Here is a 54929-nt window from a genome sequence, read left to right as displayed (position 1 = left end):
AGCATCTAAAAGGGGAAAATCCGCCGCTGCTGGGTGGAAAAATATTAGGGATGATTTTTGATAAGCATTCTACGCGTACGCGTGTATCATTTGAGGCGGGCATGCTGCAGCTTGGCGGGCACGGCATGTTCTTGAGCGGAAAGGAATTACAGATTGGGCGCGGCGAAACGATTGAAGATACAGCAAAAGTGCTTTCACAATATGTAGATGCTATCATGATTCGTACGTTTGAGCATGAGAAGGTTGCAGAGCTTGCAAAGCATGCCTCTATCCCTGTCATAAATGGATTGACCGATGATCATCACCCTTGCCAGGCGCTCGCTGATCTTATGACGGTGTATGAAGAAAAAGGTACGTTTCATGGAGTTAAGCTTGCATACGTAGGCGATGGAAACAATGTTTGTCATTCTTTATTAATCGGAGGCGCTAAAGTCGGCATGCATATCACTGCAGCATGTCCGGCGGGACATCAGCCGGAGGCATATATAATTGAAGCAGCTAAAGAAATTGCCAAAGAAACGGGTGCAGTAATTGAAGTGTATGAAAATCCGCAATTAGCTGTACAAAATGCAGATTTTATCTATACAGATGTTTGGACCAGTATGGGACAGGAAGAAGAAGCGAAAGAAAGACTGCAAAAGTTCCAGCCTTATCAAGTAAATGAAAAGCTCGTGCAATATGCGCAGCAGGATTATAAATTTCTTCATTGTTTGCCTGCCCACCGCGAAGAAGAAGTGACATCCGATATTATAGATGGAAAACATTCTGTCGTATTCGAGCAAGCTGGAAACCGTCTGCACGTCCAAAAAGCGTTATTGGCAAGCTTATTGCGTCCATAAAAGACAATTTTCCAAAAGAAGGATGTCTTCTTTATGAAGAAAAATAAATATAGTGTATTCTCTAACCAAGCTTTATCCTTTATAATAGTATATAAGAAGAAACCCTTTTCACATGTAAAGGATAATAGCGGGAGAGATGCACACGTGAAGAAACAAAAGAAAAAATATGGAGTATTACAGCGTATCCAACGCGTTTTTAAGCTTAATTTTTATAGACTGTTTCGTTCTCCTGGCGGCGCTAAAAAGGTTGCCCTAGGATTTGCTCTCGGCTTTGCCCTTGAAATGCTTGTCCTTTCTACTGCTTCTCTTATTTACTTTTTGTTTTATCCGATCATTCGTTTGTCAGGCGGATCTCTTCCTGCCGCGATTATTGGAAATGTAATTGGAAAACTGACGTTTCTTCCAGTTGTATTGCTTCCCTTCGCACATGCGCTCGGTAAGCTCATTTATCCATTTAAAATTAAAGAAGCGCCTATTAAGGAGCATTCCTTTCTCGAAATTTTTTCTGGGAACTTCATGGAAGTTTTAAAGGATTTGCTGCATAATGGCTTATATACGTTAATCGGCATGACTATCTTTGGTGCATTCCTCGGTTTTGTTTCGTATTTTATCATATATCACTTATATGAAAGAGAGAGACACCGCCGCTTGGAGCGCAGGAAAAGACATACAAAAGTAGCGCTTATGCGAACGTAAAAAAGGAATCCTGCAGAGGATTCCTTTTTTTAATGAAATTATAAAATTTGAGATGTGTCGAGCGCCTCGAAGGTTCAGCTTTTTTTGTATTCGCACTGATCTTGAAATCAATGAATCCGCTTTTGCAAATGCTGCATATGATAAAGTGAAACTTCCATCAGTGGGGAGCTTTCATCCCCCACTGATGGTTAGTTGAACCAATCAGGCTTTTACTGCCCGTTAATGCGTGATAAAGCAAATTTGCAAAAAAGGAGAGATGCAATATGTTCCATTTTTATCCGCGTTTCTACGCTCCAGTTTACTATATGCCGGTACCATATTTCGTTCGTGCTGATTATTTATCGCTTCCCCGTCAAGAAGTGCAGGCAGAAGAGCCGTACTTACTGACTTGGCCGTATTCCAATGTATATTACGGCAATTATTTTGAATCCTAAACTGAGGCCATATATACTTTTGCAACAATAGCTTGCAGCGTTTCCAATGAACTGGATAACTGCTTCAATTCCTCTTCTGATAAGGCGTCTAGGTTTTCCCGCAACTTATCTAAAATAAATTGTTTATACTGCTTAATAAAAACTTCGCCTTCATCTGTCAAAGAGATCAAGATGACACGCCGATCCTTCTTGCTGTAATGCCGTTTAATAAAATCTTCTTCAATGAGTTTATTAAGAAGAGGTGTCATGTTTGGGCGTGAAATGGCTAATCGGCTTCCTATTTCCGATACCGTCAAAGTTCCTGCATCATGAAGCAGAAGCAGTATTTGTGTATGTGACTGCGGTATATTCTTATGAATGACAGCATCACCGGGGAGCATGAATTTACGATAAAAAAGAGGCACTAACGAAAGAAGATGATTTACAATATGTTCCCATTCACGATGGTTCATAATCAAGCCTCCCATTCTAATTCATTGTAGCAAAAATAAATTTGGTCATGAGATATGACAGAGGTTTGTTAAAAAAATGTAATCATTTTTCGAGAAAGAGAAGAGGTACTGCAATATTTGTTACAGTACCTCAATCTTTTTTCGCTTGCATAATATCCAGATTTGGAATAAACGCTTTCATGTGCTTCACAACAGAATCATATCGATTTTGCGCGTTAGGATATTGCTGCTGCGTCACTTGGTCCAAAGGTAATATCATGTAATTTTCGCTGTTTTTTGAATACGTAAAGGTTGGCAAAAAGGAAGGATGGATCAGCGCAATCGTTCCATCATTATTTTTTCTTACAGTAATATTTGCAATCCCGCCAAACCACGTTTCTTCATTTTGCTGTCCGGCAAGAAAATTTCCTAAGGAATAACAAACAAAGGTGGAATTTCCATTTGCTCCTGTCAAAAATGCAGGCGGCTGCAGTACATGAGGATGGTGGCCAAAAATGACAGATACGCCTAAATCGCTTAAAAATTGAGCAAGCTCAGTTTGTTCAGGGTTCGGCATGACTTCATACTCCTTGCCGAAATGCAAATTTACAACAACTGCATCGGATCGTTGCTTTGCTTGTGCAACGTCTTTTTTCAAGACTTCTTTATTTATTATATTAACCAAATATGGCTTGGGCAGTCTAATGCCGTTTGTGCCGTATGTATAAGACAAGAGGGACAGTGTAATGCCGTTTTTCGAAATGGTTCTTATGCGAGTGCGATCTTCTGCAGAATGATAAGCGCCAGTCCGCACTAAACCGAGCTTGTCCCAATACGAAACGGATGCTAGTAAAGGCTGTTCTCCGCGGTCGAGAGCATGATTATTTGCCATATTTACTACGTCAAAACCTGTATCCTTGATAGCATCTGCGATTTCTACAGGACTATTGAAGGATGGATATGTAGATAGTCCGATTGTCGTTCCCCCTATAATGGATTCTTGGTTGACAAATGAAAAGTCGGCTTTTTCAATATACGGTTTGATAATAGAAAACATAGGATGAAAGTCAAAACGCTCTACATCAATACGTGCATCGTTATATACGCGTTCATGAAGCAAAACGTCTCCAACTGCTGCAAGAACAATTTGGGGCGGAGCTTTCGGTTTTGTAGGCGGCTTTCCGGCTTTGGCGGGAGCCGGCGCCTCATTGGAATGAAGACTGCCCATCCAAAATAAGCTTATACAAGACACAAAAATGACAAAGCTTATGAGTACTCGTCTTAACCAATCCATAACAAATTCCTTTCTATACGTAACTACATAATAGCTTTCCCAAAAAAATCCCGCCTGTAACATAGGCGGGATTATTGTTCATAGGATAATACTTTCTGTGCAAATGAATCAGCGATGATTTTGTAACCTTTATCGTTCGGGTGGATTTTATCAAAAAACAAATCTGTCTCCTTGCTCGGAAGGAGTTTTTGTATTGGCAAAACAACTGCTGGTGCATGAGTTTTCGCAGAAGAACGGACAGCCTTGTTCCAGCCCTCTAAGAACATATTGGCATAAGAGGAAACGGAATCGTCTAGTTCCAATGGATTGTATAATTCGGCCAGAACGATAAGCGCCGATGGATTTTGCTTGCGAATGAGGTTTAAAATTTCTTGCAAGTCCTTCTTATATATGTCTTTTTCTCGTTCTAATGCTTGTAGATTTTTTAAAACGCCGTCATTTGGATTTAAACGAAGAAGGTTATTGCCGCCGATGCTGATTGTAATAAGATCTGCTTTTTTCAGCTTTGCTTGTATATCTTCAGTCTGCAGCATGCGCAGCAAGTAATCCGTTGTCAATCCGTTCACTGCAGCATTATCTACAACCACTTTCTTGCCTGTTTGTTTTTCCAATTCAGCTGAGGCCATCTCGGCATAGCCTCCTTGTGAAGAGCCGTAACCTTTTGCGACAGAATCTCCTAAAACAAGGTGATATAATTCCGTGCTTTTTCGCGTCTCGATCCAAAGAGGTGAGGCAACAGCCGCTTGTTTTTTACTCGAAAAAGAAACAAGAGAACTATTTTTGTAGAAAAAGAGAGCACATAAAACAATGGATGTAAGCATAAGGAAGCCCAGCGCTTTTTTCAATGAAACTACCTCTCTTTGTAGCTTTTTATTATAAATGCTTATTGTATCATATTCATTCAAAGATTCAATGGAAATAAAGAAGAGTCATAGCTTCACAGACTATTAACATTTCCTTAACTTTTACTTTGCAGAAAATTTGAAAAAATGCGTAAAATCCAATTGACCGAAATAGACAAAATTCGATAAGATATATACAAGTGAATAAAAAAACCGTTTATAGTGGGGAGAGATCATCTGGCGACGTGCAGAAGCGGTCAAACCTTTGTAGTGGTTCATGCAAGGGTAAACCGGAGAGAAGAAGCATACCATACTCCCTTTTGTTTGCACATAGCACACGGAAATGTCGAAGTTATAATTCATTCATATATAGATGTCAGATAAATAAAAACTATCAAAGATTTCTGTCATTAAAAACAGAAGATATTCTTGTGCTTTTGGAGAGTGCGATTTGTGACATGCCACTGGCAAGGGAGAGCTAACTGTGAAGAAATCTACAAAAGTAACGATGGCAAACGCAGCAGCGTTCTTAAAAAGACGCAAATCTGAGTAACAAGAAAAAGGTGTAGAGTTTATAGCTCTGCATCTTTTTATGATACGATAGCACAAAAGCCTAGGAGGGAAATATGAGAAGGATGATTGCAACGCTTTTGCTTCTTGTTGGCATAGGACTTATCAGTATAAGTGTATGGCAGCTTATAGACACAAAGAAACAGCAAGTGCAGTCTATGGAGCAGGCGACAGACAAACTGCAAAAAGCAAAGGAAGCGCAAGTCTCAAGGCAGGAATTTCATCCTGCCAAAAATGAGACAATCGGGATTTTACGCATTCCGAAAATCGAAGCAGAGCTGCCGATTGTAGAAGGCACAGATTCCGATGATTTGAAAAAAGGCGTAGGACATTATACGAGCACTGCATTTCCGGGAGAGCAAGACCAAATTTTATTATCGGGTCATCGTGATACTGTATTCCGCCGCTTCGGGGAGCTGAAAAAAGGAGATGAATTTATAGTCGAGCTTCCATATGGAACATTTCGTTACAAAATGGATGATGCCCGTATTGTAAAAGCGGACGATACAAGCATTATTGGCTCTACAAAACCAAACGAGGTTCTGAATTTATCGACCTGTTATCCGTTTCAATATGTCGGTTCTGCACCAGATCGATATGTGATATATGCCTATCCAGCAGAAAAGCAGTCTTGAAGGAGAGACTGCTTTTTTCTTACATAGTTCTTCCTTCAAATGTACAAAATGGTAAGTAAAGACAGATTAAATGAGGGACGTGTAATGAAGGAAGAACAAACAATTCCCGCGAGCAGTATGTTTGAAGCGTATCTTGTCATCTTTGCGGTCATCGGCGCACAAACAGGCATTGGTCTTGCGGTATTCGAGCGTTTCGTTTATATGAATGCAAAACAAGATTCGGTCGTTGCGGTGATATTAGCGGGATTATATACTCATATAACGATGTATATTATCATCAAAACATTGCAGCGTTATAAAGATAAAGATTTGTATGATATTCATCGGCTTATATTTGGAAAGTGGATTGGAAGCGTATTAAACTTTATCTGGATAGGTTATTGTTCTTACGCAGTGTTGATGGTCGTGGTCACCTATTTTGAGATTTTAAGTACCTATATGTTTCCTGAAATCCCGAATTGGTTTGTAAGTATGATTTTAATTATTCTCGCCGTTTACGCAATTGTAGGGGGCATTCGGGTAGTGATGGGAGTATGCTTTTTCAGCGTATTCATTTCACTGCTAATTTTCTTTGTTTTATATCAGATCCTGCCGTATTTTAACGTAAGAAATTTTCTTCCTATGTTTGAAACGTCGCCCATTCAATTATTAAAAGCTGTTTATCAAATGGCTCTATCATTGGCAGGATTTGAATTGATTTATTTTTATTATCCATACATTCAAGATAAACAAAGAGTACAGCGGTATGGTCAAATCGGGGTTTTTATTACAAATATCTTTTTTATTTGTCTCATGATTCTTGCAATCGGTTTTTTTGGCGGTCGGGAAATAATCAAATCTGTTTGGCCGACATTACATATGTACAAAGTTGTGAAATATCCTTTTTTGGAGCAGTATCAGGTTATTGTGCTTTGTATATTTTTGGTGATTATTTTGCCGGTTATTGCTCTCTACTTATGGAGTCTCACAAAAGGCGTCAAAAAGCATTTTCCTATTACGCAAAAAAAAGCGTTATATGTGACGTGCGGTGTGCTTTTCGTCGTCTCTCTCTTATTTAAATTCCGAATGCAAGTCGACCAGGCTGGTTTATATTTCAACAAAATCGCCTTTTATGTCATTTTCGTGTATCCGTATATTCTCTTCGTCTTTTCCTTTTTCATAGAGAAAATCAAGAAAAGAAAGAAGGAAAAGCTGACTATGAAGGCATAGCCAGCTTTTCTTTGCCTTGTTTGTAGGAGAGTCCGATACCCGACCTACAAATAATAATCAGGCAGAGGAGATAGAAAAACGAAAAGTCATGATCATACTGTTTTATTCACTAAATCATTGCTTGACGGAATTTCTGCAATCATTTTTACATCGGCATTGGGTATCGGCGTTATGTTTTCTGCCGTACCGGTTTTGATTTATCAGGGAATCATCGCCTTGTTTGCAACACAAATTCAAGCGTTTGTACCCGAAGTGCTGATGGATAAAATCATTCTGGAAATAACAGCTGTCGGCGGTATTATAATTATAGCCATCGGCTTGAATATTTTGCAGGTGATTACGATTCGAGTGGCAAATATGCTGCCGAGCCTATTGTTTACTGTTCTTTTTGTTGTACTTGTACATATATGGAATTTCTAAAGAGTTTATTTTGAAAACCTAAGGAAAAACATTGGATCAAATTCAAAAAGAAATAAAAGCTAAGGAATAATGGAAAAGGCACAGTCTTGAAGACTGTGCCTTTTATTCTGAAAAATTAGAATTATAGGTTGTTGACACAATTCTTCTGTTAATGTTAACCTTTATTATATAAAAGTTAACAAATGAGGTGGAATGCATGAAAATAACTTCCGCACATTCTTCGCTTACGTATACGTATGAAGAATTGTCTCAAAAAAATAAGGAATATGTGTGGCATCCTTTTACACAAATGAAAGATTATCTCGAAGACGACCCGCTCATTATTGAACGCGGAGAAGGAAGAAAGTTATATGATATGCAGGGGAATGCATACTGGGATGGCGTTTCCTCTATTTGGCTGAATGTACATGGTCATCAAGTGAAGGAGCTGGACGATGCGATTCGGGCTCAATTAGAAAAAATTGCACACTCGACACTGCTTGGCATGGCGAATGTACCATCTATTCTGCTGGCTGAAAAAGTGATTGGACTCATGCCAAAAGGGCTCAAAAAAGTATTTTATTCCGATTCAGGAGCAACGGCGGTAGAGATTGCTATTAAAATGGCAATTCAATATTGGCAGCATAAGGGAAAGAAGGAAAAATATAAATTTATTACGATGAAGGAAGCATACCACGGGGATACAATCGGTGCTGTTTCGGTCGGTGCCATTGATTTGTACCATGAAACATTTCGTGCGCTTTTATTTCCTTCTATGAAGCTTCCGTATCCGTATACATATCGTTCCCCGTACAAACAAGAAGAGATTGTTAAAAAGCATCTTGAAGAAATGGAGCAGCTATTACGAGAACAATCGCATGAAATTGCGGCTGTTATTGTAGAGCCGATTGTACAAGGGGCAAGCGGGATTATTGTCATGCCTGAAGGGTATTTAAAAGGATTGCGCGAACTTTGCACGCAATACAACGTACTGCTCATCGCTGACGAAGTAGCAACCGGATTTGGAAGAACGGGGAAGATGTTTGCGTGCGAGCATGAAGGCGTAACACCGGATTTATTGACAGCAGGAAAAGGGCTTACCGGGGGATATTTGCCGGTGGCCGTAACGGTTGCGACAGATGAAATTTATAATGCATTTTTAGGGAATTATGAGGAGCAGAAAACATTTTTCCATGGCCATAGCTATACGGGAAACCCGCTTGGATGCGCGGTTGCTCTTGCAAATCTGGAACTGTTTGAAACAAGCAATCTTGTACAAGAGGTTGCTGATAAGTCGGTGTATATAGCAAACAGATTGCAAGATTTCTATGATTTAAAACATGTAGGCGATATTAGGCAAAAAGGGTTTATGGTCGGCATTGAGCTCGTGAAAGATAGAGAAACAGAAGAACCGTACTCTTGGACGGAGCGCGTGGGGGTACGGACATGCCACCGTGCTCGCGAACTAGGCATGCTTCTTCGTCCTCTGGGCAATGTCATCGTGTTCATGCCTCCGCTAGCGTCCACTTTAGAAGAACTGAATGAAATGCTTGCCATTTTATATGATGCAATAGCGGACATAACGGAGGGAAAAGGATGAAGGGGCTTTTTGTAACGGCGACAGATACAGAGGTGGGAAAAACGGTTGTGGCAGGGGCTTTAGCAGGTGTCCTGCGCAAAAGAGGATATGACGTCGGCGTGTGCAAGCCGATCCAAAGCGGACATCTTTCCTGTGACCCTGCCGGTGATGCGTCCCGTTTACAATATTTGTCCGGAGTAGAAACACATGCCGATCATATTTGCCCGTTTTCTGTCAAGGAGCCGCTCGCCCCTCGCTTGGCCATGAAGCGTGCCGGAAAGCAAGTATTTTTGGCAGATGTCGTGAACAGCTGTAAGAATATACAAGAGTATTTCGAGTATATTATCGTGGAAGGGGCAGGCGGTTTTATTGTTCCATATACCGAGGATGCGCTAGTAGCAGACTTTGCGCAAGCCCTTAATATGCCTCTCCTTATTGTTGCCCGTCCGACACTTGGTACCGTAAATCACACCTTGCTGACAATCGAATGCGCAAAAGCAAGAGGATTGAAGGTTGCCGGCGTAATTCTTTCAGGATATCGGGAGGAAGCGCTGGAGAGGGTGAAAGAAAACCGGGATATGATTGAACAGCTCAGCGGTGTACCTGTTTTAGGAATGATTCCTTGGCTCGGTGAAGAATTTACAAGAGAATACGCACTTGAAGCCGCTGAATATTCTATTAATGTTTCTAAGCTGGAGGAGTGGCTCGCATGAGTTGGCATCAGCATCTGCAGAGCGAATTGGCACTCTTGGAAGAGCGTCAGCAAATACGAACGCTTCATGTAACAGAGAACGGTCCTGATTGCTGGATTATAAAAGATGGAAAACGGCTATTGAATCTAGCTTCCAATAACTATTTAGGACTGGCGGGTGACAAAAGATTAATAGAAGCTGCGATAGAGGCTGCTTCTATGTACGGGGCAGGTGCAACAGCTTCGCGATTGATTGTTGGCAACTATCCTCTGTATGAGGAGGCGGAACACGATATTGCAAACTGGAAGGGAACAGAACGAGCTTTGCTCATTGGCAGCGGCTATACAGCAAATTTGGGAGCGCTGTCTGCCCTTTTAGGAAGAAATGATGTTGTATACAGCGATCGGCTGAACCATGCCAGCATTACGGACGGCATTGTATTAAGCCGTGCTGAGCAAAAGCGTTATAAGCATAACGATTTAGAGCATTTGGAGAAGCTTCTTCAGGAAACGCCCGCAAATAAACGAAAGCTTATTGTAACGGATACTGTGTTCAGCATGGACGGCGATACGGCGTATTTGCAGGAGCTTGTGCATATAAAAGAAAAATACGACGCTTTGCTTATGGTTGACGAGGCGCACGCAAGCGGGGTTTATGGTCAAAACGGCGCAGGTCTTGCTCACGAGCTGGCTGAACGCATTGACCTTCATATGGGCACTTTCAGCAAAGCGCTAGGCTGCAGCGGAGCATATCTGGCAGGAAGCAAGTTGTTAATGGATTATTTGACTAACACAATGCGCAGCTTTATTTTCACAACAGGTATGCCGCCTAGTACGGTCGGTTCTATTAAACGCGCCGTTGAAATTGTCCGCGGTGAATCATCCAGACGCGCTGCGCTTATGCAAAATGGGACATTGCTTCGCGACTTATTAAAGCAAGCAGGATTTGATACTGGGAGCAGCAGCACGCATATCGTTCCAATCGTCATTGGATCAAATGAAGCAGCGATCCGCTTCAGTCAGCAGCTGCAGGAAAAAGGGATTGCGGCTATTGCTGTTCGTCCGCCGACAGTTCCGGAAAACAGTTCGCGCATTCGCTTGACCGTTACAGCCGATCATAGACCTGAAGAAATCCGATGGGCAGTAAAGCTTATAACGGAAACCGGGCAGAAAGAAGGTGTAATTTCATAATGAGACCGACACTTATTATGCTTTCTGGCTGGGGAATGGATGCGCCGGTTTGGGACGAATTGTGTGAGCACCTATCATCTCACCGTATTCGTTTTATAAATTGGCATCATACGCAAAATGCGGAGGACATAGAAAATCGTGTCCGTCACATCATCCGGCAAGAAAAGAAGGTTATTTTGATCGGCTGGTCACTTGGTGCTATTGCTGCATTAGGGGCAGCGGCGCAGGAGCCTGTATACGGTATAGTGCTCATAGGAGGGACGGCAAGGTTTACGCAGGATACGAACTATGCAGGGTGGAAGGCAGCGTTTGTGGAACGATTAAAGCGAAACATACAGACACAGGCTGGCCGTGCCCTTCAAAGATTTGATGAAAGTATGTTTTCAGCTGCTGAACAAATATGGAAGGAGTCATTTCCGGCCGTACGTGCCCAGTTTACAGCATACGATACAGATTCACTTCTTATTGGGCTCGAATACTTGATGCAGCGTGACGTAAGGCCGCTTCTTTCTTCCTTGCATGTTCCTCTTCTTTTGCTGCATGGAGAGAATGATGCAATATGTTCGCTAGAAGCTGCCCGCTATATCGAAGAAAGAACGAAAGCCCATTTGCATATATGGAAGGAAGCCGGACATGCGCCTCACATTACAAGAGCGAAGGAGTGTGCTCGCATGATTCAACAATTTGCAGAAGAGGGGAACGCACATGATCAATAAAGCGCTGCTGCAAAAACGTTTTAATAAAGCAGCTTCAACCTATGACGAATATGCGAATGTGCAAAAGAAAATGGGTGATGTGCTTATTCAAAAGCTGTGTCAAACATACACATCACATGCCCGTCTTTCTATTTTAGAACTTGGCTGCGGTACAGGATATGTCACAGAACAGCTATTAAACTCCTTTCCTTATGCTTCTGTCACAGCGGTTGATTTTGCGCCGCATATGATTGAGCAGGCGAAAAAAAGAAGAGGAGCCGAAAAAGCTGCTTTTATATGCGGAGACATTGAGAAAATTAGTTTTTCGGGGCCGTATGATGTGATTATTTCAAATGCAACATTTCAGTGGCTGAATGATTTGCAAGGAACCGTAGCGCGTTTGTGCGAAGCTTTGCACGATAACGGCGCCTTGATGTTTACGACATTTGGCAATGAAACGTTTCAAGAGCTTCATTTGTCCTTCCAACAGGCAGTAGGAAGTTTGGAAGGGAAAGATGAGCGGGCCGTCGGGCAGTCATTTTTTACGGCGCAACAGTTAAAGGAATTATGCGAACCGCAAGGGCATGTTTCCATGCAGCAAGCGCGCTACATAGAATGGTTTTCAACCGTTCGCGATTTTTTGGATTCTGTTCGCAAAATCGGGGCAGCCAACAGCAATGATGGGATTTCCAGTCAAAGCCCTAGTGTTTTTCGCAACATGATCAGGTTGTACGAAGAGCAGTTTCAACAAAACGGCTGTATACCAGCCACATATCATGCACTATTTTGTTCTATTATGAAACAGGGGGAGAAAAAGGATGGAACACGTACAAATGAAAACGGATTGGAAGCAGCTCGCGCATGAGGTAGTAAACGGTAAGGAAATCACAAAAGAAGAGGCGCTTGCGATTTTACAAGTACCTGATGAAGAAGTTTTGGAAATCATGAATGCGGCCTATATCATTCGTCATCATCACTACGGCAAAAAAGTAAAGCTGAACATGATTATTAACACGAAGTCAGGACTTTGTCCGGAGGATTGCGGGTATTGTTCTCAATCCATCGTTTCTGAAGCGCCGATTGATAAGTATGCATGGCTGACAAAGGAAAAAATCGTAGAGGGCGCACAAGAGGCGATTCGCCGTAAAGCAGGAACGTACTGTATCGTAGCATCCGGCCGCCGCCCGACAGACAGAGAAGTTGAACATGTAATCGGAGCTGTGAAGGAAATTCGCGAAACGACGGATTTGAAGATTTGCTGCTGCTTAGGATTTTTAAATGAAGATCATGCAAACCGCCTGGCAGAAGCCGGAGTGCACCGCTACAACCACAACTTGAATACACATGTCAATAACTACGAAAGCATCTGCTCCACGCATACATACGATGACCGTGTGGATACAGTGGAGAAAGCGAAGGGTGCGGGAATCTCCCCTTGCTCAGGAGCCATTTTCGGCATGGGGGAAAACGAAGAGCAGCGTGTAGATATTGCATTTGAGCTGAAGCGTATAAACGCGGATTCTATTCCGTGCAATTTCCTTGTTGCTGTGAATGGTACGCCTTTAGAAGGAAGAAAAGATCTTACGCCTGTGACTTGTTTAAAAATTTTGGCGATGATGCGCTTTGTAAACCCGTCAAAGGAAATCCGCATTTCCGGAGGACGCGAAATCAATTTACGTTTCTTGCAGCCGCTTGGTCTATTTGCTGCTAACTCTATTTTCGTAGGAGACTATTTAACAACTGCCGGTCAAGAGCCGACAGATGACTGGAATATGATTGCGGACTTAGGATTTGAAATTGAAGAGTGTGCTTTATAATGAGGAGGAGCCGACTTCGGCTCCTTTTTTTCTTTATGTTCAGCTCCGCTGGAAAGGTTCTCTCGTTCTGCACCTCGAAGGCTCCGCTTTTCTTAATGTCTAGCTCCACCGGCTAGCTCCTCCTGTCAGAGAACCTCTACCACATAAGATGAAACTTCATCTGTGGAGGCGTTTTTCCTCCACAGATGTTAGTTGAATCAATCGGGCTCTTAGCGTCCGTTTGTCCACCTTGTCTAAACATCTAAGTTACGGACGCTTAGAGCGGGATAAAGGCAAAAAACGCCTTTAAGGGTGGAGAACCTCTGCCTTCCGGAGCTGAACGAGCCGGCTCCGCTTTTCTGTGTGGATGAATTTCCCAACGGAATTTTGCAAATAGTAAAGGGAGAAGACTAACCGGGAGGGATGAGATGAGATATGTACTGGCAGCTATGACCTTTCTGATTTTATTCAAAGCAATCAGCGTTGATCCAGTAAAAGCGGCTACGGAGCCGGCACAGAAGGAGATGCACATGCGCATTGAGCATCATTTCCGTCAAGAAGCGGAGGAGCTGGGCCTTGAAACGGACGGAAAAAGTTTGAAGGAGGTTCGAAAGGAGATACATGTGTTAGAGGAGCAACAGCGGCGGGAAGCCATTCGACAGGCGGCAGATCATTATGGAATAGAGATAGATGGAAAATCAGTGGATGAAGTGATTGCGGCGGTTCGTACCGCTAAGAAAGAGGAACTGCAGGAAGAAGCTTTGAAAGCGGGCATTTCTGTTGATGGAAAAACGATGCAGGAGATCGCTTCGGAATTAAAAGAAAAGAAAAAATAAAGAGACCTGGGAGCAGGTCTCTTTATAAGTTAGTTTGTTACCGGAATTTGTGTAAGCTGGCGGTTCAAGTTTGCCATTTCAATAGCTGAAACAGCTGCTTCCCAGCCTTTATTGCCTGCTTTCGTACCAGAGCGTTCAATTGCCTGCTCAATTGTTTCAGTCGTTACTACACCAAAAATAACAGGCACTTCCGTTTGCATGGTTACCGCAGCCACTCCTTTTGCGACTTCATTGCATACATAATCGTAATGCGTTGTCGCACCGCGGATGACTGTGCCAAGCGTAATGACAGCATCGTATTTGCCGCTGGCCGCAAGCTTTTTCGCAATCATCGGAATTTCAAAAACTCCAGGCACCCATGCTACATCAATATCTGCCTCCTCTACGCCGTGACGTTTTAAGCCGTCCATGGCGCCGCCTAACAGCTTGCTTGTAATGAATTCATTAAAACGAGATACAACCACCGCAACTTTTAATCCTGTTCCTACTAAGTGTCCTTCAAATAACATGTTCTTCTCTCCCTTATAAATGTAGTAAGTGTCCAAGCTTTTCATATTTTGTTTTTAAGTAAGCCTCATTTTCCTTTTGGGCGGGAAGCTGAAGAGGCACACGCTCTGTTACTTCTAAGTCATAGCCCTTTAAACCGGCAATTTTACGCGGATTGTTTGTAAGCAGCTTAATTTTACGAATGCCTAAATCCTTTAAAATTTGTGCGCCAATGCCGTAATCGCGCAGGTCTGCCGGAAAACCGAGCTTATGATTCGCTTCTACCGTATCATAGCCCTCTTCTTGCAGTTTATAAGCGCGCAGCTTATTCAATAAACCGATGCCGCGACCTTCCTGCCTCATGTAAAGCAAGACTCCGCGACCCTCTTCCTCAATTTGTGCCAGAGCCGCATGCAGCTGCGGTCCGCAGTCGCAGCGGAAGGAATGAAATACATCACCGGTTAAGCATTCGGAGTGAACGCGTACAAGGATTGGTTCATCTGAATGAATGTCTCCTTTTACAAGTGCAATATGCTCTTTATCATCAAGCGAGTTGGAGTATCCGACAGAACGGAAGGTGCCGAATTGCGTTGGTAACGTAATTTCAACCTCACGCTGCACGAACGTTTCATGATGACGGCGATATTCAATCAAGTCTTGAATCGTAATCATTTTTAATTGAAATTGCTCGGCAATCTCACCTAAATCCGGTACGCGAGCCATTGTGCCATCTTCTTTGATAATCTCGCAAATTACTCCTGCCGGCTGAGCACCGCAAAGTACGGCCAAATCAACTGCTGCTTCTGTATGTCCAGCACGGCGCAGCACACCGCCTGGTTTGGCAATGAGGGGGAAGATATGCCCCGGGCGCTTAAAATCTTTAGGCGCTGCCGCAGGATTCAGCATTTCACGAATCGTTGCTGCACGCTCGAATGCACTGATTCCTGTTGTAGTGGATATGTGGTCAATGCTTACGGTAAAAGCTGTTCCGTGGGCATCCGTATTATGAGTTACCATCGGTTCAAGCTCTAATTGCGCTGCCCGCTTTTCTGTGATTGGAACGCACACGAGACCGCGTCCGTGTGTAATCATAAAATTGATTGTTTCCGGTGTAATCGTTTCTGCCAGCGCGATAAAATCTCCTTCGTTTTCACGGTTTTCATCATCGCATACAATAACGGCTTTTCCGTCTTTCAAATCCTTTAACGCTTCTTCAATTGTATGAAACATATTCTTTCCCCCTACATAAATCCGTTCTCTTGCAAAAAGTTTTCCGTAATGGAGCTTTTTGCAGGGCGCTTTATAAACTTCTCGATATATTTCCCAATCATGTCACACTCGATATTGACGAGATCTCCGATTCCTTTTTGTCCTACGACAGAATAATCCATTGTGTGTGGAATTAAGGAGATTGTAACAGATGCATCATCAATGCCGAAAATCGTCAAGCTTGTGCCGTCCACGGTTATAGAACCTTTTAAAATGCAGTAATGCAATAAGTGAGAAGCCAAGGAAATGCGATAATAAACGGCATTTTCCATTCGTTTTTTTTCTATAATCTTCCCTGTTCCGTCTACATGGCCGGAGACAAAATGACCGCCGAATCGTCCCTCTGCGCTCATGGCGCGCTCTAAGTTAACAGATGAGCCCTTTTTGAGAGACTGCAAAGAAGTGGCCTTTACGGTTTCAGGCATAACATCTACTGTGAATGAAGCAGATGTGAATGAAGTTACCGTCAAACATACTCCGTTTACCGCAATGCTGTCGCCTAAGTGAATGTCGCTTAAAATATGCTTAGCAGCGATAGTGATTTCAATTGCCATGGCTGTTTGGTTCATTCGTTCTATGGTTCCGATTTCTTCAATGATTCCTGTGAACATAAGGCACCTCATTTCTTCGGACAGCAACAAGCTTGATGTCGTCTCCGATTTGTTCTAAAGATTGGATTGAAAGCAGGGGAGCATCCTGCAAAGCTGTAAAGCCGTTTCCTCCAAAGAAGGAAGGTGCATGCTGCCCCCCGATTAAGCGGGGGCTCATATACATAATAAGCTGATCCCAGTATCCTTCTTCTAGAAAGCTTGCGTGTATATGCTGTCCGCCTTCTGCAAATAGAGAAAGAATTCCTTTTTCTCCGAGAACGCTGAGCAGTTCTTCTATCGTAATCATGCTTGTACTCATAGGCAGTATCGTTGCATGCGCTTCATAGAGCTGTATTTTTTCTTTTGAAACATGTGACCCTGTCACAATCCATGTAGGAGCAAGACCGTCCTGTAAAATTTGGGATGACAACGGGGTGCGTAAATGTGTATCCAATACAATGCGAATCGGATTTTTGCCGCCATTTGGCAAACGGGTTGTCAAGCTTGGGTCATCGGTAATAACAGTATTAACGCCTACAAGGATTGCATCGTGCTCATGACGATACCGATGAACATCCTCGCGTGCCGGTTTTCCTGTAATCCATTTGCTTTCACCTGTAGCAGTAGCAATCTTCCCGTCCAGGCTGACAGCGGTTTTTAGAGTAACGTACGGTCTTTTTGTTTTCATGTAATGAAAGAAAACTTTGTTTAAGTTTTTTGCCTCTTCTTCTAATACGCCTGTTTCCACTTCAATGCCCGCTTCTTGCAAACGGCGCATACCGCGTCCGGAAACAAGAGGGTTATTATCAAGTGCAGCAATTACGACACGCTTTACCTCTTTTTCAATCAATAATTCGCAGCAAGGCGGCGTTTTTCCGTAGTGGCTGCACGGCTCCAGCGTTACATAGACTGTAGCGCCTTTCGCTTTTTCGCCTGCCATTTGAAGCGCGTGTACTTCCGCATGTCCTTCGCCCGCACGTAAGTGGGCGCCGATACCAGCGATTTCGCCGTTTTTCACGACGACAGCCCCTACCATAGGATTGGGGCTCGTTTGTCCCCTTGTTGCTTCAGCCAGTTGCAAAGCCAGCTTCATGTATTCTTTGTCTGTCATGCTTTCACCTCTCCGTATAAAATCAAAAAGCCCCAAGGAAGATACCTTGGGGCTGAGAGAGACGTGTTTTCAAAATAGGATAAAAGGGTACAATAAAGAAACGGGTATTCCGCTGTTTTTTCGCAGAAAACCAGAAGTGTACGTTTGAAGTACTGCCCAAAAAGGGCATACGTATCCTAGTGTATGAAAACATAATCCTTCTCCCATCCAGACTATACTGTCGGTCCCGGATTTTCACCAGGTCCACCGTTTTACAAATGTAAAAGCGGGTCACGGACTGAGAAGCAAATGCTTCATCACCGCCGGTTGGGACTTTCACCCGACCCCGAAGGATATTGTTTGTCGTTATTATAGCACAAAAAAACGAAAAAGATAAAAAAAATTGCTTAGTAATCCGAAAAACATAGCTGCCTGGCTATTTTCAAATGAAAATAGCTAGGATTTACATTTTTGCTATAATGAGTATATGTGCAGGTTTGGGAAGAGGTGAAGTCATGAAATATATAGTGGTGGGAGCAGCAGGTGTAATAGGCGCTCTATTGCGATATTTTCTCGGTTTAATCAATCGACACATGCTTTTCCGCTTGCGACATGGCTGGCAAATATGGTCGGCAGTTTCTTTCTTGCATTTCTTGGCTTTTATATAGGCAGAATAAGAAAAGGTCCTGCTTAAGCAGGACCTTTTCTTATTCTGCATCTGTACCTTCTGGCTTAGGAGCGCGAACGACAGATTGAAGCTTTCCTTTGTGCGCGCCATCGCAAAATGGCATATTCTCGGATAAGCCGCAGCGGCAAAGAGAAAACGCTGGCTTTGCCGGAAATGGCTTGCCTTCGCCGTCCAGTAGTTCCACGTCCCCTGTCACGCGGAATGAGCCATTGTCATTTACTTTAATTTGCACCTTTGTCATAACTAACCCCTCCAAAGTTATGTAATCACTTTCCATCATATAATTATGGTGAAGAGTTTGCAATCCTATACATGTTTAGAATCTGTGCTTCTTATGTAAAAATAATAGTGATATAATACGAATACAAAACTGTATAAGGTGATAAGACCATGAATGAAAAAATGAACACCCTCAAAACAATTGCACAGGAACGAACTTGGGTTTCCTTCTTAAACAATAATCATCCCTATAGCTTGCTGCATTGGTCCATTGCCGGCGTGCAGAAAGATCAAAAAGATGTATGGCTGCTGCAGGATGAAGTAACATTTGAAACGAAAGAGTTCGCCAATATCGACCAAGCCGTTGCCTGGATTGATGACAACATGCAGGATGTAACTGACGTATTGGCGTAAAAGGACCGCTTCGGCGGTCTTTTTTATTTATCTGCAATTTTTCCCGTTGTATCATAAATAACAAGTTGTCCTTCTTTATACGCCTGTTCTATGGAAATAGACAGACTTTGTATAAAATGGAAATAGAAGCACAATATACAAGTAATATAACGAAAAGAAGGTGAGAACGGATGAAAATGTTCCTTGTCGCTTTTGTTATCATTTGCGGACTTACGGGCTGTGTACAAGACGGAGCAAAAAAAATCCCTCTGCCGGAAATAAAAACGCACAATATACACGAAACAGCCAGTATCGAGAAAGTAGCTGTTTCCGTTCGGAAAATAGGAACACCCTCCAGTTATGAAATTTGGAAAGCAAAGGAAGGCTACATGTTTCTTATCTTTCAAGTTTCCATTGCAAACCATCTTAATACAAGTCTTCTTGTGATGCCAAGGCATTTTAACCTTGTCAGCTCAACAGGCAAAATTTATGGAGTATTTCAAACAACAGAATACAGCGGTCTGCTGCATAAAACAAAAATAAGGGCAAGGGGAACTGCGGAAGGAATACTGCTGTTTGAAGTGCCTCGAAGCGAAACGTATAAAGAGCTTATATTTGCCCCTATAAAAAATGAACCGCTTATTATCTCGTTAAAGTGAAATACGCAAGAACCTGTTAGTGTAAAACATATGTATGCAGAAATTCATCAATAACTTGTTCGTAAGCGTCCTTGTTTTCTGCATAAGAAAGGGCGTGTAAGCCTTTTTCTGCAATAAACAGCTGCTTCGGTCCGCGTTTTTGCTCATATAATTCCTCTGTCATTTTCGCCAAAATGTAATCATCATCCTTGCTATGGATGAATAGAATAGGTTTTTTAATATTTTGCACACAATGAATGGGTGAAACATCGTGCACTGCATAGCCGTCCCGAATCTTTAAAAATGCGTTGGCCAATGGCAAAAGGGGCCATTTCGGCAATTTGAATTCCACTTTTAAACGGTATGCGAGCTGCTCATAAAAATCGGAAAACGGGCAGTCCGCAATATAAAAATCAGCACCGTCTTCCAGATGTCCCGCATATTGCAGCAGCGTTGCAGAACCCATAGATTCTCCGTGAATGCCCAGCGTAATATCGGTTCCGAAACGTTCCTTCACCCAATCTACGACCACTTTCAAATCGTGTTTTTCATAATAGCCGTAGCTGGTCGTGCGTCCTCCTGTTTGACCGTGCCGGCGATGGTCATAAATAATGACGTTGAAGCCGCGTTTGAAAAATAAATTGCTGTATTTAATAGAATTCAGCTTATTGACGGTAACGCCATGACAAAAAATCATGAAGCGATTTGATTTTTGAGAAGGAATATAGTAAGCGTGAATGTTATATCCAAACTTAGAAGGAATCCATATATCTTCTTTTTCCAGCGATTCAAACTCTTGTAAATCAAAATATTTGCTTGCTTCGCGTTCCAATATTTCCTCATCGGTTCGTTTTTTTATGTACATAATTCTATTAGTGAAAAAATAGCCGATTCCAAATATGACAGCGGCTAAAGCGACTAAAGCTCCTAAAGCAGTCCCAAAAACCCTCATGCCTAATCCCTCCTGATCCACCTCATGATATAATTATCTTACCATTATAGTTTACCATTTCGTCTTGACTGACGCCTGCATTTCGATTACGGTGAAATTGTAATCTATTACCATGCAAAGAGGTGGAGCTGTGGCAACTATTCGCGATGTTGCAAAATTAGCAGGTGTTTCTGTCGCAACTGTGTCCCGTGTTTTAAATAAGAAAGGGTATGTTCATGAAGATACAGTAAAACAGGTTGAGCAAGCGATTGAACAGCTTAAATACAAGCCGAACGCTGTAGCAAAAGCGCTTTTTAAGAAGTCCTCTACAATGATAGCCGTGTTGCTCTCGGGATTCGAGCGTGCATCCTTTTCTTCCATCCTCACTTCTATTGAAAATTCAGCGTATGAAGCAGGATACCAAGTCATTATAGGCGACGTGCAAAATCGAAAATCGTATATGGATGTATTGCTGCAAAACAACATCGCAGGTATCCTAATGTCGCAGGAAGTACATGAGCAAGTAAAAGATCAGGTCTTTTCTATACCGATTGTTGTATTGGACGGTCAAGACCATGACAGGCTTGTTAATTACGAAGGGTCAAGGCTTGCCATTGCTCATTTGCTTGAGGAAGGCTGCTGCTTTCCTGCATTTATAAAGGGGGGTGACAGTGCTTTTATGAATGAGAGGTATGAGGCATTTTTGGACGTTGCAGAGGAGAATGGAGTTCCTTATCGTGTGATTGAAAGTCGGTTATCGGTTGCTGACGGAGAACGAGCCGCTTTGGAGTTGCTGCAAAAGGCACCCTACATAGACGGTATTTGTGCCTGCAGTGATGAAGTGGCGATAGGCGTTTTACGGGCAGCACACCAGCTTCGGATTCAAGTACCGGAACAATTAAAGGTCATCGGCTTTGGCGCGATCCCTGAAGGAGAATACGTATACCCGTCATTGACGACAATTTCCAAGCCGCAAACAGGAGAACGGGAAATCAAAGAGCTCATTCAAAAGATGCAGGGCAAGCCGGTATTGCCTATTACGCATCAGCCTGCAGTTGAAATTGTAGAACGGGAGTCCACTAAGATTAAAACCCAAGCATTCCTAATAAACTCTATATATCCTAAATGAATTTTCGACAAAATCCATGTCGAACTTATAAATTGTATTTATATAGAAGAGCCTGCTGAATGTAAGCAGGCTTTTTACTCTATGTCTTTAATGCCCATACCAACAATTTCAACTACCGCGATTTCACTTGAACGAATGAGACGATGACCAAATCGATTGAACTTGTATTCAGAAATGCGGAAATGCAGTTCACTGAGCGTCTCTTCCCAGTCTGAGTGAGGAAATGTATCGTATGTTTCTATTTCTTTTCCGTTTTTTAATGTAAGCAGAAGCTGATATATGTATTTGAATTCCATGCAATCTGTCATATGTATCTCCTCCGCCGTATGTATACATATATTGTAACGAAAGACATGAAGAATTTCTAAGCATTCTTTAGCTTGTTAAACAGAATTTTCGGTGAGACAGGCAAATCGCGTTATTTTTTGCTTATGATACAAATAGGGGGTGAAAGGATGAAGGTAGGAGAAGTGATTGATCGGTTAAATAAAAAAGAATCTCTTGTTGTTATAGCGAAGCAAATTGGCATTACGCCCTATACGTTATCTAAAAAACTCAGGCTTCTCGGTTATGAATATGATAGAGAGAAAAAGAAAAGAGTTTTTGTCGGAGAAGGGGAGGAGCTGCGCGAATGGGAGATTTTAGATATTTCCCCTAATCATCTTTTAAAAGAAACCCCGAATTATCAAGAGTTGATTTATGAAGAGCTTCAAAAAATCAGGCTCTTATTAGATAGAGAACGAGAGAAAATTCTCCCTGCGCATACGGGGAGAAGGCTGAGAAGGACATTTTCTATATGCGAGAATGTCTTAAAACAGTTAGACGAAACGGCAAAGAAAACCGGCTGGCAAAAATCTCGAATTATGGAAACTGCGCTAAAGGAATGGTTAGAAAAGTTTTCATAAATGCGGAGTTGGAAAAGAACCAAGACATGCGCCTTGGCTCTTCTTATTAATTCAATTTTTTAATGCGGTCTTCAACTTTAGCTGAAACTGGCTCTTTAGAAGCTTTTATATAGTTAACTAATGCATCTAAATCCACTGGACCAGGTGTAATGTCTTTTCCATTTTTAAACGGTGTAAAGCCGTCGCCGCCAGCTGCGATAAATGCGTTCGCTACGACTGTGTAAGTTTTGTCATCAGCAATTGCTTCGCCGTTTGCAAGCTTCATCTCAACAATACGGGAACCAACAGGCTTGCTTGCATCCCAAGTATATGTGATACCGGAAATTTGAAGCATGCGAGTTTTATCCGCTTGCCATTGAAAGTTTAATAAATCGCGGATATCTTTACCTGTTAAGGTTACCTTTTTTAGTTCGTTGCCGAATGGCTGGATGTTGTACAGCTCGCCCCAAGTAATATCGCCTGCATCAAGATCGTTACGGATTCCGCTTGGATTCATGAAAGCAATTTGGCCGTCCATTGCTTTACGCTGTGCGTCGGCGATTAAATTGCCAAGAGTGGATTCACCTGCAGCAGATTGCGTACGATCTAATTATTTGGAAATTAATAAATATTTACACAGTATTTTCCTTTTGTTTACATATTTATAAATAAAGGTATGTCTTCTATTTAGACATGGTGCATAGGCAGAAAAGCATGACATTATGTCTTGTCTTTTTTATAATGGAGGAACAAAGGAGTGTGTGAAATGGCAAAGAAAAAGAAACAAACAAAGCAGCCGTCGGCTCATCAAATAGAGAAAGAAACAGTCAGCTTGGGCGAGCATCTGGACAGCGCTTTGCTTCAGCAGCTGAAGCAAAAACAAAAAAGGCTGACGGAAGAAGCGGAACAAAAAAGACAGGAGGAAACGGAACGTAAAAAGCGGGAACAGCGCGAGCGCGAAAAAAACAAATCATTTGAAGAGCTGTTTAATGAAAGTAGTCTTTCATGGAAAGAATTTAAATGAAATTCATGAGAGGTAAAAGTAGCTGAAAATGAGGAAGGTTGAAGTCGTGCCGTATGACAACCATTGGCGCAAAAAGTTTCAAGAGGAAGCGAAGCAATTAAAAGAAACGAAGCCGAAGTCTGTCACGCCTTCCCGCATCGAAGAAAACAGCGATATCTTTGACTTTGAACTGTCAGCGGAGGATGTGGCACAAATCGATGCTTTAAATGAGGAGCGTCGTGTCGGTCCAGATCCTGACAATTTCGATTTTTAAGGTGAAAGGAAAGCCAAGGTATGAGTACTTTGGTTTTTTCTTATTCTAATGAATGAGGTGACGATTATGTATGATATTCAATCTGCAACAACGTTAAGCAATGGAGTAAAAATGCCGTGGCTTGGTCTTGGTGTATATAAAGCACAGGAGGGAGAGGAGGTAAAGCGAGCGGTTCGGACTGCCTTAGAGGTCGGCTACCGCGCCATTGATACAGCTGCCATTTATGAAAATGAAAGCGGTGTAGGGGAAGCGATTCAAGAATCCGGTGTAGCGCGAGAGCATATATTCCTGACAACGAAAGTATGGAATGATGACCAAGGCTATGAGTCCACGCTTCAAGCATTTGAGGAGAGCCTGCACAAGCTCCGGACAGATTATATTGATTTATACTTGATTCATTGGCCTGTACGCGGCAAATATACAGACACATACCGTGCATTAGAAAAGCTGTATAAAGACGGCCGCGTTCGTGCAATCGGCGTATCTAACTTCCATATCCATCACTTAGAAGAGCTGTTAAAGGGGTGTCAAATTCAGCCGATGGTAAATCAAGTAGAACTTCATCCAATGCTGTCACAGCTTGAGCTTCGGGAGTTTTGCCGCCAGCGTAACATTCAGATGGAAGCATGGAGTCCGCTTATGAAGGGCGGAGACATTTTCCAGCACTCCGTTATTCAAGAGTTAGCACAGAAGTACGGCAAAACGCCAGCGCAAGTCATTTTACGCTGGGATATTCAAAGTGGCATCGTTACTATTCCAAAATCAGTGACGCCATCGCGCATTCAAGAAAACAGCGATATTTTTGATTTTACGATCTCCCATGAAGATATGAAGAAAATTGACGCTATAAACAAGAATGAGCGCGTAGGAACGAATCCTGACAAGTACGATACTATGTAAAGAAGCTGCCTGTGGAAGGCAGCTTCTTTACATAGTAGGAAAGTATAAAATTCCGGGAGCATGTCTAGCTTCGCCTAAACGAGCCGGCTCCGCTTTTCTTATTAACGGTGAGCTGTATATACATCTTGTTTTGTGATGGCTTGAATACGATGATATTCTTCATCTGTAAGTAGTGTTCCTGTTTGTATGTTTTGCGTGAGCTGTTCAACAGAACTTGCTCCGGGAATCACGGAAGCGACGACTGGATGGTGCAGGCTGTATTGGAGAGCGGTTTCCCCAAGAGGCCGGTTGACAGCTTCTTTTACCGCCCGGATTATATCGGACAGCTCTTCGTGGTTATAGGATAAATATCCTTTTTCTTTCGTTTTTGCGAGCTTTCCTGTATGGTTGTCTGTAAGCAAGCCTTTAGCAAGCGGTCCCCGCGCTATTACGCTGATGCGCTGTTCTTCAAGAAAAGGAAACAGTTCTTCAGGCCGACGATTCAGTATGCTGTACTCCATCAGCACGCTCACGATATGAGAACGTGCTGCATATGCCCGAATGACATTCGGGCGAATAGAGGAAATGCCATAATGTCGGATAAGTCCTTCTTGCTTCAGTTCATCAAACGCTTCTATAGTCTCGTCTATATTGTCTTCAATCGTCCCGCCGTGAAGCTGATACAGGTCAATATAGTCTGTGCGGAGGCGGCGCAAACTTTCTTTTACTTCTTCTTTTATGTACGCTTTCGATGGATCCCAGCTCCAGCCATTTTTTTCTTCAGTCCAGCGATTGCCCACTTTTGTCGCAAGAATCACGTTCTCGCGCTTATCTTTCAATGCTTTTCCTACAAACTCTTCATTTAAGCCGTAATCATACAAATCTGCCGTATCAAAAAAATTAATGCCTTGATCCAACGCAGCATGAAGAATGCGAATCGCTTCTGCTTCATTTGTGCCAAGAGACATACAGCCAAATCCGATTTCGCTTACGAATAAATCAGAAGCACCTAATTGACGCTTTTTCATGTGTATCCCTCCTTGCTTCCATTGTACGAAAGGGAAGGAGGTTATACAAATCATTCCGCTTGCATGGCCTGAATCCATTCCGCGACAGTTGTATAGCTTTGGCTATATTTTTTTAGCATATGACGTATTTCCAAAGCCCTGCCCGCAAGCATGATGCGATTTGAAGAAATGTACATCTTCATTTCAATTTCCTCCCTCTCATGTTGTGGTAGAATGTATGAGAGCGTATAAGGAAATAGAACAAGGGAGATGAAAGCTTGTGAATAAGTTTGAAGAAAGAACGATAGGCACAACCCCGATCTTTTCAGGTAAAGTAATTAAGGTGCAAGTAGACGAGGTAGCGCTGCCGAACGGTGCGACAAGCAAACGCGAGCTCGTGAAGCATCCGGGGGCAGTAGCTGTTATAGCGGTAACAAATGAAGGGAAAATTGTACTTGTGGAGCAGTATCGAAAGGCGATGGAGAAGACGCTTGTAGAGATTCCGGCAGGCAAGCTAGAGCCGGGTGAGGCCCCTGAAATGACAGCTGTTCGCGAATTAGAAGAGGAAACAGGATACATATGCGACGAAATAAAACTGATTGCTTCTTTTTATACATCTCCGGGATTTGCTGATGAAATTGTATACTTATATGAAGCAACGGGATTGAAGAAAAAAGAGGATAAAGCAGCACTTGATGAGGATGAGTTTGTGGAGCTGATGGAGATTACTCTCGAAGAAGCGCTTCAGCTTATAGAAGAACAGCGCATTCACGATGCAAAAACAATTATGGCTGTGCAATATTTACAGCTGAAAAAATAGACATCCGTTTAGGATGTCTATTTTTTCGTTCTCGCATATACGCATGTATGGCGCACTTCATCGCTGCCGGTAGCAAGACGATCGTTATGCAGAGTGCCTTCCAATATAAAGCCCACATGTTCAGCAAGCCTTTTGGCAGCTTCGTTAGAACTGTCGCAACGAACTTCTAAACGCTTGGCGCCAAGTTTTTCAAACGTGAACTTTATCAAACCTTCTAATGCCTCAGTCATGTAGCCTTGATTTCGATGTGTACTTGAAATCCAGAAGCTTAACGTGAAACTTGGAATGTGCCAGTTTGCAGGGTGCAGTGTAAGCATGCCCAAAAACGAACTGTCTGATTTTTTGTAAAGATGGAAGCGCAGCTCGTCACGCAGCAAAAATTTTGCATGCGATTCACGAACATCAGCCTCTGCATCTTCTTCTGTGAGGATGTTTTGCCCGTAAGAAAGCCAAGGCTGCAAATCTGTTAGAGAAATTTGGAGAGCTTCGAACAGTTCTGTTCCGTCTCCAGGAAACGGCTTTCGAACTTGCAGACGCTCAGTTTGAAACATTGTAGGAAAATCGAGTAAAAGCTGATTCACACGTATCCCTCCTATTCTATCTTTAGTGTATCAAACAAAAAATAATAAATTCAATGATTATCTTACTCATATTTTAAAGCTTGTCTCATACACTCTACTAAGAGGGAAACGGGGGGGGAAATGGTGCGAAAATCTTGGCAAGATCGAGCTGCCTGCCATATACAAGAGAACTCATCGCTTTATTTGTTTGTGTCTGTTTTATTATTAATGGGAGTCATATTCGGAGCGGTACTTGTCAACAGCCTGCAGGCAAGTCAAAAGCAGGATTTATATTTTTATTTAAGTCGTTTCTTCGGACAAGTCTCACAAGGGAAATTTGCGAGTTCGGGAGAAATGTTTCAGGAAAGCTATTTCTCTCATTTAAAATATATCGGGCTTATTTGGCTGCTGGGGATTTCAGTTATTGGCTTGCCTATTATTTTTATTCTGCTGTTTTTAAAAGGAGTAGTTGTCGGATTTACGGTTGGTTTTTTGGTAAATCAGCTGGGCTGGAACGGTTTTTTGTTATCGTTTGCGGCGGTGCTTCCGCAAAATTTAATTATCATTCCGGTCTTTTTGGTAATGACAATGGCAGCTGCCAGCTTCTCTCTTCGAATGATCCGTCATCAATTTGTAAGGCGTATGCATGAACCGCTCCTGCCGTTGTTTGTACGGTACACATGTTTTTTTCTTGTAATCGGCCTCGCGCTGGCGCTTGCTTCGGGTATAGAGTCATATATTTCTCCGGCGCTCATGAAAAGTATCGTGGAGGCTATTAATAAAAAATAATTATTAAATAGTAATAAAGATTAAGAGACTTTCATTATTTTCTTTTGACACTCCCTCTTCTTTTGATATAATGGTGTAAGAGTGGCGAGGGAGGGAAAAGTACCGAATGGAAGAAAGAATTGAACGAATCAAGAAGCAATTACATGCAGCAAGCTATAAATTGACACCACAGCGGGAAGCTACCGTACGTGTGCTTCTGGAAAATGAAGAAGACCATTTAAGCGCGGAAGATGTTTACCTCCTTGTAAAAGAAAAGTCGCCCGAGATCGGACTTGCAACCGTTTATCGTACTTTAGAATTGTTAACGGAGTTAAAAATAGTCGATAAAATCAATTTCGGTGACGGTGTTTCACGCTACGACCTGCGCCAAGAAGGAGCGTCACGCTTCCATCATCATCTTATTTGTACAGAATGCGGCGCTGTTGAAGAAATTCAAGAAGACTTGCTCGGTGAAGTTGAACGGAAAGTAGAGCGGAATTGGAATTTTAAAGTAAAAGATCATCGTTTGACATTTTATGGAATTTGCCATTTGTGTCAAGAAAAACCGACAGAACGATAACCTTTTCCCGGTGAGGAAAAGGTTTTTTGTTTCTCATGTATAAACCTCCGTAAGCTTGGCATATGTTGTAATAATACTGCATATGGAGGAAAATAAATGCGTAAGGCAATGAAAGTTATGTTCGATGTCGCAAAAGTATTTTTGATGTTTACAGGTTGTACGATTCTCTTTTATTTCGCTATACTATGGATAAATGAAGAATATCAAAATTATCACCGCTATGAAAAACCGAAGGGAGAATCGGTTGAGGAGGTATCCGGTTTTGTTGCTGACAATTGGGTAAACCGGATGATTTTCTTCTATGAAAACGGGGAGTAGAGAAACTTGGAGGAACCATTAAAAGATTTTATACATTACATGATTGTTGAAAAAGGATTGGCACGCAATACGGTTGTTTCTTATGAGAGAGATTTAAAGAGTTATTTACAGTATATACAAAAGGTAGAACAGCTTTCATCATTGCGCGATGTGACGCGGTTACATATCGTCAGCTTCCTGTATCATTTAAACGATCAAAGCAAATCATCGAAAACAATTGCGCGTCATATCGCATCCATTCGCTCCTTTCATCAGTTTTTGCTGCGGGAGCGTGTTGTTGAGCATGACCCATCTGTTCACCTGGAAACACCGCAAGCAGAGAGAAAGCTTCCAAAGGTTTTATCGATTGCGGAGGTTGAGGGACTGTTGCAGTCCCCAAAAACAGCAAACCCCTTCGGCATACGGGATAAAGCAATGCTTGAGCTTTTATATGCTACGGGCTTGCGCGTATCAGAACTTATCAATCTTGATTTGTCAGATGTGCACGTAACAATGGGATTTGTGCGCTGCTTAGGAAAAGGCAACAAAGAGCGCATCATTCCCCTTGGCAGTCTCGCTACAGAGGCAATCTTAAAGTATATCGAGCATGGCAGGAAAGAGCTGTTAGGTAAAAGGACGACGGATGCCCTGTTTTTAAACCACCACGGGGAACGCTTGACACGGCAAGGCTTTTGGAAAATACTAAAGCGTCTCGCGAAGGAAGCGAACATTCAAAAGGAGCTTACGCCGCACACACTTCGTCATTCCTTTGCGACACATCTTCTTGAAAACGGAGCGGACTTGCGCGCAGTGCAGGAAATGCTCGGGCATGCTGATATCTCCACTACACAGATTTACACACATGTCTCTAAAGTGCGATTAAAAGATGTATATAAGCAGTTTCATCCGAGAGCATAGGAAAAATCCTGTGCTTTTTCTTGTATGATAAGAAAATATAAAATCGGGGGACATGTCTAGTTCCATCAGCTATATATGAATGATTTATGATTTCAACATTTCAATGTGCTGTGTGCAGAGGCATTGGCGCTTTCTTCCTATCTATGGTTTACCCTTGCATGAACCACTACAAGGGTTTGACCGCTTCCGCACGTCGCCGGATGCTCTCGCCCCACTAAAAAAGACGGTTTTTTTATTCAGTTGTATATAGGTGCCGATGGAGCTTTTCTTTGTGACTTCACAGAAACTTCATAAACTCTTCTCATATAATTTCCATTTGGAACGGCCGCCTGAGGTGGACAAATCATTTTTTAAAGGACTATACTAAATAACGGAGGAGGGCGTTATCATGAAAAAACTTTTAACAGCCTTAGTAGCGGTTTTCGCATTAGCCGGGTGCAGCGGCAATAGTGAACATAACCAAGGCGCTCAGACAGATGAGGTGCCAAAAGAAGTAAAAGTGGAAGTGAAAACAAAACCTGAAACAATTAAGCCGAATGAAAAGGCAGAAATACAAGCGATCGTCACACAGGATGGAAAGAAAGTGGAAGATGCTGATGAAGTGGAGTTTGAGGTGTGGAAAGACGGCGACCAAAAGCATGAAATGACAAAAGCGAAGCATAAGGGAAATGGTGTCTACACTATTGAAAAAGTATTTGACGCGGACGGTGTGTATCATATTATTGCTCACACAAATGCAAGAGATATGCATGTTATGCCGGAAGTGAAAGTTACGGTAGGAAACGGACAAGCAGCGCATGAAGATGACCATAGTCACGCTGACAGCGGCGATGTATCTATTCATCTGATGACAGCACAGCTCAACGCAAACACACCTGCTGCCTTAACTGCTCATGTACAAGAAAAGGGAGCGGCGTTATCCGAAGCAAAGGTTCAATTTGAAATTTGGAGAGACGGAAGCGACAAGCACGAGTATATCCCGGCCAAAGAAGGAACAAAGGGTGAATACAAAGCAGCGCCTGTACTGAAAACAGCAGGAAATTATCATATTAAAGTACATGTGGAAAAAGGCGAATTGCATGACCACATTGAGCAAGTTGTAGAAGTAAAATAGAACCTTCACAGATGTGAAGGTTTTTTTCTGTAGGTTCACGAATAGGTAGAAAAAGAACAGAACGAGGGCGTGAGATATGAAAAAATATATGATAACAGGCGGCTTCATCATTGTAATCATGGCTTTACTTATACTTGCGCTGCGCTGGAAAGCTGAGCATGAAAAAGTCATTGTTCTTGATCCCGGGCACGGCGGACAATATCCAGGCTTTGAAATGAACGGACTTGTAGAAAAGGACATTGTCTTGAATATTTCTCACTATATAAAAGAAGATTTAGAGAAGAAGGGCTACAAAGTATATATGACAAGAGACACGGATAAAGAGTGCGATTCAAAAGGATATATAGAAGATTTAAGCTGCCGCCCGAAACTGGGACGCAGCGTGAACGCGGATTTATTTCTCAGCATCCACGCTAACGGGTTTTCGCAAAATCCGTCTGTTCGAGGAATCGAAGCGTTTTATTTCACGCTGTTCCGAGACAAGAAAGCAGCGGAAATAATAGCCGCTGCACTGTCTCAAGAAACGGGGCTGCCGCTTCGCTTTGTCAAGTTCGGCAATTATAAAGTGCTGCGTGAATCCCTTGTTCCGTCTGCTCTGGTTGAAGTCGGGTATTTAACAAACCGGGAGGATGCAAAGCTGCTTTCTGCAGATGCTTTTCAAAAGAAAACAGCCGATGGAATTATAAAAGGAATTGAAGCGTTTACAAAATAAAAACAGCCTGTCAAAGCTGTTTTCTTTTATGAGCAGGAGTGGTTTGTAGAATAATGTTGAATAAGGTATAATACATAGGAAAAGTTTTCTTTGTTCAAATTTTATACATAAAATATATTAAAAAGAAAGCGTAAACATGGTATGATAAAAGAAAAGAAGTCTGACATCTGACTTACAGAGCGAGGCAAGCATTCCCAAAGTTTCGCATATAATAAGGTAAAAAACAGGAGGGAAAAGCAATGAGTAAATATAAACGTATATTTCTTATCGTGATGGACTCCGTGGGCATCGGAGAAGCACCTGATTCCGAGAAGTACGGAGATAAAGGAGCGAATACGCTTGGTCATATCGCTGAACATATGAATGGATTACATATGCCGAACATGGCGAAACTTGGACTTGGTAATATTGGTGAAATAAAAGGAGTTCAAAAGTCAGAACAACCGATGGCCTACTATACAAAAATGCAGGAAAAATCTGCAGGAAAAGATACAATGACAGGTCATTGGGAAATCATGGGTCTCTATATTGATACACCGTTCCAAGTGTTCCCGGAAGGCTTCCCGAAGGAATTGTTGGATGAACTGGAGCAGCGTACAGGACGCAAAATCATTGGCAATAAACCGGCATCAGGTACGGAAATTCTAGATGAAATGGGCAAGGAGCATATGGAAACAGGTGCACTGATCGTGTATACATCTGCAGATAGCGTATTGCAAATTGCAGCCCACGAAGAAATTGTACCGCTTGAAGAGCTGTATAAAATCTGTAAAATTGCACGTGAATTAACATTAGATGAAAAATATATGGTGGGCCGTGTCATTGCACGTCCGTTCATAGGAGAGCCGGGAAACTTCCAACGTACGCCAAACCGTCATGATTATGCGCTGAAGCCGTTTGGCCGCACAGTTATGAATGAATTGCAAGACGGCGGCTACGATGTCATCGCTATCGGAAAGATTTCTGATATTTATGATGGCGAAGGTGTAACAAAAGTGCTTCGTACAAAATCTAATATGGATGGCATGGACAAGCTTGTTGATACGCTTAACATGGAGTTTACAGGACTCAGCTTCGTAAACCTTGTAGACTTTGACGCATTGTTCGGACATCGCCGTGATCCGCAAGGGTACGGAGAAGCGCTGCAAGAGTACGATGCACGCCTTTTGGAAGTATTGACGCAACTAAAAGAAGATGATCTTCTTTTAATTACTGCAGATCATGGAAATGACCCAATTCATTATGGTACAGATCATACTCGTGAATACGTGCCTCTGCTGGCTTACAGCCCGTCTATGAAGAATGGCGGACAAGAAATGCCAATCTGCCAAACATTCGCAGCTATCGGTGCAACAGTAGCTGAGAACTTTGGCGTAACAATGCCGCAATACGGCGAAAGCTTTTTAAAACATTTGAAATAGGGGGAATAGCAATGAAGCGTGAGCATATTGAAAAAGCAGCTGCTTATTTAAAACAACAATTCAGTACAACGCCGGCGGTCGGTTTAATTCTTGGCTCCGGTCTTGGCGTGCTGGCAGATGAAATTGAAGATGCGGTGAAGGTTCCATATCAAGAAATTCCGGAATTTCCTGTTTCTACAGTAGAAGGACACGCTGGACAGCTTGTGTTCGGAACTTTGAGAGGCGTTCCTGTTGTTGCTATGCAAGGACGTTTTCATTACTACGAAGGCTATGATATGCAAAAAGTAACATTTCCAGTGCGTGTGATGAAAGCGCTCGGAGTGGAGAAGCTAATCGTGACGAATGCAGCAGGAGGAGTTAATACATCCTTCGCACCTGGAGATTTGATGATTCTTTCCGATCACATTAATTTTATGGGTACTAACCCGTTGATCGGACCAAATGATTCTGAGTTTGGCGTGCGTTTTCCTGATATGTCAGAAGCGTATTGCAAAGAGCTTCGTAGTCTTGCAAAACAAACGGCAGCAAGCTTGAACATTAACGTGCAAGAAGGTGTATATTTAGCTGTAACAGGCCCTACATACGAGACGCCTGCAGAGATTCGCATGTTCCGTACGCTCGGAGGCGATGCTGTCGGAATGTCCACTGTTCCAGAGGTTATTGCAGCTCGCCATGCAGGCATGAAGGTGCTTGGGATTTCCTGTATCTCTAATATGGCCGCAGGTATTTTAGATCAGCCGCTTCACCACGGAGAAGTAATTGAAACAACAGAGCGTGTAAAAGCTAACTTCCTGTCTCTCGTTAAAGAGCTAGTTAGTCAAATGAAATAAGAGGTGATACTTCATGAGAATGGTCGACTTAATTGCAAAAAAACGTGACGGTCATGCGCTAACAACAGAAGAAATCAATTTTATTATCGAAGAATATACAAAAGGCAGTATTCCTGATTATCAAATGAGTGCGTTTGCGATGGCAGTGTTCTTCAAGGATATGAACGATCAAGAGCGTGCAGATCTTACGATGGCAATGGTAAACAGCGGGGATACAATTGATTTGTCCGCTATTGAAGGCGTAAAAGTGGATAAACACTCCACTGGCGGTGTAGGTGATACAACGACGCTTGTGCTTGGCCCATTGGTTGCAGCGCTTGATGTTCCTGTTGCGAAAATGTCCGGACGCGGCTTAGGTCATACGGGTGGAACGATTGACAAACTTGAAGCTGTACCAGGCTTCCATGTTGAAATTGAAAATCAAGAATTCATTGATCTTGTAAATAAAAATAAAATCGCTGTAATCGGGCAAAGCGGAAACTTGACGCCTGCAGATAAAAAACTGTATGCGCTTCGCGATGTTACTGCGACTGTTAACTCTATCCCGCTTATCGCCAGCTCTATCATGAGCAAAAAAATCGCAGCCGGTGCAGATGCTATCGTTCTTGATGTGAAAACGGGTGCGGGTGCATTTATGAAAACGGCTGATGATGCGAGAGAGCTTGCGCAGGCAATGGTGCGTATCGGAAATAATGTAGGCCGCAAAACGATGGCTGTTATTTCAGACATGAGTCAGCCGCTTGGTTTTGCAATCGGCAATGCATTAGAAGTCAAAGAAGCGATTGACACGCTTCAAGGAAAAGGTCCGAAAGATTTAGAAGAGCTATGCTTAACGCTTGGAAGCCAAATGGTATATTTAGCAGGCAAAGCATCTTCTCTAGAAGATGCGCGCGAAAAGCTTGTAGAGGTTATGCATAACGGCAAAGCGCTTGAATCTTTCAAAACATTCTTGTCTGCACAGGGCGGAGATGCATCAGTAGTAGAAAACCCATCCGAGCTTCCGCAAGCGAAATATATCATCGAAGTAGAAGCGAAGGAAGATGGATATGTGTCTGAAATTGTAGCAGATGAAATCGGCACAGCTGCAATGCTTCTAGGAGCAGGACGCGCAACGAAAGAATCGCAAATCGACTTGGCCGTCGGTCTAATGCTTCGCAAAAAAGTGGGCGATACCGTGAAAAAAGGGGAGTCGCTTGTAACCATTCATGCTAACAGCGAAAATGTTGAAGCAGTGAAACAAAAGATTTACGAAAATATTAAAATTTCTAAAGGTCATGTTGCTGAGCCAAAGCTTGTGCATGATATTGTCACAAAGTAAGCTAAGGAGTTTTTTCCTTGGCTTTTTTGTGTTCGTTTTAAACGAGAAGCTCATACTAAGACGGGGTGAACTCGGATGATACGAATATGTGGAATCACGAAGGAAGAAGATGTGCTGTACAATTTAGCGATAGAAGACATAACCCGCGAAGATATTGTTTGGTACTGGATAGATTTATGCGAGCCTACGGAGCTTGAGTATACGGCTGTTTTAAAAGACTATTTCCATTTTCATCCGCTGGCGATTGAAGATTGCTTAGAATATGTGCAACGGCCGAAAGTAGACTTTTATGAGGGCTATCACTTTCTTGTGCTGCATTCTATTTCAAGAAAGGATTTGGAGCCCTTGGAGGTAGATTTATTTGTTGGTGAAACATTTTTAGTGTCTTTTCATTTACATGCAGATAAAGCGGTAGAACGATCATGGGAAAAGTTATCGGAGAAAGCGCGCGTAAAAAACAGTCCGCTTCATGTCGCGCATATGATTATTGATCAGCTGGTGGATAACTATTTTTCGCCTGTTTATTATTTAGAGGATCGTCTGAATGATATTGATGATAATTTGACGAGAGAATCGTCTGGACTGGTATTGGAAGAAGTATTTGATATACGGGCTGAATTATCGAAAATGCGCCGCACCATCGTGCCAATGAGGGATTTGCTGTATCGTATCTTGAATTCGGAACGGTTTCATGGCGTAAGCGACCATGAGATTTATTTTAAAGATATATACGATCATCTGCTGAAGCTGTCGGAGATGATTGAAACGAGCCGTGAATTGACAGCGGATATACGAGACAGCTATTTTTCTTTAAACTCGGATTACATGAATAGCATTATGAAAACCTTAACGATATTTTCAACGATTTTTATGCCGCTCACTTTTATTGTAGGCGTATACGGAATGAATTTTAAATATATGCCTGAGCTTACATGGCATTACGGCTATTATGCATGTTTATTTCTCATGGGCATTATTTTTGCGGTAATGATTCTATGGTTTAAGCGAAAAGGATGGTTTAAATAATGTAATGAGAAGGTGAGAAATTTTACTATATTGCAAAAAATATTTCATACACTTTACTTCTTCTTGAAATTCTGGTTATTCGTTTGATAAAGCCCTTTCTTCGCCATACAATGAAGAACGTGATAAAAGGGGTGAAGTGATGGCGAAGAAGCGGGAGGTTTGGCTCGACGCAGCAAAGGGGCTTTGCATGATTTTGGTTGTAGCCGGACACGCATATAAACAGAAAGATTACATTACTTATATTTATTGGTTCCATATGCCTTTTTTCTTTCTGCTTAGCGGTTATGTATCTAAGCCTGTCCATCAGTGGCCTCAGCTGAGAGGATTTATAAGAAAACGTGCGAAACAGCTTCTTGTGCCGTATTTTATATACTTAGGCAGCTTTACATTGCTGCGCTATGCGTGGGAATTCATAAACGGAAATACAGTGCCGTCCTGGTACGGCAAGGATCTTTGGAATCTAATGATTGGCGGACGATTTATTACAGGATACTACGGAGTTTTTTGGTTCATTACATGTTTATTTCTTACGCAAATTGTATTTGCTGTCATTCTGCTCCTATTTAAAGCAAGATGGGGACAATTTGCAGCAATCGGCTTTCTCTATATGGCAGCTCATGCAGAAGCATATTATGTCAGTCTGCTGAAAGGCTCTAATCCTTCTTTGAACCTAGTCGCGCCTTGGAACATAGATGTCGTTTTTATAGCGGTCTTTTACTATAGTATCGGATATTTCGCTAAACCGTACTTGAAAAGAATACCGAGCTGGATCACCGCTTTTTGTACAGCGTCAAGCGCAATATTTATCTTTTTGCAAGACAGAGGCTTACTGGATTACCACCTTAGCATGAAATATCTTCGTTATGAAAATGTAATGTTGGATGCGTTCATTCCTTTAGTGATGACCGTTTCTTTTTGCGGTATTTTTCAGCTGCTGCAACGCACTATGAAGCTTTCCTTCTTCACTTTTCTCAATAAAAAAAGCATGATTATTATGTATTTGCATATTGGAACAAACAAGCTTTTTCTTGAAATATTTGATTATGGAAACATGTTGTACACGATAATAGGGATTGCAATTCCCGTTCTCTTTTCTATATTTGCATTAGACAAAAAGGAAGCGATATATGAGTTTTGTATGCGGCGCTTTGCATTTGCGGGCAACGGATGGCAGGCAAGCCAGTATGCATTGACAAGAAAAACAATGAGCGGAAAAAATATAAAAGCCGGGTGACGCGTCACCCGGCTTTATCCCATTGCATGTAATACAAAGGTAAGGAAAAACAGACTGGCAATGATATACAAAGGCTTTTTGACTTCGTTTCGTTTGCCGAGCGCTAATTTCAGCACCGGATAAGCGATGAAGCCAAAGGCAATCCCGTCTGCAATGCTATATGTGAGCGGAATCATCACAATGATTAGAAACGCCGGAAATCCTTCAGAGAAATCCTGAAGGTTAATGTTCTGGATGTTTACAATCATCAATCCGCCGATGATAATCAAAATTGGTGCAATCGCGCTATCTGGAATGATCTTTACAAATGGCAGAGCAAACAGCGATCCTAAAAACAAGACGCCGGTTGTCAGTGAAGTTAAACCAGTCTTTCCGCCGGCTGCGATTCCCGCTGCGCTTTCCACTGTAGATACCGTCGGGCTTGTGCCGAACAAGCCGCACATCAGAACAGAAAGAGCATTGGATTGATAAGCGCGACGAAACTTTTCCGACCTTTCCAGCATGCCGTGAAGCAGCCCCATGTTTTCAAAAATAAGCACCATGCTCAAGGAAAATGTAGCAATCCAAAACGGTACAGATACAATTTTTGCAAAGGACATTGCGCCGAATACAGAAGCATAATCTGAAAAAGAAAATGAAGAAGAACCGGTTTGCGCTGTATTCACAATGCCGAACAGCCATGCGATAAGCGTTCCTGCTGCAATCGTCCAAAGAAAGTTTCCTTTTACGTTGCGAATAAATAGAACAAGCGCAATCACAAGCGTTGCGAGTGTCGCTAGGACGTGCGGATCACGCAAGCTTCCCAGCGCAACAGCCGTACTGGAATTTGCTACAACCAATCCGCCTTTTTGCAGACCGATAAATGCTAAAAACACGCCAATTCCTACTGTAATTGCTTCTTTTAGTGATTTTGGAATTGTCTCGGATAAAATTCTCGCAAGCGGTGTAAAAGCTGTTATTGCAAAAAGAATCCCTGATACGAATATAGCTGCCAACGCTTCCTGCCAGCTAAGTCCCATAGAGTGTACAATCGTGAACGTAAAGAACGCATTTACACCCATGCCTGGAACGAGAATAATCGGTGCATTCGCCCGAAATGCCATGAGCAGACATCCGACAAATGAACTGAAAACTGTAGCCAAAATCCCCGCTTCAAGGGGAATCCCGGCATCCGACAAAATTGCCGCATTTACGACCATAATATAAACGATCGTAAAGAATGAGGTTGCTCCCGCCAGCAGCTCTTGCTTCGCTGTCGTATGATGCCCTCTTAAATCAAACGTATTTTCCAACAATCCTTTCATGTTGAACCTTCTTTTGTACTATATCCCTCTCCCGCCCGTGATTTCCCTAAAAAAGGGCTCACCGTATTTCATTATACCAAAAACCATGAAAATTACATATAGGAGAATACAGCTCGAATCGCTACAGTAATATCCAATTCACCCGGCTGAATGGGCGGGACTGCTTTAGACGAGGCGGCATACGTTGCATATCTTGGAACAGCGCCGGGCTCTTCCGTGATGGAGATGGGAATTGGATTCAAAGTTACACCGAGTGTACTCACGACAGCCTTTGCTTTTTCCTGTGCCTGCTGTATAGCGAGCGTTAAGGCTTGTTGGTAATATACATCAGGGTTTGAAACGCGAAATGTAAGACCGCGCGCGATGTTTGCACCAGCCTGCACAGCTGCGGCATATACTTCCCCGGCTTTTTGTACGTTCAAAACAGTTATCTCGTATAGGTGCTCGACGCGGTAGCCGCGCAGTATGGATTTTCCGTCTATATAATTATATTCCGGCGTAATTGTGTAAGAGATAGTTTGAATCTCTTGTTCCTGAATGCCAAGAGCTTTTAACGCATTTAAAAGAGCAGCGGAATGAACTGCGTTTTCCTCCTGCGCTGTTTTCACATTTTCATTCTCCGTCGACACGCCGAGCGTGATAACTACCACATCCGGTTTTGCTTGAACTGTACCCTCGCCTTGTAACGTAAGGGTAGAATCTTTAATGGGACGATATTCGGGGAAATAAGGGGCAGGACCGTAGTGCATAATTGTCACCTTCCTTCTTTACTGTTCATTTATGTATATGAGCACAAGACAAAAAAAATTTTCCTGCGCTTTCTTTTCAGAAAATATGTTAAAATAATAATAAAGCATGTCGTCACCTGACTTTTCTTCTGTCAAGACAGGTGGAAATATATTGTGAAAAGAAAATGTATACAATATAAATGTGAATGAATTATAATAATTTCAAATATGAATAAAAAGGATCGAGAACAGTGAGACAAGAACGAGAAGCACTTATTTTACAATTATCTATGTCACTCCGCCAAATGTTCCGCATGCTGCAAACGGATATTAATGAATTGTTTGAGGAGTATATGCCGTGGAACGAATTTTCCGTTTTGCGTGCTTTATACGCAAACAGTCCGCAAATGGCATCGCAAATTGCTTCTGAAGTAAATGTTACATCCAGTCATATTACAGCTGTCACAGACCGGCTTGTAAAGAAAGAGTTAGTTATGCGCAAGCGCTCGGACTCCGACCGCCGCATTGTCTACTTGGAAATTACAGACAAAGGCCGAGAGGTAGCAGAGAAGCTCGAAAACCTGCGCAAAGAATATTACAAAGAAAAGTTTGGCGGCTGGAGTGACGAAGAAATGCAGAAGGTTCTGGAATTGTTTGACCGCGTACTATAGAGAGGAGCAATCCTCTCTTTTTTTGAAGTATAATTCCTCCTCTTCTTTTCCGTAATTTGGATAAGATGCGCAAAAGGAGGAAACATCATGGTTCGACTGCTCATCCTCATAATAGCGTTTTTCGCAGCGGCTTATCCTGCCGCGGCAAAAAAACAAGAACATGCAACGCCGCGGCAAGTCATCCAAAAAGAAGTAGAGTGCTTAACAACAAACGAAGCATCAGCTGAACGGAGCGAATTATTTTTTACAAGTATTTGTAAAAGAGTATGGTCACTGGCGAATTGCCGAGAGCACAGTTGCTCCGACAAATCGCTTGCTGGAGGCGGGACTTGGGTTTGGGACAGCTGAGGAGAAGGAATATGCGGTGAGAAGAAAAGCTATAAAGTAAAGCATCCTTGCGCAGCAAGGATGCTTTATTTCTTTTTATTTGGAGCCCAAGGAGAGCTTTGTGTTCATAAGTTTTTTTAGGATGATGTGCGTAATGATACCTACACCGATTGTAGCAATATAAAAGACGAACAAGGGCGGTTTGGAAGGTGAAAAGGCACCTGCAAGAATTTGACCACCGAGTAAGCTGCAGCAAATGACTACTGATGGAATAAACAACTTTGCCAACTTCCGGTAGAGAAGTATTTTTCCGTTCGCTTCATTTGGCGTTTTTTTATAGAGCTTTATACCCATTATTAAACTAAGCAAGGTATAGGCTATCGCAATTGCAACAGTAGAAAGTACCCTATTGAAAATCATTGACTCCGACCGCTCTGGATTGTAGCCGAAGTCAATCCCGTTGATTGACTTATTTTCGGGATTATCATTATATTCAATCCGAAGGGACTGAAGCGGTACGGGCAGTGAAATGGTCTCGAACCCTTGCTGGATTGAATGAGTCCTTTTATAAAACGCTTCAAGAGAATCTTGATTTGAGCTTATATGAAGCACAATCATACTGCTTACAAGTCCGTATAAACCTATAGGTAAATAGAGGAAGATAAAGCTTAATATTGCTTGGGAAACAATGTTGCCGGCAATGGTTCCTACGAAGAGACAAAATGTGTACAAGGCTGCCAATGTTACAAACGATACTAAGAAAAAAATGCTGAAATCAGTAAAGTCCTGATGCGAGTCATGAATGGTGGTCTTTTTAACCAGGTACATAAGTCCATAGGTGACGATATGTATACCTGTTATATGAACAAGTCCAAATAACCATTTTGATAGAAAAATATCCCGTCTTTTAAAAGGCATAGAAAACAGTAAATCAATAGATTGATTATTACGCTCCCAGCCAATCAATAGGGCCGCCAATGCAATTAATAGAATGGTTTGAAAACCACTTGCCCCGGAATTGAAATAGTATTGATAGTAATAGTGATAATCTGGATGCTGAAGAACAATCTCTTTAGTATGTTTCTGTTGCTCCAATATTGTTACAGCGGCTTGATAATAATTAAAAGGCAGTAAATACAAACTCCCAAGCCAAAACAGCCCTACAATCCATTTCCCTTGCTTTTGATTCCGCATCCACAGCGCCTTATGAAACATAAATATCACCTCCGAGCGTAGTTACGAATATATCTTCCAGCGACATCGGCAGTTCTTCAAGCAGAATCGGCTGCTCTTTGCGGAACTTATCCAATGTTGCTTCGATATGGTTTTGAATCAAAAGCGTGTATACTTTCCCAGTTTGGCTCAGCAAAGTTACGTTATGCAGATTTTCGAGCTTTTGGGGCAGAGAGCGCTCAAAGGCAACCTGTATTTTTACATATTGATTTTTCACGGCTTCTACAGATGTAATGGAAGCTATTTCATGATCCTTAACTACAATAATCGTATCTGCAATTTTTTCAACCTCATCTAGATGATGAGTGGAAATCAATACAGTAACATTACGCTCTGCTACTTCTTCTACAATAAATTGCAAGACCTGCCTCTTGACAATCGGATCTAACCCGTTTGTCGGTTCGTCCAAAATGATATACTCTGCTTTTGTTGAAAATGCCAAAATCATAGCGAGTGACGCTTTCATCCCTCGCGAGTAGCTGCGGATACGTCTTTCAGGCAGATTGAAGCGATGCAGCAGTCCATAGAAATAAGCTGTATCAAAATTTTTATAGACAGATTCATAGAAACGGACAATTTCCTTCACAGTGTATCCGTTCAATAGATTTGTAGAATCCGGAACGTATGCAACGCGCTGTTTCACATCAGGGTTTTGATGAACATCTTCACCGTCATATGTTACCGTTCCTTTATCCGGACTCAGGATACCGACAAGCATCCGGATTAAGGTTGTTTTACCGGCACCATTTCGCCCGAGCAAGCCGGCAATGCTGCCCTTAGGCAACTCAAAAGATATATTTGTTAATACAGTTTGATTTTCAATCGTTTTCTGGACGTTTTCCGCCTTCAGCATCTTTATCTCCTCCCAGTTCGTTGTAATAATTGTTCAGCCAATGCACCAATGTGTCTTTAGACACACCGAGATATGTAGCTTCCATTAAAATTTGCTTTAATTGCTGCTCGAGTGCTGCCATTTTTTGTTCATCCTTTCGCGGTATAATCATTTCAGCGACGAATGTCCCTCTTCCGCGCAATGTTTCAATAACGCCTTGGCGTTCTAATTCTTGATAAGCTTTACTTACTGTGTTTGGGTTGACAACAAGCGTGGATGCAAGTTCCCGAACAGACGGCAGCTTATCCTGCGGAGATAAAATATCCTTCAGTATCAGCTCCTTAATGCTATTGACGATTTGTTCCCATATAGGAGTGCTGCTTCTAGGGTCTAGTTGAATCAGCAATATCGGAAGCCTCCCTTCCAACGGAAGTATATTTAAGTGTATTAATACATGTAGTACACATAAAACACTAGTATGTTTTTCTTTGCGTGTCAACACTTATTTTGAAAAAAAGATTTATGTATTGTTTAGAAAAAAATGGTATAAATGCTTATCTTTTGGAAAAAATAGGTTTGATACTGATTGGAGGGTATGGAAATGAAACGATTCGTCGGAATTCTATTATGTTTCGCTTTATTTAGTTCCGCCGTTCCGGTTGGATGGGCACAGTCTGAGAAACAGCCGCAGCAAAAACAGAGAGAGACTGAACAGCCGCAGCTTGTAGACAATGCATCATCTGCGGTGCTGCTCGAGCAGGATACCGGACAAGTATTATTTGATAAAAACAGCAACGAAAAGCTTCCGCCTGCCAGTATGACAAAGATTATGACCATGCTTCTTATTATGGAGCAGATTGAAAGCGGCAAATTGAAGCTGAAGGATAAGGTGCGTACAAGCGAATTTGCTGCGTCCATGGGCGGGTCGCAAATTTTTCTTGAACCTGGCGAAGAAATGACAGTGGATGAAATGCTGAGAGGAATTGCCATTGCTTCTGGAAATGACGCATCTGTCGCTATGGCAGAACATATTTCAGGATCAATGGAAGGCTTTGTGAAAATGATGAACAACAAGGCAAAGGACTTGGGGCTAAAAAATACTCAGTTTCAAAACCCAACAGGATTGCCTGCAAAGGAGCATTATTCCACTGCATACGATATGGCAGTTATGGCGAAGGAACTGATGAAATATCCTCTCATTCGTCAATATACAGGAAAGTACGAAGACTATCTTCGTGAAAGCACAGACAAGAAGTTTTGGCTTGTAAATACAAACAAGCTCGTTCGCTTCTATCCTGGAGTAGACGGGGTGAAAACAGGATTTACAACAGAAGCGCGCTATTGTTTGACAGCTTCTGCAGAAAAAAACGGCATGCGTGTCATCGCGGTTGTAATGGGAGCACCGACCTCTAAGGACCGAAATGCACAAGTTACAAAGCTTCTTGATTATGCGTTCAGTCAATATACAACGAAAAGGCTTTATAAAAAAGATCAGCCGATTGCTTCTATCCAGGTAAGCAGAGGCAAAAAGAAAACAGTAAGTCTTGTTGCTTCAGACAACGTATCTTTGCTCTTGAAAAGAGGAGAGAGTGCGTCTAAAGTAACAGAGGAAATTGTAATGGAAGAAAAGGTAAAGGCTCCGGTTAAAAAGGGAGATGCGCTTGGAACGCTTGTTGTCAAAAGCGGGGACAAGGTCATTACGAAAGAGCCTCTTGTGGCAAGTGAAGATATAACAGAAGCAAGTCTTTGGGAGCTGTTTAAGAGAGGCTTTGGCATGTTTTCAAAATCAGAATAACGGTCTAAGCGGCAATGTATTGTCGCTTAGCTTTTTCCTTTTTTTCGGACTCTGATTGCCCTAGTGGAAGTGAGAACGGGCGGTAAGGGCCCTGATCGGTTCAACTAATATCAGCAGAAAAAAGCGCCCGTTGATGAAGTTTCTTTTAATCCCCACAATCATCAAGCACTCGACAAAATGTTGCTTCTGTTTCGAAAAAACACTTCTTTTGTCGGGAGGAAGGAATCACAAAGAACAGCAGCGAAAGATTCCATATACTTTCCGCGCGAGTGCGCACGAAAAGGAGGAAGTAAAGTTGAGTCTTTCAATGAATATGGAAGTAAAGCGCGATGTCTTGTGCATTCGATTAGAGGGAGAGCTTGATCATCATACAGCGGAGGATTTGCGTACGAAGGTAACAGAAATGCTTGAGAAGCACGGTGTTCATCATATTGTATTGAATTTAGAGAATTTAAGCTTCATGGACAGCTCTGGTCTTGGTGTGATTCTGGGCAGATATAAGCATGTAAAAAGCCTTGGAGGAGAAATGGTAGTTTGTGCGATTTCTCCGGCTGTAAAGCGTTTGTTTGAGATGTCGGGACTGTTTAAAATCATTCGTCTAGAAGTCAGTGAAGAACACGCGCTTGCGACATTGGGGGTGGCATAATGAGAAATGAAATGCACCTTCAATTTTCCGCATTGAGCCAAAACGAGTCATTTGCGCGCGTTACAGTAGCTTCGTTTATTGCTCAGCTTGATCCGACAATGGAAGAGCTGACAGAAATTAAAACTGTTGTTTCTGAAGCTGTTACAAATGCAATCATTCACGGCTATGACAGCAATCCGGAAGGCATTGTGTATATTACGGTTGTACTTGAGGACGGAATGGTGAAGCTTACCATTCGCGATAAAGGAATGGGTATATCGAACTTAGAGGAAGCGAGACAACCTCTTTTCACTACAAAACCTGAATTAGAGCGTTCAGGCATGGGATTTACAATCATGGAAAACTTTATGGACGAAGTCGAAGTTATCTCTAACGAAGCATTCGGAACAACTATACATCTCACAAAGTACTTGTCAAAAAGCAACGCTCTATGCAATTAAGGAGACTCGCCTATGGACATAGAGGTTAAAAACGAAAACGGAAAAGTGCAGTTAAAGGACCAAGAGCTCAAGGAATTGATTCGCAGAAGTCAAGCAGGGGACCAAGGAGCAAGGGATACGATTGTCCAAACGAATATGCGGCTTGTTTGGTCTGTGGTGCAACGCTTTATGAACAGAGGCTATGAACCGGAGGATTTGTTTCAAATCGGGTGCATCGGGCTTTTGAAATCCGTTGACAAGTTTGATTTGTCATTTGATGTGAAATTTTCGACCTATGCTGTTCCTATGATTATCGGTGAGATTCAACGCTTTCTGCGTGATGATGGAACAGTCAAGGTGAGCCGCTCTTTAAAAGAGACGGGAAACAAGGTCCGCAAAATGAAGGACGAGCTTGCGAAAGCGTTAGGACGCGTGCCTACTGTTACGGAAGTGGCGGAAGCGCTTGGGCTGACACCGGAAGAGGTCGTCATGGCGCAGGAAGCAAGCCGTACACCTTCATCTATTCATGAGACGGTGTACGAGAATGACGGTGATCCTATTACAATTCTCGATCAGATTGCCGATCAATCAGAATCCAAATGGTTTGATAAAATTGCTTTAAAAGAGGCCATACGGGAACTTGACGAACGTGAGCGCCTTATCGTTTATTTGCGCTACTATAAAGACCAGACACAATCGGAGGTAGCGGAACGGCTTGGTATCTCTCAGGTACAAGTTTCCCGGCTTGAAAAGAAAATTTTACAGCAGATGAAGGACCGGATAGGGGAGTAGCCTATTCGGTTTTTTGTCTTTAGAAATCAGGAGTATGGCTACTTTCAAAAGCTGAACGAGCCGATTCCGCTTTTCTTTGTCTAGCTCCACCGGCAAGGCGCTGCCACCAGAGAACCTCCACCGCATAAAGGCAAAAAGCGCCTTTAAGGGTGGAGAACCTCTGGTTCTACGCCTGAACGAGCCGATTCCGCTTTTCTTGTGTACATTTATCTTATCCAAAATTCTCCTCATTAAACAAGAAAGGCCATTTTCATGTATTTCGATTAGACTTAGTATAAAGAAAATATTTACAATTTGAATTAAGGGTAAAGGTATAAGTGTGTTGGAGTAGCGATAATGGCTGCGGGGGTGATTGTGTTTTTGTCGAAATTGTATTTGTCCGTCAATTTATTGTTGGAAAGAAAGCCTTAAGCAACTGGCTTTCTGCTATGAGGATGGAAAAGGTCTGTTGTCGTTTTAGATAACAGGCCTTTCTTTTGAAAAAAATTGTATTAGAAAAATTTCCAACATCCATACTACAACTACGAGGAAAATCTTAAGGGGGGATTATTTTGGACCAGCCTGTATACGTCAAAATGCGTCAGCGTCTGCAAGTTTCTCCAAACTACGAGTTAAAGCTGCAGGATGTGGCACAGCTCGTTGGATCCGAACCCATTGTCGCTGCTCTCAGGGAAAAAACGGTGTACCAGATTACAAAAAAAGATAAAACACATGTTGTAATTGATGTTATGAAGGTAATTGAAACGATTCGAAAGTACGACAATGGTCTGGACATAAATGTATTTGGACCGGCTCAAGTAATTGTGGAGATTGTATATGAGAGAAAAACAGTGAATCCATTTTTCTTTGCATGCGTATGGCTGCTGCTGTTTTTCGGAGCAGGACTCGCTATTATTTACTTCCACGAAGATGTCAGCATGCAGCAAGTTCATCAGCGAATTTATCATATGGTAACTGGAGAGACCGAGAAAAAGCCACTTCTTCTTCAAATTCCGTATTCGCTTGGTCTTGGTTTAGGGATGGTATTATTTTTCAATCATGTGTTTCAAAAGCGCATCAATGAAGAGCCGAGCCCGCTTGAGGTAGAAATGTTCCAATATCAGCAGTCGCTTGATCAATACGTATTAATGAATGAAAACAAAGAAAGCATGAAGAAGATTGAAGATCATTGAATACGCATTTCTCGCATTTATCGGCTTTGCCGGAGGGATTGCGGTCGGGGGCGGATTCGTTGCTTTTTTGACTGTGTTGGGCGTGATACCTCGTCTGACGCAGCTGACGAAAAGTATTAAATTTATCCATGTTTATGAATGGGCTGTTGTGACGGGTGCTCTATGCGGCGGATGGGTCAGTTTGCGCGATACTGTTTTTTTCGCTTCTGTATATTGGCTTATACTAATCGGGTTATTCTGTGGCATATTTGTCGGTATGCTCGCAGCCGCTTTAACGGAAGTATTGAACGTACTTCCAATCTTGGCAAAGCGTGTCCGTGTTGAAGATCGAATTGTTATTTTACTCATAGCGCTGGTGCTTGGAAAAATACTCGGATCTCTATTTCATTGGATTTATTTTATTAAGTAGGAGGATGGGGATGGCAAAGAAAAAGCTAAAAGACGATTATAAAAATAATATTAAAGCCTATCAGCCAAAACCGAATTATATCATGAATTGTGTAAAGGCATTTGTCGTGGGGGGGCTTATATGTATATTAGGAGAAGTACTGATGAAATTCTACATGCATTATTTTGACTTTACCGAGAAGAATGTAGGAAACCCAACCGTTGCTACGTTAATTTTATTGTCTGCTTTGCTGACAGGGCTAGGTATATATGACAAAATCGGTCAATTTGCAGGCGCCGGATCAGCTGTTCCGGTAACGGGCTTTGCCAATTCGATGGTGAGTGCTGCTATCGAACACCGCAGCGAAGGAATTGTGCTTGGCGTAGCTACGAATATGTTTAAACTTGCAGGGAGTGTTATTGTATTTGGGGTCGTTGCAGCATATGTGGTTGGTCTCATCCGCTATACATTTAAGCTGTTGATGTAAGGGAGGAAGAAACAACATGAGACTAACAGGAAGGCAAACGTGGGTCTTTCAAAATGCACTTTACGTGAATGCAACAGGAACGGCGGTTGGTCCAAAAGAGGCCGCTGGGCCTTTGGGAGCTTGCTTTGACGTTACATATGATGAACTGCATTGCAATGAGGAGACTTGGGAGCTGGCTGAAAGAAGGCTGATGAATGATTCAATCCAACATACTCTAAAAAAAGCAAACCTGCAAACTTCAGATATTGATTTCTTTCTAGCGGGCGATTTATTAAACCAAACGGTTACTGCAAACTATGTGGCGAGACAGCTCAGCATTCCGTTTCTTGGCATGTTCGGTGCTTGCTCTACATCAATGGAAACACTAGCAACCGGTTCTGCGCTCGTAGATGGCGGTTTTGCCAATCGTGTGTTGGCGACGGTAAGCAGCCATAACGCAACTGCCGAGCGTCAATTCAGGTATCCGACAGAGTACGGAGGGCAGAGGCCGGATACGGCGACTTCAACAGTAACAGGAGCGGGCACTGCCCTTGTGAGCAGAGAGCCGAGTCCGATTCGCATTACAGCCGCTACAATCGGAAAGGTTCAGGACCTTGGCATTACAGATCCGTTTGATATGGGATCGGCCATGGCGCCGGCAGCTGCTCATACCATTCAGCAACACTTTGAAGATTTGCATCGGACGGCAGAAGATTATGACCTGATCGTGACGGGGGATTTGTCAGCTGTAGGAGCTCCTATCGCAAGACAGATGTTGCTTGAAGAAGGCTATGATATGGGTCAGGTGTATAACGATTGCGGGGTAATGCTTTATAACAAAAATCAAGAAGTGTTTGCAGGCGGGAGCGGTTGTGCATGTTCAGCAGTTGTAACATACGGTCACTTATTGCAAGAGATAAGAAAAGGCAATTACAACCGCATTTTGGTCGTAGCTACTGGAGCGCTTTTAAACCCGACAATGATTCAGCAAAAAGAATCTATACCGGCGATTGCTCATGGCGTTGTGTTTGAGAGTGTGAAGGGAGTATAGAAAATGGATTTTGTATATGCGTTTTTAGTTGGCGGAGCCATTTGTGTTGTAGGGCAACTGCTTTTGGATTTCGCAAAATTAACACCTGCACACGTTATGGCTGTTTTCGTTGTCATAGGTGCGATTTTAGATGGATTTGGAATTTATGATAATTTGATTCGTTTTGCCGGGGCAGGTGCAACGGTTCCCATTACAAGCTTCGGGCATTCCTTGCTGCATGGAGCAATGCAGGCAGCAAAGCAGCATGGGTATGTTGGGATTGGAATGGGAATCTTCCAGCTTACATCAGCTGGTATTTCAGCCGCAATTTTATTTTCTTTCATAGCGGCGCTCATCTTTAAGCCGAAAGGATAAACATTATGAAAAGAAGGGTTATTTTGGTAACAGATGGAGACGAATATGCACAGCGCACAATTGAATATGTGGCAAAGGATGTTGGCGGCCGCTGTATTTCGACATCGCAAAGCAACCCGACTCGTCTTAGCGGAAGAGATATTGTGAATCTTATCCTGCAAACACCATATGACCCTGTGTTTGTGATGTTTGATGATAGCGGCTATATTGGCGAGGGGCCGGGAGAACAAGCTTTGCAGTATGTAGCTGCGCATTCCCAAATCAATGTTCTTGGTGTTTTAGCAGTTGCCTCTAATACACATCGATACGAATGGACTCGTGTAGATGTGAGTGTAGACCGACACGGAAATCTAACAGAGTACGGTGTGGATAAGTTTGGTCTTGCAGATGTAGAAATCGGCCGTATTAATGGCGATACTGTATATTGTTTAGACAAGCTTAACGTTCCTATTATAGTAGGCATAGGAGACATCGGAAAGATGTATACAAATGACGATGTTAAAAAAGGGTCTCCCATTACAAAAAAGGCGGTTGAGCTCATTCTAGAAAGGAGCGGCTTTTATGACAGCAAAGGAAAAACAAACGATTAAAGTTCCTATTTCTTCGTTTTTAAGCGACAATGAGAATTATTTGAAGCAAACGGTCGGCCTTGGTGTAACATTTGACATAGGGATGAGAAAGTTTCGAATACTAGGCCGAGATGTCGGTGTATTATTTGTTAATGGCTTATCCGATTCTAATCTTATCATTCACATATTTGAAGAGATGGTGGACCTTAATGATGTAGAGCCATATGGGCATGATGAAGCAATGACTATCATTGAAAACAGACTTATTCATCAGCAAGTAAGCCGCATCGAAATGATGGATGACGTTATGGTGCAAGTGTTGTCCGGTCTTATTATAGTGTTTGTAGATGGAGAAGCAGAGGCCTTTGCGGTGGATGTCCGCAGCTACCCAGGGCGCACACCGGCAGAGCCGGATACAGAAAAGGTAGTTCGCGGAGCTCGAGACGGCTTTGTAGAGAATATTATTGTGAATACAAGTTTAATCCGCCGCCGCATTCGCGATCCGCGTCTTCGTCATGAAATTATTCGTGTCGGGGAGCGTTCTAAAACGGATATTTGTCTTTCGTACGTGCAAGATATTGCAAATCCGGATTTAATTAAAATCATTAAGCAGGAGCTGCAAGAAATTGAGATAGACGGCGTTACAATGGCAGACAAAACGATTGAGGAATTTCTTGTCAAACAAGGCATTAATCCTTTCCCGCTTGTCCGCTATACGGAACGTCCGGATGTAGCGGCAAACCATATACTTGAAGGGCATGTTTTGATTATTATAGACACATCGCCAAGCGTGATGATTACGCCGACTACATATTTTCATCACGTGCAGCATGCTGAGGAGTTCCGCCAAAACCCGGCAATGGGCACAATTTTTCGGTGGGTTCGGTTTTTAGGGATTATGTTCTCGCTATTTTTACTGCCGCTTTGGCTTGTATTTGTGCTTGAACCGACTTTGCTGCCGCCGAATCTTGCTTTTATCGGACCGAGTAAAGTGACTAATTTGCCGACCTTCTTACAAATTATTTTGGCTGAGGTCGGAATCGAATTTTTGAGAATGGCCTCTATCCATACGCCGACCGCTCTGTCGACCTCTCTCGGTTTAATTTCAGCTGTACTGATTGGTCAAACTGCCATTCAAGTTGGTCTGTTTGTGCCTGAAGTAATTCTATATTCAGCCATTTCAGTCATCGGGACTTATGCGACGCCAAGCTATGAATTGGGTCTTGCCAATAAAGTCGCAAAAATTTTCCTCATTTTATTGACAGCTTGGCTGCATGAAATCGGATTCATGATCGGACTTACAATCCTAATTTTGTTTCTTGCATCCATTCGCAGCTTACAAACACCATATCTTTGGCCGTTTCTTCCGTTTGATGGAGGTGCGCTTATGAAAATTGTCGTGCGGCCGAAGATTGCCAACTTGAAGGTCAGACCGAGCATCGTTCATCCGCAAAATACAGATCGTACAAAATAGCAGAGAGTCATTCTCTGCTTTTTCTGTATGAAAAATTTAGCTGATATTAACAAAATCATCACATTCATTTTGTATACTAGAAATAAGTTTCTTTAAAGAGGTGACAGGATGATCAAATTGTTTGTCAGCGATTTAGATGATACACTCGTCTACAATGTGAGCGAAATTCACAAGCATGACATGAGAGCGCTGCGGTGGCTCGCAGAACAAGGCACTGACATATGTTTTTCATCGGGACGCTTTGCGCATCGCATTCATGATGCTGTAGAGGGGATTGGCCTTGCGTACCACACTTCAAGCTTGAATGGAGCGCTTTTGACCACAAAAGAAGGCGCTACTATTCATACGTCTGCTTTTGACGGCGAGACGGCAAAGGAAATCTACAAATATATTTGCGAAAAAGAATTAGCACACATTGCTTGCGCAGGCGCGACGCGTTATACAAAAAAGAAAAATCGGATGCATCATGTGTTTGAAGAGAAAAATAATGTCATCATTACAGAGATGGCCGTGCTTGAAGATGAGTTTGGAACGAACATCCATCCGGCCAAATTCTTTTTGTACGGAGATCATGATTCTGTTGCCGTGCTCGATCAGGAGTTAAAAGATGTATTTGGAGCATGTGCAGAAGTTGTGATTTCAGGGCCGGGTTTTGTAGATATCATGCCGCTTGGAATCAGCAAAGGAAGCGCATTGCAAATCTTAATGGAGCACTTATGCTTAGAGCCGCATCAAGTGGCGTGCATCGGAGATTCCTTTAACGATATTTCCATGTTCAAAGTCACACCGCATTCCTTCACTCTTCATCATGCGCCGCCTCTTGTTAAAGAAAACGCGCAGCATGTCGTAAGATCGGTGGAGGAGGCTGTTATTAAATTAGCTTCCTTATCATAAGAAAGAGGCGACCAAGTCGCCTCTTTTACGTTGCCTCATTTAAATAACGATTTGATAAAATCAATGAAACTTGCAAAAATACCTTTTAGCTGATCTAAAAAGGATTGCCCTTTATCTGACTGCAGAAAAGCGGAAACTTGATCTTTCGCTTTGTTCAGCTGACTGCTCACTTGATTCCAGTCGATGTTTAAGTTTTTCATTTTATCAAACAGTGTAACAAGATTATTCAACTGTTCATCCGTCAGTGTAATGCCTAACTCGTCAGCAAGCTTTTTAATGAGTGTGCGTAAATCCTCTGTCGTTTTTGGAGGGTTTTTTGCAATTTCCTCTTTTACTTTTGTAATGAGCTGTACAGCCTTGTCAGAACCGATTTGATCGCCAAGCTTTGCTGTTGTAACCATCTCTTGGTTTGCCACTTGCTTGACTTCTTCAGGAATGGGTTGATTCGCAGCAGTTTCATAGGCTTTCATAAGACCTGTTAAGGCTGCTGTGCCCGATACTTGGAACGGTGCTGTAATGTAAATATTTGCATCCTTCACACCTGCAGTAATCAAGGCGTTTGTGTACATAGCATCTGTTACCCAAGAGATATTGTGGGTTTGTACGACTAAACCTGAGCCTTTTTTTGTATACGTAATCATGGAGGAGGAAATGGCTTTTGTACCGATTTGCGCTACCGGCACATATTTATCCAAATACTTATGCTCCTCTGCGTTGGACACAGTAATCGTCTGCGCATCCTTTGGCGCCTTCATCTCATCCAGCACTTGCTGTTTCTGCTGTGCCGTTAAGTTTTCGCCTAATGTGATAATAGTTTCTCCTTCTGCCGCGTCAGCAAACGCATATGTTGGCATAAACAAAGCAAACATAAGAAGAAACGCTAACAGTTTCGTTTTCACGAATATCGCTCCTTTTCCTGTTTCAAAAATTTGAGGGCAACATGCTAATTATAGTATATTTTTATGCTTTGTCATCCGACTTTAGATGGATTTTACAAAAACAAACTGTCTATGTCGCATTATTTTTTCTCCAGAGAGACTGTTTTCTTTTTTTATTAGAGTTGTGGTATGATATATCAGTAATGAAGACAAGGAGGTACATAACATGAAAAAAGGTCATATTATTATGGAAAATGGACAAAAAGTTGAATTTGAACTATTTCCAAATGAAGCGCCTGGTACGGTAGAAAACTTTGAGAAGTTAGCCAGCGAAGGTTTTTATAACGGTTTAACTTTCCACCGTGTTATTCCGGGGTTTGTAAGTCAGGGAGGCGACCCTAATGGGAATGGAACGGGTGGACCTGGTTACAAAATTAAATGTGAAACAGCAGGAAACCCGCACCGTCATAAAGCAGGAGCTTTCTCTATGGCGCATGCAGGAAAAGATACAGGCGGAAGCCAATTCTTTATCGTTCATGAGCCGCAGCCTCATCTAGACGGCGTACATACTGTATTTGGACAAGTTACAAGCGGTATGGAAACAGTTCTTTCTATGAGAAACGGCGATGTCATGCAAGAAGTTAAAGTATGGGAAGAGTAAAAGACCTGAATACAGGTCTTTTTTTTGTGAAGGCAGCGTTGTTAGAATCGGTATTCCCTAAGAGATAAATAATATATTTTTGTGACAAAATTTTTACAGACAGCACAAGTAAATAGGAGTCAAATATATATAATAAAGGGTAGTGAAAATATTTTGTACAGCGAGGACCCTTAAGATATCATATGTTGTGCGCGGCTTCCGGAAAAATGTAGGGCGGAAACCTTCTCACTTTCGGAAAAATGGTGTAGAATAAACATAAATTATGAGCATCTTAAGGTGAGGAGACTTGAACAATAAAGGAAAGCGGCAAGAAAAGCTGCTGTTTTACATTGTTGTAGGCGTAGCTGTATTATATTTGCTATCATTAATTGGAAAGTTTTTTCGATAAGAAGGGATAATTTTTTATGTTGATTCGTTTCAAGAAAAATTACGAAAAAATTGCGATGGGTCTTCTTTCATTTATGCCGACGGAAAAGGATTTAAAGAAACTACAAGCAACTGTAAAGGAATATGATGCGAATGAGAATTGGCAGTTGTACTTGTGGAAGGAAGACGATGACGTGCTTGGGATTATCGGAACAACGAAAAAGGAAGATGGCGTTATACACATTCAGCACATTTGTGTAACACCATCTCATCGCCACGCTGGTATCGGCAGAAAAATGGTACACGAGCTAAGAGCAATGATGCCCGGTGTTACAGTGTGCGGCAACGAGCAAACGGCTTCCTTTTATGAAAAGTGCAAGGCTGACACAATTAGTTTATAAACAAGGCAGAGATTTTAAAATCTCTGCTTTCTTTTTATTTGCCTCATTCTTTCCTCAATAACATCTGTACGGTCTCGAAGGGTATGCTTGTTTAAAAGGAAGGGATTTGACAGGTCGCTGCTGCTTTTCCATATGAGATTACGCTTATGGCACAAGCTGATGCAGGCAGTCTCTAGTCGTGGGTCTGCAATGGGAAGGCTCATGCTTGTGTACGGCTGTCTGTTTTCCATATCGCGCAGCTGCTCAAGAAGTATGGAAAGAAGCGTTTTTGAATCTAAGCCGAGCTGCTCAAT

Annotated in this window: 68 protein-coding genes, 2 pseudogenes and 1 riboswitch (2 of these 71 running past the window's edge); of the genes and pseudogenes, 49 read left to right on the top strand and 21 right to left on the bottom strand. The window is 42.3% G+C overall.

Features of this window, described 5'->3' with window-relative positions:
• The 3 genes from argF to H540_RS33975 all read left to right on the top strand — a co-directional run.
• Positions 1 to 839, top strand: the 3' portion of a protein-coding gene (argF, locus tag H540_RS0104310; protein WP_028399576.1) for an ornithine carbamoyltransferase. The gene continues 115 nt to the left of window position 1, outside the view; 839 of the gene's 954 nt are visible here — the last part of the coding sequence; its start codon lies beyond the left edge, outside the window; its stop codon occupies positions 837 to 839.
• Positions 840 to 983: 144 nt separating this feature from the next.
• Positions 984 to 1535 carry a DUF2062 domain-containing protein gene (locus H540_RS0104305; protein WP_028399575.1) on the top strand — a complete coding sequence of 184 codons (552 nt, stop codon included), beginning with the start codon at positions 984 to 986 and terminating at the stop codon, positions 1533 to 1535.
• A 263-nt stretch (positions 1536 to 1798) separates the two neighbouring features.
• Positions 1799 to 1969: a hypothetical protein gene (locus H540_RS33975; RefSeq protein WP_169729564.1), complete on the top strand. Its 171-nt coding sequence runs from the start codon at positions 1799 to 1801 to the stop codon at positions 1967 to 1969.
• Here H540_RS33975 and H540_RS0104295 read toward each other — a convergent pair.
• The 3 genes from H540_RS0104295 to H540_RS0104285 form a co-directional block, all read right to left on the bottom strand.
• The gene (locus tag H540_RS0104295) at positions 1966 to 2421 is read right to left on the bottom strand and encodes a MarR family winged helix-turn-helix transcriptional regulator (protein ID WP_028399574.1); all 456 of its coding nucleotides are present in this window, start codon (positions 2419 to 2421) and stop codon (positions 1966 to 1968) included. The two genes, H540_RS33975 and H540_RS0104295, sit on opposite strands and share 4 nt — an antisense overlap.
• Positions 2422 to 2551: 130 nt before the next feature.
• Positions 2552 to 3694, bottom strand: a complete 1143-nt coding sequence (locus tag H540_RS0104290) for a CapA family protein (protein ID WP_028399573.1) — start codon at positions 3692 to 3694, stop codon at positions 2552 to 2554.
• A gap of 71 nt (positions 3695 to 3765) precedes the next feature.
• The gene (locus tag H540_RS0104285; RefSeq protein ID WP_028399572.1) at positions 3766 to 4539 is read right to left on the bottom strand and encodes a GDSL-type esterase/lipase family protein; all 774 of its coding nucleotides are present in this window, start codon (positions 4537 to 4539) and stop codon (positions 3766 to 3768) included.
• A gap of 623 nt (positions 4540 to 5162) precedes the next feature.
• On the opposite strand from H540_RS0104285, the gene H540_RS0104280 reads away from it, so the two are divergent.
• From H540_RS0104280 to H540_RS28970, 10 genes and pseudogenes are all read left to right on the top strand, one after another.
• Entirely contained in the window at positions 5163 to 5741 is a 579-nt protein-coding gene (locus tag H540_RS0104280) for a class D sortase (RefSeq protein WP_028399571.1), read from the top strand.
• A gap of 84 nt (positions 5742 to 5825) precedes the next feature.
• Positions 5826 to 6950 carry a GerAB/ArcD/ProY family transporter gene (locus H540_RS0104275; protein WP_162144526.1) on the top strand — a complete coding sequence of 375 codons (1125 nt, stop codon included), beginning with the start codon at positions 5826 to 5828 and terminating at the stop codon, positions 6948 to 6950.
• Between the two features lie 96 nt (positions 6951 to 7046).
• A pseudogene (locus tag H540_RS28975) lies at positions 7047 to 7370 on the top strand (DUF554 family protein); the annotation flags it as partial.
• Positions 7371 to 7566: 196 nt separating this feature from the next.
• Positions 7567 to 8949 carry an adenosylmethionine--8-amino-7-oxononanoate transaminase gene (gene bioA / locus H540_RS0104265; protein WP_028399569.1) on the top strand — a complete coding sequence of 461 codons (1383 nt, stop codon included), beginning with the start codon at positions 7567 to 7569 and terminating at the stop codon, positions 8947 to 8949.
• Positions 8946 to 9641 (top strand): dethiobiotin synthase, encoded by a 696-nt coding sequence (gene bioD, locus H540_RS0104260; RefSeq protein ID WP_028399568.1) that lies wholly within the window; start codon positions 8946 to 8948, stop codon positions 9639 to 9641. Before bioA ends, bioD begins: the two co-directional genes overlap by 4 nt.
• Positions 9638 to 10810, top strand: coding sequence for an 8-amino-7-oxononanoate synthase (bioF, locus tag H540_RS0104255; protein ID WP_028399567.1), 1173 nt, complete (start codon positions 9638 to 9640; stop codon positions 10808 to 10810). Before bioD ends, bioF begins: the two co-directional genes overlap by 4 nt.
• Entirely contained in the window at positions 10810 to 11526 is a 717-nt protein-coding gene (locus H540_RS0104250; RefSeq protein WP_162144525.1) for an alpha/beta fold hydrolase, read from the top strand. Before bioF ends, H540_RS0104250 begins: the two co-directional genes overlap by 1 nt.
• Positions 11516 to 12370, top strand: a complete 855-nt coding sequence (bioC, locus tag H540_RS0104245) for a malonyl-ACP O-methyltransferase BioC (protein WP_028399565.1) — start codon at positions 11516 to 11518, stop codon at positions 12368 to 12370. The genes H540_RS0104250 and bioC overlap by 11 nt, the downstream gene beginning before the upstream one ends.
• Positions 12324 to 13322, top strand: coding sequence for a biotin synthase BioB (gene bioB, locus H540_RS0104240; RefSeq protein WP_028399564.1), 999 nt, complete (start codon positions 12324 to 12326; stop codon positions 13320 to 13322). The genes bioC and bioB overlap by 47 nt, the downstream gene beginning before the upstream one ends.
• Positions 13323 to 13729: 407 nt before the next feature.
• Entirely contained in the window at positions 13730 to 14137 is a 408-nt protein-coding gene (locus tag H540_RS28970) for a hypothetical protein (RefSeq protein ID WP_245592165.1), read from the top strand.
• Between the two features lie 29 nt (positions 14138 to 14166).
• Here H540_RS28970 and ribH read toward each other — a convergent pair whose 3' ends face one another.
• Genes ribH through ribD form a run of 4 tightly spaced genes read right to left on the bottom strand, consistent with a single transcriptional unit; the run spans position 14167 to position 17593 of the window.
• On the bottom strand, positions 14167 to 14646 hold the full coding sequence (gene ribH, locus H540_RS0104230) for a 6,7-dimethyl-8-ribityllumazine synthase (protein ID WP_028399563.1): 480 nt from the start codon (positions 14644 to 14646) through the stop codon (positions 14167 to 14169).
• Between the two features lie 13 nt (positions 14647 to 14659).
• A complete protein-coding gene (locus H540_RS0104225) occupies positions 14660 to 15853 on the bottom strand; it encodes a bifunctional 3,4-dihydroxy-2-butanone-4-phosphate synthase/GTP cyclohydrolase II (protein WP_028399562.1) in 1194 nt (397 codons plus the stop codon).
• An 11-nt stretch (positions 15854 to 15864) separates the two neighbouring features.
• The gene (ribE, locus tag H540_RS0104220) at positions 15865 to 16503 is read right to left on the bottom strand and encodes a riboflavin synthase (RefSeq protein WP_028399561.1); all 639 of its coding nucleotides are present in this window, start codon (positions 16501 to 16503) and stop codon (positions 15865 to 15867) included.
• Complete coding sequence (ribD, locus tag H540_RS0104215) at positions 16484 to 17593, bottom strand: bifunctional diaminohydroxyphosphoribosylaminopyrimidine deaminase/5-amino-6-(5-phosphoribosylamino)uracil reductase RibD (RefSeq protein WP_028399560.1); 1110 nt, start codon at positions 17591 to 17593, stop codon at positions 16484 to 16486. Before ribD ends, ribE begins: the two co-directional genes overlap by 20 nt.
• 191 nt (positions 17594 to 17784) lie before the next feature.
• A riboswitch (FMN riboswitch) is annotated at positions 17785 to 17930 on the bottom strand.
• A gap of 157 nt (positions 17931 to 18087) precedes the next feature.
• Here ribD and H540_RS32945 point away from each other — a divergent pair.
• Positions 18088 to 18240 (top strand): hypothetical protein, encoded by a 153-nt coding sequence (locus tag H540_RS32945; protein ID WP_155890938.1) that lies wholly within the window; start codon positions 18088 to 18090, stop codon positions 18238 to 18240.
• 39 nt (positions 18241 to 18279) lie between these two features.
• On the opposite strand, the gene H540_RS0104205 is transcribed toward H540_RS32945, so the two are convergent.
• Complete coding sequence (locus tag H540_RS0104205; RefSeq protein WP_028399559.1) at positions 18280 to 18501, bottom strand: CDGSH iron-sulfur domain-containing protein; 222 nt, start codon at positions 18499 to 18501, stop codon at positions 18280 to 18282.
• Between the two features lie 149 nt (positions 18502 to 18650).
• On the opposite strand from H540_RS0104205, the gene H540_RS0104200 reads away from it, so the two are divergent.
• Both H540_RS0104200 and H540_RS0104195 read left to right on the top strand, forming a co-directional pair.
• Complete coding sequence (locus H540_RS0104200; RefSeq protein ID WP_028399558.1) at positions 18651 to 18893, top strand: DUF2552 family protein; 243 nt, start codon at positions 18651 to 18653, stop codon at positions 18891 to 18893.
• A gap of 170 nt (positions 18894 to 19063) precedes the next feature.
• Positions 19064 to 19531 (top strand): DUF4352 domain-containing protein, encoded by a 468-nt coding sequence (locus H540_RS0104195; protein ID WP_028399557.1) that lies wholly within the window; start codon positions 19064 to 19066, stop codon positions 19529 to 19531.
• Between the two features lie 16 nt (positions 19532 to 19547).
• On the opposite strand, the gene H540_RS0104190 is transcribed toward H540_RS0104195, so the two are convergent.
• Complete coding sequence (locus H540_RS0104190) at positions 19548 to 20462, bottom strand: alpha/beta hydrolase (RefSeq protein WP_028399556.1); 915 nt, start codon at positions 20460 to 20462, stop codon at positions 19548 to 19550.
• Positions 20463 to 20592: 130 nt separating this feature from the next.
• Between H540_RS0104190 and H540_RS28965 the strand changes: the two genes are divergently transcribed.
• Positions 20593 to 21570 carry a LacI family DNA-binding transcriptional regulator gene (locus H540_RS28965; protein ID WP_051316986.1) on the top strand — a complete coding sequence of 326 codons (978 nt, stop codon included), beginning with the start codon at positions 20593 to 20595 and terminating at the stop codon, positions 21568 to 21570.
• A 74-nt stretch (positions 21571 to 21644) separates the two neighbouring features.
• Here the strand turns inward: H540_RS28965 and H540_RS0104180 are convergent, their stop codons facing one another.
• Positions 21645 to 21878, bottom strand: a complete 234-nt coding sequence (locus H540_RS0104180; RefSeq protein WP_028399555.1) for a hypothetical protein — start codon at positions 21876 to 21878, stop codon at positions 21645 to 21647.
• A gap of 147 nt (positions 21879 to 22025) precedes the next feature.
• Between H540_RS0104180 and H540_RS0104175 the strand changes: the two genes are divergently transcribed.
• Positions 22026 to 22475 carry a ribbon-helix-helix domain-containing protein gene (locus H540_RS0104175; protein WP_028399554.1) on the top strand — a complete coding sequence of 150 codons (450 nt, stop codon included), beginning with the start codon at positions 22026 to 22028 and terminating at the stop codon, positions 22473 to 22475.
• Between the two features lie 46 nt (positions 22476 to 22521).
• On the opposite strand, the pseudogene H540_RS28960 reads toward H540_RS0104175, so the two are convergent.
• Positions 22522 to 23064: pseudogene (locus H540_RS28960) on the bottom strand (bifunctional metallophosphatase/5'-nucleotidase); the annotation flags it as partial.
• Positions 23065 to 23220: 156 nt separating this feature from the next.
• Between H540_RS28960 and H540_RS0104165 the strand changes: the two are divergent.
• The 3 genes from H540_RS0104165 (at position 23221) to H540_RS0104155 (ending at position 24631) form a co-directional block, all read left to right on the top strand.
• The gene (locus H540_RS0104165; protein ID WP_028399553.1) at positions 23221 to 23478 is read left to right on the top strand and encodes a YqkE family protein; all 258 of its coding nucleotides are present in this window, start codon (positions 23221 to 23223) and stop codon (positions 23476 to 23478) included.
• A gap of 28 nt (positions 23479 to 23506) precedes the next feature.
• Entirely contained in the window at positions 23507 to 23731 is a 225-nt protein-coding gene (locus H540_RS0104160) for a hypothetical protein (protein ID WP_245592166.1), read from the top strand.
• A 66-nt stretch (positions 23732 to 23797) separates the two neighbouring features.
• Entirely contained in the window at positions 23798 to 24631 is an 834-nt protein-coding gene (locus H540_RS0104155) for an aldo/keto reductase (RefSeq protein ID WP_028399551.1), read from the top strand.
• A 101-nt stretch (positions 24632 to 24732) separates the two neighbouring features.
• On the opposite strand, the gene H540_RS0104150 is transcribed toward H540_RS0104155, so the two are convergent.
• Together H540_RS0104150 and mciZ are read right to left on the bottom strand one after the other, a co-directional pair.
• On the bottom strand, positions 24733 to 25638 hold the full coding sequence (locus tag H540_RS0104150) for an aldo/keto reductase (RefSeq protein WP_028399550.1): 906 nt from the start codon (positions 25636 to 25638) through the stop codon (positions 24733 to 24735).
• Between the two features lie 50 nt (positions 25639 to 25688).
• Positions 25689 to 25820: a Z-ring formation inhibitor MciZ gene (gene mciZ / locus H540_RS0104145; protein ID WP_028399549.1), complete on the bottom strand. Its 132-nt coding sequence runs from the start codon at positions 25818 to 25820 to the stop codon at positions 25689 to 25691.
• Between the two features lie 77 nt (positions 25821 to 25897).
• Between mciZ and H540_RS0104140 the strand changes: the two genes are divergently transcribed.
• Positions 25898 to 26437: an NUDIX hydrolase gene (locus tag H540_RS0104140; protein WP_028399548.1), complete on the top strand. Its 540-nt coding sequence runs from the start codon at positions 25898 to 25900 to the stop codon at positions 26435 to 26437.
• Positions 26438 to 26454: 17 nt separating this feature from the next.
• On the opposite strand, the gene H540_RS0104135 is transcribed toward H540_RS0104140, so the two are convergent.
• Entirely contained in the window at positions 26455 to 27018 is a 564-nt protein-coding gene (locus tag H540_RS0104135; RefSeq protein ID WP_028399547.1) for a GNAT family N-acetyltransferase, read from the bottom strand.
• Between the two features lie 120 nt (positions 27019 to 27138).
• Between H540_RS0104135 and spoIIM the strand changes: the two genes are divergently transcribed.
• The 11 genes from spoIIM to H540_RS28955 all read left to right on the top strand — a co-directional run bounded on the left by spoIIM (position 27139) and on the right by H540_RS28955 (position 37215).
• Positions 27139 to 27786 carry a stage II sporulation protein M gene (gene spoIIM / locus H540_RS0104130; protein WP_028399546.1) on the top strand — a complete coding sequence of 216 codons (648 nt, stop codon included), beginning with the start codon at positions 27139 to 27141 and terminating at the stop codon, positions 27784 to 27786.
• Positions 27787 to 27892: 106 nt separating this feature from the next.
• Positions 27893 to 28345 carry a ferric iron uptake transcriptional regulator gene (fur, locus tag H540_RS0104125; RefSeq protein WP_028399545.1) on the top strand — a complete coding sequence of 151 codons (453 nt, stop codon included), beginning with the start codon at positions 27893 to 27895 and terminating at the stop codon, positions 28343 to 28345.
• Between the two features lie 96 nt (positions 28346 to 28441).
• Complete coding sequence (locus H540_RS0104120; protein WP_028399544.1) at positions 28442 to 28663, top strand: YqzK family protein; 222 nt, start codon at positions 28442 to 28444, stop codon at positions 28661 to 28663.
• A 6-nt stretch (positions 28664 to 28669) separates the two neighbouring features.
• Positions 28670 to 29560, top strand: a complete 891-nt coding sequence (gene xerD / locus H540_RS0104115; RefSeq protein ID WP_028399543.1) for a site-specific tyrosine recombinase XerD — start codon at positions 28670 to 28672, stop codon at positions 29558 to 29560.
• Positions 29561 to 29945: 385 nt separating this feature from the next.
• Positions 29946 to 30674: a FixH family protein gene (locus tag H540_RS0104110; RefSeq protein ID WP_028399542.1), complete on the top strand. Its 729-nt coding sequence runs from the start codon at positions 29946 to 29948 to the stop codon at positions 30672 to 30674.
• A gap of 76 nt (positions 30675 to 30750) precedes the next feature.
• Positions 30751 to 31386, top strand: coding sequence for an N-acetylmuramoyl-L-alanine amidase family protein (locus H540_RS0104105; protein ID WP_051316984.1), 636 nt, complete (start codon positions 30751 to 30753; stop codon positions 31384 to 31386).
• Between the two features lie 239 nt (positions 31387 to 31625).
• The gene (gene deoB, locus H540_RS0104100; protein ID WP_028399540.1) at positions 31626 to 32807 is read left to right on the top strand and encodes a phosphopentomutase; all 1182 of its coding nucleotides are present in this window, start codon (positions 31626 to 31628) and stop codon (positions 32805 to 32807) included.
• An 11-nt stretch (positions 32808 to 32818) separates the two neighbouring features.
• Positions 32819 to 33637 (top strand): purine-nucleoside phosphorylase, encoded by an 819-nt coding sequence (locus H540_RS0104095; RefSeq protein ID WP_028399539.1) that lies wholly within the window; start codon positions 32819 to 32821, stop codon positions 33635 to 33637.
• Between the two features lie 13 nt (positions 33638 to 33650).
• Positions 33651 to 34955: a pyrimidine-nucleoside phosphorylase gene (locus tag H540_RS0104090; RefSeq protein WP_028399538.1), complete on the top strand. Its 1305-nt coding sequence runs from the start codon at positions 33651 to 33653 to the stop codon at positions 34953 to 34955.
• Positions 34956 to 35030: 75 nt separating this feature from the next.
• Positions 35031 to 35981, top strand: coding sequence for a magnesium/cobalt transporter CorA (gene corA / locus H540_RS0104085; protein WP_028399537.1), 951 nt, complete (start codon positions 35031 to 35033; stop codon positions 35979 to 35981).
• Positions 35982 to 36120: 139 nt separating this feature from the next.
• Positions 36121 to 37215, top strand: coding sequence for an acyltransferase family protein (locus H540_RS28955; RefSeq protein ID WP_155890937.1), 1095 nt, complete (start codon positions 36121 to 36123; stop codon positions 37213 to 37215).
• Between the two features lie 14 nt (positions 37216 to 37229).
• Here H540_RS28955 and H540_RS0104075 read toward each other — a convergent pair whose 3' ends face one another.
• Both H540_RS0104075 and H540_RS0104070 read right to left on the bottom strand, forming a co-directional pair.
• Positions 37230 to 38519 (bottom strand): NCS2 family permease, encoded by a 1290-nt coding sequence (locus tag H540_RS0104075; protein ID WP_028399536.1) that lies wholly within the window; start codon positions 38517 to 38519, stop codon positions 37230 to 37232.
• Positions 38520 to 38611: 92 nt separating this feature from the next.
• The gene (locus H540_RS0104070; RefSeq protein ID WP_028399535.1) at positions 38612 to 39268 is read right to left on the bottom strand and encodes an SIMPL domain-containing protein; all 657 of its coding nucleotides are present in this window, start codon (positions 39266 to 39268) and stop codon (positions 38612 to 38614) included.
• 269 nt (positions 39269 to 39537) lie between these two features.
• Here H540_RS0104070 and H540_RS0104065 point away from each other — a divergent pair, with 269 nt between their 5' ends.
• Both H540_RS0104065 and H540_RS0104060 read left to right on the top strand, forming a co-directional pair.
• Positions 39538 to 39918 (top strand): MarR family winged helix-turn-helix transcriptional regulator, encoded by a 381-nt coding sequence (locus H540_RS0104065; RefSeq protein WP_425388087.1) that lies wholly within the window; start codon positions 39538 to 39540, stop codon positions 39916 to 39918.
• Positions 39919 to 40005: 87 nt separating this feature from the next.
• Positions 40006 to 40266, top strand: coding sequence for a hypothetical protein (locus tag H540_RS0104060; protein WP_028399533.1), 261 nt, complete (start codon positions 40006 to 40008; stop codon positions 40264 to 40266).
• A 75-nt stretch (positions 40267 to 40341) separates the two neighbouring features.
• Here H540_RS0104060 and H540_RS0104055 read toward each other — a convergent pair whose 3' ends face one another.
• Genes H540_RS0104055 through H540_RS0104045 form a run of 3 tightly spaced genes read right to left on the bottom strand, consistent with a single transcriptional unit; the run spans position 40342 to position 42716 of the window.
• Positions 40342 to 41460: an ABC transporter permease gene (locus tag H540_RS0104055; protein ID WP_028399532.1), complete on the bottom strand. Its 1119-nt coding sequence runs from the start codon at positions 41458 to 41460 to the stop codon at positions 40342 to 40344.
• Positions 41450 to 42331: an ABC transporter ATP-binding protein gene (locus H540_RS0104050; RefSeq protein WP_028399531.1), complete on the bottom strand. Its 882-nt coding sequence runs from the start codon at positions 42329 to 42331 to the stop codon at positions 41450 to 41452. The genes H540_RS0104055 and H540_RS0104050 overlap by 11 nt, the downstream gene beginning before the upstream one ends.
• Positions 42297 to 42716 carry a GntR family transcriptional regulator gene (locus H540_RS0104045; RefSeq protein WP_028399530.1) on the bottom strand — a complete coding sequence of 140 codons (420 nt, stop codon included), beginning with the start codon at positions 42714 to 42716 and terminating at the stop codon, positions 42297 to 42299. The genes H540_RS0104050 and H540_RS0104045 overlap by 35 nt, the downstream gene beginning before the upstream one ends.
• A 195-nt stretch (positions 42717 to 42911) precedes the next feature.
• Between H540_RS0104045 and H540_RS0104040 the strand changes: the two genes are divergently transcribed.
• The 12 genes from H540_RS0104040 to H540_RS0103985 all read left to right on the top strand — a co-directional run bounded on the left by H540_RS0104040 (position 42912) and on the right by H540_RS0103985 (position 52330).
• Positions 42912 to 44105, top strand: a complete 1194-nt coding sequence (locus H540_RS0104040; protein ID WP_028399529.1) for a D-alanyl-D-alanine carboxypeptidase family protein — start codon at positions 42912 to 42914, stop codon at positions 44103 to 44105.
• A 295-nt stretch (positions 44106 to 44400) separates the two neighbouring features.
• Complete coding sequence (gene spoIIAA / locus H540_RS0104035; protein ID WP_028399528.1) at positions 44401 to 44751, top strand: anti-sigma F factor antagonist; 351 nt, start codon at positions 44401 to 44403, stop codon at positions 44749 to 44751.
• Positions 44751 to 45191, top strand: a complete 441-nt coding sequence (gene spoIIAB / locus H540_RS0104030; protein WP_028399527.1) for an anti-sigma F factor — start codon at positions 44751 to 44753, stop codon at positions 45189 to 45191. The genes spoIIAA and spoIIAB overlap by 1 nt, the downstream gene beginning before the upstream one ends.
• Before the next feature lie 12 nt (positions 45192 to 45203).
• Positions 45204 to 45962, top strand: a complete 759-nt coding sequence (sigF, locus tag H540_RS0104025; protein ID WP_028399526.1) for an RNA polymerase sporulation sigma factor SigF — start codon at positions 45204 to 45206, stop codon at positions 45960 to 45962.
• A gap of 551 nt (positions 45963 to 46513) precedes the next feature.
• Positions 46514 to 47134 carry a stage V sporulation protein AA gene (locus tag H540_RS0104020; RefSeq protein WP_028399525.1) on the top strand — a complete coding sequence of 207 codons (621 nt, stop codon included), beginning with the start codon at positions 46514 to 46516 and terminating at the stop codon, positions 47132 to 47134.
• The gene (locus tag H540_RS0104015) at positions 47127 to 47543 is read left to right on the top strand and encodes a stage V sporulation protein AB (RefSeq protein ID WP_028399524.1); all 417 of its coding nucleotides are present in this window, start codon (positions 47127 to 47129) and stop codon (positions 47541 to 47543) included. Before H540_RS0104020 ends, H540_RS0104015 begins: the two co-directional genes overlap by 8 nt.
• 10 nt (positions 47544 to 47553) lie before the next feature.
• Positions 47554 to 48009, top strand: a complete 456-nt coding sequence (gene spoVAC, locus H540_RS0104010) for a stage V sporulation protein AC (RefSeq protein WP_028399523.1) — start codon at positions 47554 to 47556, stop codon at positions 48007 to 48009.
• A gap of 16 nt (positions 48010 to 48025) precedes the next feature.
• On the top strand, positions 48026 to 49039 hold the full coding sequence (gene spoVAD, locus H540_RS0104005; RefSeq protein ID WP_028399522.1) for a stage V sporulation protein AD: 1014 nt from the start codon (positions 48026 to 48028) through the stop codon (positions 49037 to 49039).
• Positions 49040 to 49042: 3 nt separating this feature from the next.
• A complete protein-coding gene (spoVAE, locus tag H540_RS0104000) occupies positions 49043 to 49393 on the top strand; it encodes a stage V sporulation protein AE (RefSeq protein ID WP_028399521.1) in 351 nt (116 codons plus the stop codon).
• Between the two features lie 5 nt (positions 49394 to 49398).
• Positions 49399 to 49983: a stage V sporulation protein SpoVABEA gene (spoVAEA, locus tag H540_RS0103995; RefSeq protein ID WP_028399520.1), complete on the top strand. Its 585-nt coding sequence runs from the start codon at positions 49399 to 49401 to the stop codon at positions 49981 to 49983.
• Positions 49955 to 51436 (top strand): spore germination protein, encoded by a 1482-nt coding sequence (locus tag H540_RS0103990; protein WP_028399519.1) that lies wholly within the window; start codon positions 49955 to 49957, stop codon positions 51434 to 51436. The genes spoVAEA and H540_RS0103990 overlap by 29 nt, the downstream gene beginning before the upstream one ends.
• A 108-nt stretch (positions 51437 to 51544) precedes the next feature.
• Positions 51545 to 52330, top strand: coding sequence for a Cof-type HAD-IIB family hydrolase (locus H540_RS0103985; RefSeq protein ID WP_028399518.1), 786 nt, complete (start codon positions 51545 to 51547; stop codon positions 52328 to 52330).
• A gap of 35 nt (positions 52331 to 52365) precedes the next feature.
• Here the strand turns inward: H540_RS0103985 and H540_RS0103980 are convergent, their stop codons facing one another.
• Positions 52366 to 53229, bottom strand: coding sequence for a DUF1002 domain-containing protein (locus tag H540_RS0103980; RefSeq protein ID WP_028399517.1), 864 nt, complete (start codon positions 53227 to 53229; stop codon positions 52366 to 52368).
• 205 nt (positions 53230 to 53434) lie between these two features.
• Here H540_RS0103980 and H540_RS0103975 point away from each other — a divergent pair, with 205 nt between their 5' ends.
• Positions 53435 to 53869 (top strand): peptidylprolyl isomerase, encoded by a 435-nt coding sequence (locus H540_RS0103975; protein WP_028399516.1) that lies wholly within the window; start codon positions 53435 to 53437, stop codon positions 53867 to 53869.
• A 404-nt stretch (positions 53870 to 54273) separates the two neighbouring features.
• On the top strand, positions 54274 to 54636 hold the full coding sequence (locus H540_RS0103965; RefSeq protein WP_028399515.1) for a GNAT family N-acetyltransferase: 363 nt from the start codon (positions 54274 to 54276) through the stop codon (positions 54634 to 54636).
• Positions 54637 to 54650: 14 nt separating this feature from the next.
• Here the strand turns inward: H540_RS0103965 and H540_RS0103960 are convergent, their stop codons facing one another.
• Positions 54651 to 54929 carry the 3' portion of a DUF309 domain-containing protein gene (locus H540_RS0103960; protein WP_028399514.1) on the bottom strand. It continues 240 nt past the right edge of the window, so 279 of the gene's 519 nt are visible here — the last part of the coding sequence; the start codon falls outside the window, past its right edge; its stop codon occupies positions 54651 to 54653.

The organism is Ectobacillus panaciterrae DSM 19096 (assembly GCF_000430785.1).
GTDB lineage: Bacteria > Bacillota > Bacilli > Bacillales > Bacillaceae_G > Ectobacillus > Ectobacillus panaciterrae.
Note: the sequence above shows the minus strand (reverse complement) of the source record. Positions and strands in the feature narration are given on the sequence as shown.

Excerpts from the sequence above, each read along its gene's own strand:
- H540_RS33975 (WP_169729564.1), top strand. The coding sequence starts at position 1,799 with ATGTTCCATTTTTATCCGCGTTTCTACGCTCCAGTTTACTATATGCCG.
- H540_RS0104295 (WP_028399574.1), bottom strand. The coding sequence starts at position 2,421 with ATGAACCATCGTGAATGGGAACATATTGTAAATCATCTTCTTTCGTTA.
- H540_RS0104290 (WP_028399573.1), bottom strand. The coding sequence starts at position 3,694 with ATGGATTGGTTAAGACGAGTACTCATAAGCTTTGTCATTTTTGTGTCT.
- H540_RS0104280 (WP_028399571.1), top strand. The coding sequence starts at position 5,163 with ATGAGAAGGATGATTGCAACGCTTTTGCTTCTTGTTGGCATAGGACTT.
- H540_RS0104275 (WP_162144526.1), top strand. The coding sequence starts at position 5,826 with ATGAAGGAAGAACAAACAATTCCCGCGAGCAGTATGTTTGAAGCGTAT.
- bioA (WP_028399569.1), top strand. The coding sequence starts at position 7,567 with ATGAAAATAACTTCCGCACATTCTTCGCTTACGTATACGTATGAAGAA.
- bioD (WP_028399568.1), top strand. The coding sequence starts at position 8,946 with ATGAAGGGGCTTTTTGTAACGGCGACAGATACAGAGGTGGGAAAAACG.
- bioF (WP_028399567.1), top strand. The coding sequence starts at position 9,638 with ATGAGTTGGCATCAGCATCTGCAGAGCGAATTGGCACTCTTGGAAGAG.
- H540_RS0104250 (WP_162144525.1), top strand. The coding sequence starts at position 10,810 with ATGAGACCGACACTTATTATGCTTTCTGGCTGGGGAATGGATGCGCCG.
- bioC (WP_028399565.1), top strand. The coding sequence starts at position 11,516 with ATGATCAATAAAGCGCTGCTGCAAAAACGTTTTAATAAAGCAGCTTCA.
- bioB (WP_028399564.1), top strand. The coding sequence starts at position 12,324 with ATGGAACACGTACAAATGAAAACGGATTGGAAGCAGCTCGCGCATGAG.
- H540_RS28970 (WP_245592165.1), top strand. The coding sequence starts at position 13,730 with ATGAGATATGTACTGGCAGCTATGACCTTTCTGATTTTATTCAAAGCA.
- ribH (WP_028399563.1), bottom strand. The coding sequence starts at position 14,646 with ATGTTATTTGAAGGACACTTAGTAGGAACAGGATTAAAAGTTGCGGTG.
- H540_RS0104225 (WP_028399562.1), bottom strand. The coding sequence starts at position 15,853 with ATGTTTCATACAATTGAAGAAGCGTTAAAGGATTTGAAAGACGGAAAA.
- ribE (WP_028399561.1), bottom strand. The coding sequence starts at position 16,503 with ATGTTCACAGGAATCATTGAAGAAATCGGAACCATAGAACGAATGAAC.
- ribD (WP_028399560.1), bottom strand. The coding sequence starts at position 17,593 with ATGACAGACAAAGAATACATGAAGCTGGCTTTGCAACTGGCTGAAGCA.
- H540_RS32945 (WP_155890938.1), top strand. The coding sequence starts at position 18,088 with ATGAAATATATAGTGGTGGGAGCAGCAGGTGTAATAGGCGCTCTATTG.
- H540_RS0104205 (WP_028399559.1), bottom strand. The coding sequence starts at position 18,501 with ATGACAAAGGTGCAAATTAAAGTAAATGACAATGGCTCATTCCGCGTG.
- H540_RS0104200 (WP_028399558.1), top strand. The coding sequence starts at position 18,651 with ATGAATGAAAAAATGAACACCCTCAAAACAATTGCACAGGAACGAACT.
- H540_RS0104195 (WP_028399557.1), top strand. The coding sequence starts at position 19,064 with ATGAAAATGTTCCTTGTCGCTTTTGTTATCATTTGCGGACTTACGGGC.
- H540_RS0104190 (WP_028399556.1), bottom strand. The coding sequence starts at position 20,462 with ATGAGGGTTTTTGGGACTGCTTTAGGAGCTTTAGTCGCTTTAGCCGCT.
- H540_RS0104180 (WP_028399555.1), bottom strand. The coding sequence starts at position 21,878 with ATGACAGATTGCATGGAATTCAAATACATATATCAGCTTCTGCTTACA.
- H540_RS0104175 (WP_028399554.1), top strand. The coding sequence starts at position 22,026 with ATGAAGGTAGGAGAAGTGATTGATCGGTTAAATAAAAAAGAATCTCTT.
- H540_RS0104165 (WP_028399553.1), top strand. The coding sequence starts at position 23,221 with ATGGCAAAGAAAAAGAAACAAACAAAGCAGCCGTCGGCTCATCAAATA.
- H540_RS0104160 (WP_245592166.1), top strand. The coding sequence starts at position 23,507 with ATGAGGAAGGTTGAAGTCGTGCCGTATGACAACCATTGGCGCAAAAAG.
- H540_RS0104155 (WP_028399551.1), top strand. The coding sequence starts at position 23,798 with ATGTATGATATTCAATCTGCAACAACGTTAAGCAATGGAGTAAAAATG.
- H540_RS0104150 (WP_028399550.1), bottom strand. The coding sequence starts at position 25,638 with ATGAAAAAGCGTCAATTAGGTGCTTCTGATTTATTCGTAAGCGAAATC.
- mciZ (WP_028399549.1), bottom strand. The coding sequence starts at position 25,820 with ATGAAGATGTACATTTCTTCAAATCGCATCATGCTTGCGGGCAGGGCT.
- spoIIM (WP_028399546.1), top strand. The coding sequence starts at position 27,139 with ATGGTGCGAAAATCTTGGCAAGATCGAGCTGCCTGCCATATACAAGAG.
- fur (WP_028399545.1), top strand. The coding sequence starts at position 27,893 with ATGGAAGAAAGAATTGAACGAATCAAGAAGCAATTACATGCAGCAAGC.
- H540_RS0104120 (WP_028399544.1), top strand. The coding sequence starts at position 28,442 with ATGCGTAAGGCAATGAAAGTTATGTTCGATGTCGCAAAAGTATTTTTG.
- H540_RS0104105 (WP_051316984.1), top strand. The coding sequence starts at position 30,751 with ATGAAAAAATATATGATAACAGGCGGCTTCATCATTGTAATCATGGCT.
- deoB (WP_028399540.1), top strand. The coding sequence starts at position 31,626 with ATGAGTAAATATAAACGTATATTTCTTATCGTGATGGACTCCGTGGGC.
- H540_RS0104095 (WP_028399539.1), top strand. The coding sequence starts at position 32,819 with ATGAAGCGTGAGCATATTGAAAAAGCAGCTGCTTATTTAAAACAACAA.
- H540_RS0104090 (WP_028399538.1), top strand. The coding sequence starts at position 33,651 with ATGAGAATGGTCGACTTAATTGCAAAAAAACGTGACGGTCATGCGCTA.
- corA (WP_028399537.1), top strand. The coding sequence starts at position 35,031 with ATGATACGAATATGTGGAATCACGAAGGAAGAAGATGTGCTGTACAAT.
- H540_RS28955 (WP_155890937.1), top strand. The coding sequence starts at position 36,121 with ATGGCGAAGAAGCGGGAGGTTTGGCTCGACGCAGCAAAGGGGCTTTGC.
- H540_RS0104075 (WP_028399536.1), bottom strand. The coding sequence starts at position 38,519 with ATGAAAGGATTGTTGGAAAATACGTTTGATTTAAGAGGGCATCATACG.
- H540_RS0104070 (WP_028399535.1), bottom strand. The coding sequence starts at position 39,268 with ATGCACTACGGTCCTGCCCCTTATTTCCCCGAATATCGTCCCATTAAA.
- H540_RS0104065 (WP_425388087.1), top strand. The coding sequence starts at position 39,538 with ATGTCACTCCGCCAAATGTTCCGCATGCTGCAAACGGATATTAATGAA.
- H540_RS0104060 (WP_028399533.1), top strand. The coding sequence starts at position 40,006 with ATGGTTCGACTGCTCATCCTCATAATAGCGTTTTTCGCAGCGGCTTAT.
- H540_RS0104055 (WP_028399532.1), bottom strand. The coding sequence starts at position 41,460 with ATGTTTCATAAGGCGCTGTGGATGCGGAATCAAAAGCAAGGGAAATGG.
- H540_RS0104050 (WP_028399531.1), bottom strand. The coding sequence starts at position 42,331 with ATGCTGAAGGCGGAAAACGTCCAGAAAACGATTGAAAATCAAACTGTA.
- H540_RS0104040 (WP_028399529.1), top strand. The coding sequence starts at position 42,912 with ATGAAACGATTCGTCGGAATTCTATTATGTTTCGCTTTATTTAGTTCC.
- spoIIAB (WP_028399527.1), top strand. The coding sequence starts at position 44,751 with ATGAGAAATGAAATGCACCTTCAATTTTCCGCATTGAGCCAAAACGAG.
- sigF (WP_028399526.1), top strand. The coding sequence starts at position 45,204 with ATGGACATAGAGGTTAAAAACGAAAACGGAAAAGTGCAGTTAAAGGAC.
- spoVAC (WP_028399523.1), top strand. The coding sequence starts at position 47,554 with ATGGCAAAGAAAAAGCTAAAAGACGATTATAAAAATAATATTAAAGCC.
- spoVAD (WP_028399522.1), top strand. The coding sequence starts at position 48,026 with ATGAGACTAACAGGAAGGCAAACGTGGGTCTTTCAAAATGCACTTTAC.
- spoVAE (WP_028399521.1), top strand. The coding sequence starts at position 49,043 with ATGGATTTTGTATATGCGTTTTTAGTTGGCGGAGCCATTTGTGTTGTA.
- spoVAEA (WP_028399520.1), top strand. The coding sequence starts at position 49,399 with ATGAAAAGAAGGGTTATTTTGGTAACAGATGGAGACGAATATGCACAG.
- H540_RS0103990 (WP_028399519.1), top strand. The coding sequence starts at position 49,955 with ATGACAGCAAAGGAAAAACAAACGATTAAAGTTCCTATTTCTTCGTTT.
- H540_RS0103985 (WP_028399518.1), top strand. The coding sequence starts at position 51,545 with ATGATCAAATTGTTTGTCAGCGATTTAGATGATACACTCGTCTACAAT.
- H540_RS0103975 (WP_028399516.1), top strand. The coding sequence starts at position 53,435 with ATGAAAAAAGGTCATATTATTATGGAAAATGGACAAAAAGTTGAATTT.
- H540_RS0103965 (WP_028399515.1), top strand. The coding sequence starts at position 54,274 with ATGTTGATTCGTTTCAAGAAAAATTACGAAAAAATTGCGATGGGTCTT.